The sequence below is a fragment of the Roseinatronobacter thiooxidans genome (assembly GCF_001870675.1).
Lineage (GTDB): Bacteria > Pseudomonadota > Alphaproteobacteria > Rhodobacterales > Rhodobacteraceae > Roseinatronobacter > Roseinatronobacter thiooxidans.
The window spans coordinates 112,820-166,564 of the sequence record NZ_MEHT01000046.1 but is presented as its reverse complement, the minus strand read 5'-3'; the positions used below and the strand labels follow the sequence as shown (position 1 = coordinate 166,564).

Below are 53,745 nucleotides of genomic sequence, written 5' to 3'. Positions count from 1 at the left end.
CCCGGAACGGTTTTTTAGGATATCCCGCTCCTCAATGACCCGCGCCAAATCACGCTTGAGGCGGCGGATCTCATCAGCCTGAGCGTCGACCTCCTGGATCACCTTCGCGGGCCGCGAAAATTGCTTCTGCCACGTGTAGATCGACTTCGTGCTGACCCCAAGACGCTCGGCAACCTCTCGCACCGGATAGCCCCGATCTTCGACCTGGGCCACTGCATCGCGCTTGAACTCGTCTGTGAATTTACTTGCGGACATCTCGTCCTCCTTGCTTCCAAAATTACCAAGCAAGGCGTCTACAAATCTAGGGGCTATTCAATCAAAGCAGTGGCTGTTGACACCGGGCATCATGCAATTCGCTAAGCTGATCTTGCCCATCAGTGCACTTAACTGCGGATCGGCGTCCACGCTGTGATATGCGCGATCATCTCCTCGCGCAGGGCGACTGCGTGGATATCCGGAGCGAGCGCAACATCCTCCATTGCAAGCGCTTGCCCCTCCGCAATTGGCCGCAAGAGCCTGACCCCATGGGCAAGCCCAATGGGCAAGAGCCGCTCCTGCGCGCTGCGGGTGGCGGGCACGAGCCGCCCGTAGACAGTATACCCGCCTTCACCGTCCAGCGTCTCGCCCGCCGCAAGGTCGCGCTTGGCGACGGCTGCCACATCACCGCGCCATTCCCGCGTTGTCCCTGTGGCCTCGCCGCGCAGCGCTGCGCTCAGGATGGAGATCGACAGCTCCATCCCGATCAGGTGGAAGGGCTTGTACATGGCCGCATAGAGACCTGTCGCATCTGTCGGTAGGCCGTATTGCCGGAAGCAAGCGGCGGCGTATGCATTGGGCGCTTTCAGAACCACATAAACGCCCCAGCGCAGGTCACGAAAGACAGGCCGCCCGTCGCGTTCGATTGAGGACACCACTTCCACCATGCCGTCGCGTTCCAGACAGCCGCCGATCTCGCGCGGCCGGAGAATATGGGCAAGGTCGTCCACACCGCAGGACGGGAAGGAAAGACCGTCGCTTGGCACATCTAGGCCGCAGGCATTGGCAATCGCGGCCATCTCAAGCGCCGATTTCGTGCCGTCAAGGAAAGAGTTGAACATCTGCGGATTCATGCCCGCGGTCGCCGCCTGTTCGGGCGTAAGGCCATAGTGGCTCCAGACGTTATCGGGCGTAACCTGATGGTAGTGCGGCAGGTATTTCGTGCCCTTGCCCGCTGCCGCTACCGAGAAGCCTGCCGCGCGCGCCCAGTCCACCATCTCGGCCACGAGTGCCGGTTGGTCGCCATAGGCCATCGAGTAGACGACGCCCTTCTTCTGCGCTTTCCTGGCCAGCACCGGCCCGGCAAGGACATCCGCTTCTACATTGACCATCACGACATGGATGCCCGCTTCGATTGCGCCAAGCGCATGGGCGATCCCGGCCAAGGGGTGGCCGGTGGCCTCGACCATCACCTCCGCACCGTCAATCGCCATGGCGGCGCTTTCGGTGAAGCGGGTCGCGGCGATCAGTGCCTCATCCCACCCGACCTCGCGGCAGGCGGCGCGCGCTTTGTCCGGATCGAGGTCTGCAATCGCAGAGACTTCGAGACCCGCGATCGTCGGAACCTGTGACAGGAACATGGAGCCAAATTTTCCGGCTCCGATCAGCGCCACGCGAACAGGGCGGCCCGCCTCTGCGCGGGCCGCGGCGAGTGTGGAGAGGTTCATGCGCGCAGGCTCACTCAAACATATCCGGTTGATCCTCGACAAGCTGGTTCCAGATCGTCTGGAAGTGCAGCCAGCCGATATAGTCGCTGCCCACATGCTCGCGGCTGTAGCGGGCGCGATCTGCAGGGATGCGGATTGGTTCGACCCCAGAGGCGGCGATGGCAAGCTGCTGCTGGCAACACCGCTCCAGCGCGATAAACCAAAACGCCGCGCTCTCGATAGAGTGGCGCGAAGCGGTCAGCAGGCCATGGTTCTGGTGAAGCGCGGCCTTCACGCCCTTGAAGGCTTTTGCGACGTCACTTCCTGCGTGGTTCTCTACGGCCACCGCGCCGCCCTGTTCGCCGATGACGACGTGATCTTCGAAGAAGGCGCAGGCGTCCTGTGTGATCGGGTCGATGGGCCGGCCCGTGGCGCACCATGCCGTACCATAGACCGTGTGGGCGTGACACATCGCGATGATGTCGGGATGCTCTTCATGCACATTGGCGTGCAGGACGAAACCCGCGCGGTTCACGGCGTGCCTGCCTTCAATAACCGTGCCTTCGTGATCGACAAGGATCAGGTTCGACATCTTCACCTTGTCAAAATGCACGCACATCGGGTTTGTCCAGTAAAGCTCTGGCCGCTCCGGATCGCGCACCGTCAGATGCCCTGCGAAACCATAATCGAATCCCTGCAGAGCGAAGGCGCGGCAGGCGGCCACAAGCCGCTCCTTGCGGTGGCGACGTTCCTCCTCGACAGAGGCGAATTCGGGGATTTCCGGAAAGATAAGCCCGTCCTGCTCGGGCTGATAGATCGAGACGCGGTTTCCAAGGTCGAGCATGGCGAGATCCTCCCTTCGCACCATTCGGGCGAAACAGCCCTATGACGCGCAGTATTGCGAATTCGGCAGGAACCGCGCAATGATCCGAATGCAATAACTGTTATTCCAAATTGAGAGGCGCGCTGTGAAGGATGATCGGCTTTTAGAGATGCGGGTCTTTCGCGCCGTGGTCGAGACTGGTGGTTTCTCTTCTGCCGCACATGCGCTTGGCGCAAGCCAGCCTTTCGTCAGCCAGACAATCCGTCGGCTAGAGGCACGGCTTGGCACGAGGCTTTTGCACCGCACCACAAGGGGCCAGCGTCTGACCCGCGAGGGGCAGCAATTCTTGGAGGCGGCGCGAAAGGTCATCGGCGCGGTGGAAGAGGCCGAAGAACTCTGGCAGCGGCAAGAAGCACAAATCGAGGGGCAGCTTCGCGTCTCCGCTCCCATTGCGTTCGGCCTCGACCGCATAACGCCGCTTATGCCAGAATTTCTTGGCCGGCATCCCAACCTGTCGCTTGATCTGCGCCTGACCGACGATCACGAGAACCTTATTGCAGATGGAATCGACGTTGCGGTACGCATGGGGCGGCTTACGGATTCTGGGCTTATGCACCGAAAGCTCTGCAGGCTGCGCCGGATGATTGTCGCGGCGCCCGAACTCGTCAACCGCCACGGTATGCCCCGGACGATCGAAGACCTCGCCCTTATGCCCTTCGTCGCTTGGGATGGCAGCCGCGAGCATCTGAACCGCTGGAGCTTCGTTCAAGACGGCGAGAGCGTGACCTTTCATGCCAAAAGCCGGTTTCGGAGTAACCAGGGGATGACGCTTTTCGCGATGTGTCTTGCAGGCGTTGGTGTGATGCGGGTCGCTGAGCATCTCGCGCGACCGGCAATCCGCGCGGGTCGGTTGATCCAACTTCTCGAACATGCACAACCGACCGACGATACAGCGATAAATGCTGTCTTTCTGCCCGAGCGAGACATTGTTCCTCGCATCCGCACGATTGTGGATTTCCTCGCGGCTGCTTTCCGGTCGCCAGACTGGGAGAACTAAAACTCCCGGTTGATCCTGCGGGTGACCAGGCATTGGCGTCGCGCCGCAGGATGCAAACGGCGCTTACTTTTTACTGTACCGGATCTACGTTGAGCCTCGTTTTGAATACTCACGGCAACCCTGATCGCCACTGCCAATGGTCTGCCACAAACCCGAATCGACGACCTGCTGCTTTAGAACTTCAAACCGTCAAGCTGAAAACCCGGTGACCCGCAGTGAACGCTCTGATGTCTTTTTTTCAAGGATTATTTCAGCCCGGAGGTGCTGGCAGTCGATAGGTCCAGGCACATTCGATCAGCTTGTGTCGCACGCGGGAGTTGCCTGCCCGGGTAATCCTGCCACGCTTGGTCGTTTTCCCGGTCGAGTTTTCGCTTGGCACGAGCCCCAAATAAGCCATCAATTTCACCGGGGCCTCGAAACGGCGCACATCCCCGATCTCTGCCAGAAAGGTGACTGCACTTATGAGCGCCACACCGCGCAGGGCCTGAAGCGCATTCAGAGCGGGGGCGAGACCCCATTCCGGCATCTGAGCTTCGATATGTCCATTCAGCCGGTCATGGCTTTCCCTGGCATTTCGTTCAGCCTGCAGCATCTCATGAAGCGCGATCTGAAGTGCCGGATGGTGGAAGCTCTGGCTTTTTCACCATCGACGATATCGCATCGTCCATGGCTTGGTCCGATGATAGACTCGCCCGTGGCGCAACATAAAAGCCGAAACGAACTGGCGTTTGTGCCGCTGGTCCTCTGCCGCGCTTTCTCAGGCACGAACCATATCGCGCATCGCCTCATGCGTTTCATCAGGAACCCAGATCGGCGTCAATTCCCCAGCACGCAATTGCCCAGTTTCGTCGAGGGTGATGTAAGGAATCAAGTGTTGAACTTGAAAGAGCACGTCTGCCTGCCGACGAAAAGGTGTCCAAGCTTGTCGGTGCGATCCCACATAAGTTGCAGTTGGACTTTCTCGCACTTGACCCGCCGGAAAAAAGGACGCAAAAATTAAAACGAGGGCGATTTAATTCGCTAAGCCGCGCTACACATTTTGCTACACAGAGCGAGACACATTTTTTCTATAAGTATATGTATTTAATAAGTAAAAACGATAGCGATTCGGAGGGATAAGGACTGTCTCTCCGCCAGTATTTTTTCATTCAATAAACTCATTTAATTTCAATAACTTAGTCGGCCTCCCCTTTTCACAGGGCCCGTTGCGGGACCCTCTAGCCGCAGAATTTTCTGATTCTCAGCATTAAACTTTTGTGCCGCCTCGACCGCAAACCTAAAGTGAGAGTCCCATAATATCGATGACATCCCAAGCCATGCACGTTGTTGGTGCCAAATCATCAAGGTAACAAAACTTGATGTTTCTGATCTGTTCAGGTTCTAGGTTAGGCACTTCTACCTTGAACTCCGCTTCACTCAAAGGCTCTATCCAAATCGGCGTTTCAGCTGAGTATTCCTGCCTCACGCCATCCGCATCATAAAGGGTGACGGAAATGCGAATCCAAGTAGTAACGTGGTCGGATATTTTGTTTTGAAGCGTCCCGCTCCAGCTTACTGTGCGTAGCTCCCCCCGTGGTCCAGCGCGACGGGTGGCATAGTCGCCGTGATAAAGGCGCTTCTGAAAGGTTCTGACACACATCGCCCTGACAGCTTCTTTCGAGAGTGCTGCGCTGTTTGAATATGACATACAAGTGTCGACACCCCTTACAGTGCCTTGGTTCATGGCTTCGTTTGCTATTTTCTTCACCGGATCAACACCAATCATCAAAGCTACCACGATACATACCAAGAAACCGATGAAGTAATTTTTCACCTTGCTCGTCTCCGACAAAGATTTGAGCCTTACACACTAGCAAACCCAAGAAAAACAGCCGCCGGTTGAATATCTTACCCCTAGTTTACTGATATCCTCAAAAACCCGGCCAGACAATATTTCATCACCAACACCGTTGTCCTTATCTCTGTAGGCCGACATTTTTGCAAAATTTCTGAAGACCTATATACGGGAAACCGCTGGACCTCTGGCCCCCCTTGGCACCTTTTGAAAATCATCCGACACCATCCCCCGACGCTCATCTGTGTTCTTGAGATTAGGATACTCATGGCAAGTGTGTGCCTCACAACTGTGCCCCGTTGGCCTGTCGCCTTTTTCGGCATGGGGCCGTGTCTGCGCCTGCAGCGGTGGCAACTCGGACATGCAAGAAAGTGATCCCACCGGATGGCAGGCCCTTCGGGTTAACGGGGCTGATGCGCTTCACCCAGTTTTGCCTTCAGCATGTTGCGGCCCCGGTTGACGCGGCTTTTGATGGTGCCGATGTCGCAATCCATCAGGCGCGAGGCGTCGATATAGCTTTCCCCCATGACCAAAACGATCACCACCGCCTCGCGGTAATGCAAGGGCAGTTCTTGCAGCGCTTGTGTCAGTTCGCAGCCCTGTATGTGCCATTCCTGCGTGCCGGGTGTGCTGATATTGGTGGATGCACATTCATCAGCCCCCGTACGCTCGCGGCGGCGCTTTTTTATGTTGGTATAGAAGCGGTTGCGCATGATCGTGCACAGCCAACCGCGCATATTTGTTCCTTCCCGATAGGTCGCGCTGTACTCGATTGCTCTGAGAAGGGTCTCTTGTACCAGATCTTCGGCTTCGTCGCGCCCTCCACAAAGCGCTCTGGCGAAGCTCCGCAAGGCGGCAATATGGTCCAATATATTGTCTGACACAGCTGGTCCCCAATGCTATGGCCGCGACGCTTTGCCGGGCAGTGTCGGGTTGGCTGAAAACTCAGATGCAACCCGTTGCTTTAACAGTAATGTTACAAAGCCGTTCCACCTTGGCTGACTGGAATGTTAAATTTCCTTTCACAGCCCGCCTGGGCCGGACTGTTTCACAATGGGTGTTCCAGATCAGTGAAAAGGCGGGGTGTTACCACATAGAATGCCATGACTGCGCGTGTTGCGGGATGTGATCCGGTCAAGAACTTTGCCGTATCGCCCGCACTCCAGCCCAGTGCACCGATCCCTGCCAAGATCGTGTGGTCCTGTAGCCCCATGGTGCTCTGCCTTTCTCGAAGGTGCATTGTTTGAGAAGTGTTTTCGTATCTGTTCTCCATTTCATGTTTGAGTCTTGCGGGGTAAAGCTGGGGTTCGATTAAACCTGCCCCAATGCGTGGCCGAGACTGGGGCGTTCGAACGCAATCTGCCCCAAATACAGGGTAAGCTAGCGGAATTCCGCCTGCCCTGCATCGTCACAATGGATGAGGAAAAACGCATAAGGGTTGTTTTTTATATTTTAAAACAACTTATGCGTGCAAAGTGGTGGAAAATCGAAGCACTCGCGCCTGAAAGTGAGTCGCGCTGCCCGCAGGCGCGACCTTCGCGCAATCGGTCCCGAACAGGGCAGCTCCAATCGGCGCGTGAAAATTCTTCCATCTATTCGGGAACAATCGGGAACCTTGGGTATTTATCACACCTCTAAGCCATCGCACCGGCTGGAGTTTCGGCCAACCGTAAGGAGTGCCGCCCATGAAAAAAGTCTTGGTGATCCTGCCTGATGACAATGCAGAGGCATTGCTCTCTCTGTCGCTTGTCCGGTTGGTTGAGCAGTCGCGCAGGGACTGCCGCGTTGTCGTTGTTGAGGGTGGGCCAGATGGCGAGCTGGGCACAGCGGCAGCGCTGGCAGAATGTCAGGTCATCCCGATTGTGTGCGGGTATGCCGAGCTGTCAACCTCGCTGACCAAGGGCCTAGCAATGGCCGATACTGTCATTATCGCCCATCTGGACCCGAACGACGCAGCCTCTGCCACGCGGCTTGCCGCCCAACTGCGGGCATTTGCCAGTCCCCCGCGCCGTGCCTGCTAGGCAGCTGTCATAATGCGAAACCTTTGGAAAAAGGGTGTTTTCATGCCAAATACCACTCATGTTCATGCAGGCCCCCCCGCCCCCGGTTTTGCGGCAGATATTGAAAGCGCCACAAATTTCGTAATGCACCTGACCGAGGCTTTGCATACGTCCCGCAGATTGCGCGCGGCGCTCGATGTGTTTTCCGCGCGCTCCGGGGCCAGTGTGGTCCATGTCTACCGGCTGTGCCTGAATAGCGGGCGGCGCCAGACGATCGCCACGCTGGACACCGATCGTGGCTGGTTGTCCCGCCCGCTGATCCGCGAGATCGGGCCTGCACTGGTGCCTGAAAACCTGCGATATGTGCAGGCGGGAACATTATGGACCTTGGCAGAGCTGCACCCGCCCCATTGCGACACGCTGGAGGCGTCGTGCAGATTGTGGATGGAAAATCGGGGGTTTCGGGATGCCGGGGTGATCGTGCTGGGTCATAGCGGTAACGCGGTGGATGTGCTGGAATTCTACAGCGCGGTTGAAATTGCTGGCCGCTTGCGCCGCGAATGCGAAACGCTGGCCGCGTTCGGGGCTGTGGCTTGGGGCCGCAGGCCCGCAGGGCGGGTAGCGCATTGGCTGCGCGCAACACCGCAAATCACGCCGCGCGCGGGGCAAGCGCCAGTCGAAGCCCCGCTTTCAGCGGCAAACCCATGGAAGCTGACCGCAGCAGAGATGCGCATCTGTGCGCTTGTGCGTGAGGGCTGCGACCCTGCCGATATTGTCACGCGCACGGGCAATTCAATTGCCACTGTCCGCACACATTTACGCAACATATATGCGAAAGGGCAAATCACCGGACAGGTTGCATTGGTCCGGATGTTGATGGCCGATACTGCGCCCGCCACAGGCGAGAGCAGCCGGCAAAGCGCACATGCCTTGTAACCTGCCGCCGTTGGGTTTTGGGTGCGCGCCCCGTGACCATATGCAGCGATCCGCCCCGGATATGAGTAGATTCCGAGGCTATGCGCAACCCGCTGCATACCTGAACATAGGGGCATTCCGCTGCGCAGGGGGGCAATGGGCGCGATGCCCCGTAGGGCAAAGATTGCGCCCCCGTGACCAAGCACTGCGCCGAAAGCTTGCGCGCTGATTAAATTCGTCTGTCATCCGGTCGGAGGGAAACCATGCCACACCACATTCCTTGCTTGCACACTCTGCCACTGCTTTACCAAGATGCGGCGTATCGAATGCTGGAGGTGTTTGGCCCGATGCCGCGCGAGGCGCTGATTGCCATGACCGATTACGGGATGGATGATGCCGAAATCAGCCGCTATTTCAACGTGGCCCCCGATACGATCGTGGCACTGCGTCAGCACCTTAATACGGTGCGTGCATAAGGCTTGGTTTACAGCAGCCCCACAGGCTTGCGGCAGGATTGCAGATGAAGCTGCGCCAAAGCCTTGGCGTGTTGCGCATATTCCGACTTGCCGCTGACCTGCGCGGCCACGATGGCCCCATCCATCAGCAAGGTGAAATAGGCAACGGTTCGTTCTGGCTCTTTATCCCCCAAAAGCTCTGCCTGCGCGGCGATCCATCCATTGAGATGCGATTTATGCGCTGTGATGATCTTGCGCAGCCGGCCATTGTGCATGTCAAACTCGCCTGCCGCATTTATGAACGGGCAGCCGAAAAAATGCGGATCGGCAAACCACAGTTGCAACACATCGAACAGGGCCAGAAGCTGCGCCTCTGCGGTGCCGTCCACGCGCGCAATCTCGGCAAAGAACCATGCCCGCCAAGACGCGCCTTCGCGTTCCAGAACGGCCTCGATCAGGCGGTCCTTATTGCCGAAATGCTTGTAAAGCGATGTTTTGGCCGTGCCTGCGCGGCGCGCGATGGCATCCACGCCGGTGGCCTGAAACCCGTGATGGCAAAATAACCAAGCGGCTGCGGCCAGCACCCTGTCAGCGGTGGTCTGGCTGTATTGTGCAGAACATAGCGTGCCAGCACCCCGAACCAGTGTTTCGGGCGCAACGCGCCCTGTATCCGGGGACTGGGTCATGGTCCATTCATCCGCTTGTGACACGTCCATGCCCGCCTTTTCCTGCGTATCTGCTTTGCAAACGATACCAGACAGGACGCGATCATCAATAGCAAGGCATGGGCGCAAATCCGGGGCCTTCGGCAGAATTGCGCGCTGTGATTCGCGCAGCGGGGTGTTTGTGGCGGTCAGTCTGCAGGGCAAGTGCGTGGTGTTCACCGCAAGGGCTGCTTGCGCGCCAAACCCAAGGCAGGTTGCCGCGAAAATGATCTGAATGCAGCATTATCAAGGGGATGGGTGGCTTGCGCCGGGGGAAATGGCGGTGTTTGCGTGCCTTGGGCTTGCTGGGGGCGATCCTTATTTTGCGCGCTTATCCCTGACAACGTGCCATGAGGCGTGGCAATTGCAGAACAATCTTCACCTTGGCGGATGTCTTGAAAGAGAACGTTTCGGTATCGTTTTTCTGCCCGATTCTGTGGCGCAGGGGCGGTTGAATCATTCTGTCACTGCCTGATATTTATACGAAGAGCCAAGAAAAATTGGTCTTTTGGTTGGAAAATAGGCGCATTGCTGTGCAGCGCGCCCGAACGTCGTTCAATCGTAGACAAAACAGATCGGTATCCTCAGTCTGGGGGTACACCCGTCTTCAACAAGGACAGAGGCCCTCATGACCGCGCATTGGACTTTCAAGACATCGCAGCCGCTGAACGCCGCTATCGCCTTGGCGCAGACCTATTTGCCAAACATGCCGCACGCCGCAGCACAAGGGGTGCCCACGGCCGTCCGGCGCGGGGCGCATGTGCAGGTGGACGGGGTGCAGCACCGCTATCCGGGCATGGCGCAAAACTGCTTGGAACACCTGAATTTTCAGGTCGAGTCCGGGCAGATTGTGGCGCTTGTCGGGCGGTCGGGCTGCGGGAAATCCACCTTGTTGCACCTGATCGCAGGATTGATGCAGCCCGGCGCTGGCGGGGTCTATATCGATGGCAACCGCGTGCGCAGCACATGCCCGCGCTGGGTGGTCATGTTTCAGGCACCCTCCCTGTTTCCATGGATGACCGTGTCGCAAAATGCGGCCCTTGGGCTGCGGTTTGCAGGGCGCAAAGCGGAAATCCAGCGCCGCATTCCTGCACTGTTAGAGATGGTCGGGCTGACAGCCTTTGCCGAGCGCAATGTGCAGGATTTGTCGGGCGGGCAGCAACAAAGGGTGGCACTGGCGCGCTCGCTTGCGACCCAGCCTGACCTTCTGTTGCTGGACGAGCCGTTTTCCGCGCTTGATGCGTTCACCCGTCGCGCCCTGCAACAAGATGTCCGCCGGATTGCCAAGGATTTGGGCCTGACGGTCGTGCTGGTGACGCATGACATTACCGAAGCCGCCATCATGGCGGATCGCGCCCTGATCATGGCCCCTGACCCGGGGCGCATCGTGACCGATACAATGCTTGACCCCGGCCCGGACCGCCACCGTGACAGCCCCGCATTCGAGGCAGAACGCGCACGCCTTGCGACCCTTTTTGAAGCCACCGCCTGATTGTTCTCACCCCGCCACGGAGTAGCTGACATGAACCAAGATGATTTGCGCCGCGCTGAATTGAAATGGGCGATGGAAGCCTATAGCGGCGATTATTCCCGCAGGGGTGCCCTGAATCTCTTTGCCAAGGGCGGCTTGTTCGCCGGTCTGTCGGGGCTTTTGTCAACCCTGCCGCAAATGTCCTATGCGCAGGAAGATGAAGTGGTGCGCATCGGCTATCTGCCGATCACCGATGCCACTGCGCTGCTGGTGGCCCATGCCAATGGATATTTCAAAGATGAAGGGCTGGATGCCGAAGACCCCACCCTTATTCGGGGCTGGGCGCCACTGATCGAGGGGTTTGTCGCCAATCGCTTCAACCTTGTGCATTTCCTGAACCCGATCCCGATCTGGATGCGTTACAACAACAACTTTCCTGTCAAGGTGCTGGCTTGGGCGCATACCAACGGCTCTGGCGTGGTGGTGGGCGAACATACCGATATCACCGATTTCCGCGGTCTTGGCGGCAAGCAGGTGGCGATTCCGTTCTGGTATTCGATGCATAACATCGTGCTGCAATACGCGCTGCGCCAATCGGGCATTACCCCTGTCATTCAGGACCAGTCCGCACCGCTGGCTGACAATGAATGCAACCTGATGGTCATGCAGCCGCCAGAAATGCCGCCTGCCTTGGCCGCCCGCTCGATCGATGCCTATATCGTGGCCGAGCCGTTCAATGCCTTGGGCGAGGTGATGGCAGGCGCACGCATGCTGCGCTTTACCGGCGATATCTGGAAAAACCACCCCTGCTGCGTGGTTGCCACCCATGAAGAAGCGATCACCGCGCGCCCCGAATGGGTGCAGGCCGTCACCAATGCGGTTGTGCGCGGCGCGATCTATGCTTCCGAAAACAAGGCCGAGGTGGCGCATATGATCAGCCGTGACGGGCGGGGCTATCTGCCTGCGCCGTCCGAAGTGGTGGTGCGTGCCATGACGCATTACGACACCGCCGATTATGCCGAAAGCGGCGCGCAGACCCATTCCGATTGGGGCAATGGGCGGATTGATTTCCAGCCTTGGCCCTACCCCAGCGCGGATGCGCTGACAGTATCTTACCTGCGCGAAACCGTTGTGTCGGGCGATGGGGCCTTTCTTGCCGATCTGGACCCGGCCTTTGTGTCCGAAGATCTGGTTGATCGTCGCTTCGTGCGCAACGCGGTCGAGCGGTTCCCCCAATGGCTGAATGATCCCTCCGTCAACCCCGGCGATCCGTTCAGCCGCGAAGAGGTGCTGTCGCTGTGACCGATGCAGCCTATACCCAATCCGGCACAGCGCGCGCGGATGCACAGGATGCGCGCATGGCGGCGCTGAAAGGCTGGGCGCGCAGCGTGGCCATCGGCACGCTTGGTCTGGGCATACTGGGCGCGCTGTGGGCGCTTGGGGGGTGGTATATTGCCCAAACCCCGGGCATGCGCGCCTTTTCGCAACTGGCCCCTGTCCCCACATTCGAGCGGCTTTGGGTCATGATCCAGCGCGGCGAGATTTGGTCCATGTCCGCACCAAGCCTGTACCGCGTGGGGTGGGGCTTGGGGGTTGCCATTGTGATTGGCGTGCCCATGGGCATTCTGATCGGGCGGCTGCCTTGGCTGCGTGACCTGTCAAATGCGCCGTTCCAGTTGTTGCGCATGATCTCGCCGCTGAGCTGGATGCCGATTGCCGTCATGGCCTTTGCTACATGGGACAGCGCGATCATTTTCCTGATCGTTGTCGCCGCTGTCTGGCCGATCATGTTTGCCACGGCCGCTGGCGTGCGCCGGATCGATCCGGCATGGCTGAAAGTCTCGCGCAATCTTGGGGCCAACCCGCTGCATCAACTGGTCTATGTGATCCTGCCTGCCATTGCGCAAGACATCCTGACCGGCATCCGGCTGGCACTGGGCATTGCTTGGGTGGTGCTGGTTCCGGCCGAGTATCTGGGCGTGTCCTCGGGGCTTGGCTTTGCGATCAATGATGCGCGCGACTCTCTCGATTATGCGCGGCTGGGGGCAACGGTGCTGGTCATCGGTGTCATTGGCTACGCGCTCGATTCCCTGTGTCTGCTGGCGATCAAACGCTTCAGCTGGCTGCGCAGCGATACCTGAACCTGAACCCAGATAGGAGGAAATACCATGGGTGAACCCGCAACCGTACTGACAGGCTGTCTGGCCCCGATCGACAGAACCGGATTGGAAGGGCTGATCGAGAAAGGCAAGGCCGATCCAAAGGCAATCAAGACCCTGAGCTGCAAGACCGTCGCCGAAGGCCGCTTCCGTCACGCCAACTATATCCGCGACCTGCCGCCCTATATCGTGGACGAGCCGCCCGGACTGTTGGGCGATGACACAGCCCCCAACCCGTCCGAGGCATCGCTGGCCGCGCTTGGCTCTTGTGTCTGTGTGGGCCTGCATGCCAATGCCGTCCATCGCGGGATCACAGTGCAGAAGCTGGAGATCGAGATGGAAGCCGACCTGAATATCACAGCCGTCTGGGGCACGGGTGACCAGTCCGAGAAGCCCGTGGGCTTTACCGATGTGCGGATGAAAGTGATCATGGAAGCCGATGCCCCGCAAGAGGTGATCGACGAGTTGATCGCCCATGTCGCCAAATGGTCGCCAGTCTTCAACACTTTCTCGCGCCCTGTGAACATGGAAATTGCCGCTGCATAAGCGCAATTTCTAGGGCCGCCGCGCCTGTCGCGGCGGCCTTGACCCCTGTTTTTCCTCTCGATGTCTGAGCGCGACAGGCTATGGCATCCACCCTTAAGGAGTTGCTCATGTCCCTGGACCTTGCCCCCGAACTACAAGTCTCTGCGTTGGCACTGCCTGACAGCGATTTTGTTCTTGCCGAAGCCGACCGCATAACCGCCAGTGACCTTGTGCCACTTGTCCGCGCGATCGATGCCGAGGGGCTTTACCCCGAAGCCGTGATGCGCAGCTATGGCGCGGCTGGCGCGTTTCAACGCCATTTGCCTGCGCCCGGTGGCGCGCTGGATCTCGACACCACCATTGCCGCCATGGCGCGCGCAGGGCGCGAATGCCTATCGACCGCGTTTTGCATGTGGTGCCAGTCGGCACTGGGCTGGTATATTTTCAATTCGGACAACACCGCCCTGCAAGACAGCCTTGGCGCGCAGGTGGCAACTGGCGCGGTGCTTGGCGGAACTGGGTTGTCCAACCCCATGAAAACCCTGTTCGGTATCGAGCAGATGAAGCTGAAAGCCACCCCGGTCGAGGGGGGGTACACGTTGCGCGGCACCTTGCCATGGGTCAGCAATATCAACGAGGATGCATGGTTTGCCGTGATCAGCGAAATCCCCGAAGGCCCCCGCGCGGGCGAGCGGGTGATGATGGTGCTGCATGGGCGGGGCGATGGGGTGAAACTTGTCTCGAACGACCATTTCGTGGCGCTGGAAGGCACGCGCACCTATGGCGTGCAATGCCGCGATGCCTTTGTCCCCGAGGCGCATGTCATTGCCGACCCGATCAACGCCTATGTGCCCAAAATCCGCGCAGGCTTTATCCTGCTGCAATCGGGCATGGCCTTTGGCATGATCGAGGGTTGCATCGCGCTGATGGAACAGGTGCGCGGCCCGTTGGGACATGTGAACCAGCATCTGCCCGACCAGCCCGAACATTTCCGCGAGAAACTTGACGCCTTGAAGGCCGAAGTCAGTGCCTTGTGCAAAACCCCCTATGACACATCGGACGCGTATTTCATCCGCGTGATCAAGGCGCGACTGGCCGCAGGCGATCTGTCGGTGGCCGCAGCGCATAACGCGATGCTGCACCAGGGCGCACGCGGATATGTCACGCACGGGGCCGCGCAACGGCGACTGCGCGAAAGCTATTTCGTGGCCATCGTCACACCGGCGACGAAGCAATTGCGCAAGATGCTGGCTGATTTGGGCGCAACCGCATGATGCATCGCCTGTCCTTTGGCGGACAGGCGATGAAAACACCGGCAATAACGGCTGCAACGCGCGGCCTGTAAACAGGAAGGCACGGCAGATGCGGCACAGCCATGCAGAACTGGTGATCATCGGCGCGGGTCAGGCTGCGGTGACATTGGCCGAAACCTTGCGCCGCGATGGCGACACGCGCAGCATTCTGATTATCGGGGAAGAGTCGTTTCCCCCCTATCAGCGCCCGCCATTGTCAAAAGCCTATCTCTCGGGCGGGATGCCACAAGAGCGTTTGTGGCTGAAGCCCGTGGACTGGTATGCCCGTTCTGATATCGGCCTGATGACCGGCGCGCGGGTCACGGCCATTGACCGGGGCGGGGCCTGTGTTGTGCTGCAAGATGGGCAAACCATCGGTTATGACACACTGGTTCTGGCAACGGGCAGCCGCCCGCGCCCCTTTCCCGCAGCGTTGGGGGGCGCATTGCGCGGTGTGCATCTGATCCGCGGGATAGAGGATATCGGGCATCTGGCCGGTGCATTGGACCGCGCGCGCCGCATTGCTGTCATTGGCGGGGGGTATATCGGGCTGGAAGCAGCCGCTGTGATGCGCAAGCGCGGTCTGGCGGTCACAGTGTTGGAAGCGGGGCCGCGCATATTGGCGCGTGTGGCTTGTGACAAAACCGCCGATATGGTCCGCGCGCTGCACCGCGCGCAAGGGGTAGAGCTGCATGAAGGGGTGGGCGTGTCGGCCTTGCTGGAAGGGGCAGACGGCGCTTTGGGCCATGTGCAGCTGGATGATGGCCGCGTCATCGCCGCCGATCTGGCAATCGTCGGGATCGGGGCTTTGGCCAATGACGCGCTTGCGCGCGCTTGCGGGCTGGCCTGCCGCGAAGAGGCAGGGGGCGGCGTGCTGGTGGACGGGCTGTGCCGCAGTTCAGACCCGCGCATCCATGCGATTGGCGATGTTGCGGCCTTCATGCTGCAAGGGCAGGTCGCGCGGCTGGAGAGTGTGCAAAATGCCTGCGATCAGGCGCGCGCGCTGGCGCAAACTCTGGCGGGGGTGGAAAACCCCTATATGCCTGTGCCTTGGTTCTGGTCAGACCAGTATGATATGAAACTTCAGATTGCCGGGCTGAATACAGGCGCGGACCAGACCATTTTCCGCGCGGGCAAACGGGCGGGCACCGGATCGGTCTGGTATTTCCGCAAAGGCCGGTTCATTGCCATCGACGCCCTGTCAGACCCGCGGGCCTATATGACAGGGAAAAGATGGCTGGAGCAGGGGGCCATGCTCTCTGCAGACCGTGTCGCAGACCCCGGCTGCGATCTGCTTGCACCGGCCATGACCGCTTGACAGGGCGCGCTGGTGTTTTGCACCCCGCGCAAGAGTGCAAATGGCGGAAAGTAGGGCTTGGGGGACATCCCCTGCGCGGAACAAAGGCGCGAAGCGCCGCCGCGCATCGCCGGGCCGCACCCACGGCACGGCGATTTGGCTTGGCTACGCGCAACGCTCTGATCTTGCGCGGATTTGGCCGGCATAAAGTGCTATGCCCAAAGCGTGCATCGCCGCACCGCGGCCCGACGCTACGCGGCTTTGCACTCAGAATTCCTATCTCCGCAAAACCCCGCATTGCCGAGCTTCGTTACCGATTGTCGGAACCCAATGTCAGATGCAGAACAATCGCCATACAAACAAGACGGGGCGCCGCCTGATGCTGTGGCATTGGCGCTTTGCCGCGCTGTTGCCGAAACCACAGCCCGAAGGCAGGTAGGGCTTGCATCAGCGCACGCGCGCGCGCATTCATGCGGCTATGACCGGATCAGAACATCAGCACTCCGCCACGCTTGCCCCCTTCGGGTGGTCGGATTTCTTCGAGGGGCAGCTGGGCGCTGAAGACGCGCATCTTGAACCGATGCGCATCGCAACAGTGCAGCGCTCCAGACTGGGTGCATTGTCGGTGGCCGGACAAGTCCGGCTGGACCTGCCCGCCAAGGCCAGCACCGCCGATTATGCTGTCGGGGATTGGGTTCTGGTCGAGGCGGACAGCCTGACCTGTATCCGGCGGCTGGATCGCAAGTCCATCTTGCAGCGCCGCACCGAAGGCGGGCGCGCGCCCCAGTTGATTGCCGCGAATGTCGACACGCTGTTCATTGTCACGTCATGCAATGACGATCTGAACCCCGCACGGCTGGAACGCTATCTGGCTTTGGCCAACCAGTCGGGCGCGCTGCCTGTGGTTGTCCTGACCAAGGCCGATCAGGTGGACGACACCGCGCCTTACCTGCAACAGGTGGTCGGGCTGCAACGGGGGCTGGATGTGGTCGCACTGGATGCCAGATCGCCGCAGGCCGCCATGTCGCTTGCGCCATGGCTGGGCGCTGGGCAAACTGTCGCGCTTGTCGGCTCGTCAGGGGTGGGGAAATCGTCTTTGCTGAACATGCTGTCGGCGGTGTCGAGCGCGCAGGCGCAAGCAACCGGCAGCATCCGCGAAGGCGATGCCAAGGGCCGCCACACCACGACATCGCGTTCGCTTCATGCCATTGTTGGCGGCGCTTGGGTGATTGACACGCCGGGCATGCGCTCGCTTCAGGTCAGTGATGCGACAGAGGGGTTGGAGCAGCTTTTTGCCGAAATCACTGAACTTGCGCCCCAGTGCCGCTTCCGGGATTGCACCCATGCGCATGAACCCGGCTGTGCTGTTCAGGCCGCAGTCAACGCAGGCGCACTGGACCCCGCGCGGCTGGAACGGTGGCGCAAACTGGATGACGAAAACCGCACAAGCACCCCTGTCCTGACGGGCCAGCACGGCAAGAAAATCCCCAAATACACTGGCAAACGCCGCTAGACACCTGCCCGAGGTCAGGCGTCTGTCATCTCCCAAAACCCGTATTTGCGCCCATGCTGCGCCCGAAGCGCTGCGACAAAGGCGCTATGGCTGGAAAATGCGCCGTAATCCTCGATCCGCAGATCACATGCCGCGCATTCAGCCAGATGACGGGCCGCATGGCGGTAGCGCTTGGATTTGGCCCCGTCCAGCGTGTCTTGGATCATTGCGCGCCGTATCAGCGTGGCGGCTAGCGGGTGGCGCGCCTCCAGCGTGTCTGCGGCATGGGTCAGGGTGGTGTAGGCATTGCCATCCAACGCGTCGGCGCGGGTGATCACGGTTTTCGCCGCGCGTTCCAGCGCGGGCCAGTCCACAAGAAAACTGATCGCAGCCCCCAGATGGGGGAAATGTGCAACATGATCAAGCGCAGTGTCTTCGGCCTCGATATCGTCGAAATCCGGCAAGAGTTTCAGGTATTTCCGCAAACTGCGCGGGCAAAGCACCTGCTCGAATCTGGCCCATAGATGTGTCTTGAGCGCGTCCAGCTTTCCCAGTTTCTCAAGGCAGTCTTCATAGACATCATCCAGATCGGGGGAGACTACTCTGAAAGATGCATCTGCGTTTGCCGCCATTGCGCGGGTCAGAATGCTGAATGCCTCTTTACTGCGGTCTGCATCCAGCAACCGTCGCGCGACATTGGGGGCGATGGTGGCATAGGTCAACTGCTCGGCGGAATAGCCGGCCATATAGGCGTCAACATCGCCCTGCGCATCGGCAATTTCGGACAGGATAATCGCGCTTGTGCTTTGGCGCGCGCGCCGCGCGCTGAGTTCAGGCGCAGTGGAAAAGCCGTAGCGCCGATAGCGCTGGACCTCTTGCTCGGTCGGCGGGGCCTCTGCCCAGTCGCGGGTGATCTGCTTGAGGTGCTCTAGCCCTGTCTGCCCAAGCGTGCCTTGGGTGGCGGGAATAATTCCATCGAATTCCCCGTATCCGGCCTGAACAACAGCGTCCAGAATACGGTCAGCCAAGGTTGTGGGCGCAAGGGACAGGCGCGGCGCTATTGCGTCAATCAGCGCCATTGCCCGGCGCATGACATCACCGATTGCGCCATTGCTGTCATCAGTTCGGGCATGAATGAACGGGGCCAGCTGCAAAAACGCCCATAGCAGTTCAAAGGCTTCATCGGCATCTTCCGGCGCGATGTTCGTTTCGATCATGGTCAGTTGCGCGTCCAGATCCTTGACCAGCGCGCGCTGTTTGCGCCAATCGACATAGCTGGTTGCGCGCCGCAGCGAGGCAAAGCGTTTGCGCAAATCTGTGGCGACATCCTTTGGCCCTTGGGCCGCGCTCAATTCCATGCGTGCGCGCCGTTGCAATGCGGCGCTGCCTTGTACCAGCTCCATCACCAGCGCCGCCAGCTTTTCGGCCCCAAGTTTTTCAAGATTGGCTGTGTTCAGGGTTTTCTTGGACATATGGCAGGTCTAGTCCCTTGGGTGTTGCGCCGGTTTTGCGATGCTTTTCTGACAGATCGGGTGGGGGCAAGCCAGAATATTTTACTGCGGCACCAAGCCTGCATCAGATAACCCTTTGGCAGGGTGTTGCGGTTTTACGCAGGTGCAACACTGCTGTGTGGAAACAATCTTGCCAAAACCCCCCTGATGCGTCAGATTTTTGCAAAAATAATTTCTTGAGGCAGTTCAATTTTAAATTCGGTCGGACAGGGCGCTGCACATTTGCCGCAGCCAGAAGCCGCCGGAGATTTCATATTTGCAAGGATGTATTATGGCGGTCGTGAAAACAGGCATTTTTTTCGAGAATGCGTCAACCTACACTTACGGGTTTTCTGATGCCAGCGGCCAGTTGCTGGTGTCGAATGGTCAGACATTGACACTGACCTCGGCCACGGCAGGCCCGTTTGTGTCGGCAGGAAGTCCGGGAAGTGGCACGCCGGACCCTGACGCGCTGGGCGCAATTATTCTACGCGATCAGGGCAGTTTGCTTCAGGTGGTCTCTGGCCCCGCATCCCCCGATGGCACGGGCCTAAGCATTGGCTATGGCGCGCGCGGTCTGATGCAGGTGCTGGGCGGGGCAGAATTTCGACTGTCAAACCCCACAGGGCCCAATAATGCAGAGGTCAGCATCGGGGTGGGCGGCGGCACCGGCACAGCGTTGGTAGATGCCTCTGCGATAACCATCCAAAGCATGCAGGGTGAAGTCGGGCTAATGATCGGTGATTGGGCCGGTGCAGGCGCGGATGGCACGCTCAGCTTGCGCAATGGCGCAACCGCCCTGTTCGAGGGGGGCGCGGGGGTTTTTGCCAATGTCGGGCGGCTTGCGGGGAATGAGGGGGCGATCCTTGTTCAGTCCGGCAGCGCGTTGGAGTTGCGCGCGCCCGATGGGCGACAGGCGAATTTGCGCGTGGGCCGCAATGACGGGACAGGCCAGTTACAGGTAACAGGCGAAAGCAGCCTAGTGCAGCTTTCAGGGCAGTTGGCCATCGGGCTTGATGGGGGCCTTGGCACAGTGCAAATCGCCAATGGCGGGGCTGTTGTGAATGCGCATCACGCCTTTGCGGCCACCCGCATCGGCCACGGGACCGATGCGCAGGGTGCTGCAACTGCGGACAATGGCAGTCTGACCACGCGCAGCGAGTCGGGTTTCGCGCAGCTGGATATCGGGGTTGCGGGCGGCGAGGGCACGCTTCAGGCCACTGGCAGCGCGCTGACAGTGCAAGGGATGCAGGGCGTCGATGTCGCCATTGGCGCAGGCGCAGGCGCCGATGGCCGGATGCGTCTGGAGAATGGCAGCACGGCCCAGTTTTCCAGCGGGGCTGGCGGCGTCAATCTTGATGTGGGGCGTTCTGATGCCAGCGGTCTTCTGGAAGTCATCGGATCACAGATGACCATCCACGCCCCCCGCGACGGGGGCACAGCCAGTTACGCCTTTGTGCTGGTCGGCAGCCAAGGGGGGGAGGGGCAACTTATCCTCGACGCGGCCCAGCTTTCTGTTGAGGGGCAAAGCGCAGGGGTGCATGTTGGCACCCGCTGGAGCGGGTCAGACGCGAATGACGGCACGGGTGACGTGATCTTGCGCAACGGGTCCGGGATGCATGTTCAGGCAGGGGATGTGACAGGCGGGTTCTGGGTCGGTGGGGGGGACGGCTCGCAAGGGCGCGCGCAGATCCTGTCCGGCTCGGTGCTGGATATGGGGGGCAACGGGCTGGTGCAGATCGGCTTCGCGGCCCCCAACATGACCGGCGGCGGCACAGGCCATCTGACGATAGACGGGGCAGGATCGCGTGCAACCGGCTTGCGCGGCCTTGATCTGGGGCGCGGCGGGTCGGACGGGGTTCTGGATGTCAGCAATGACGCCCGCGCCCTGTTCGGCGGGCTGGGGGCGGGGCGCAATGTCAACCTCGATATCGGCTGGGACACGGGCAGCGAAGGCGTGCTGAACATCACGGATGCACTGGTGTCTGTTCAGGCGGGCACAGCCCAAGACGAACCGTTTGAGTTAAAGGGCGTGACCGCCAATTTCGGGCGGCAGGGTGGCACAGGGCTGGCCAATATCTCGGGCGCGGGGCATGAAGAGGGCGCGGCGCTGCAAGGGCTTGTGCTTCTTGGTCATGCCGAGAGCGATTATGTCGATATTACCTTTGGTCAGGGCGTCGGCAGTGCGGGCCATGCTGTGGTGCGGGGTGCCGTGCTTGGGGCGCGCAATGATGGCATAACCTTCGGCCCAGAGGGGGAAATCAACCTTGGTGGCGATGGCGGCTATGCGGCCATGCGCATCGGGCTGCAAGGCGGGGCGGGCAGTGTCGATCTTGGTGAAAGCAGCACGCTATTCGTGATGTCCGGCGGCGTTGATGATGCCGCCGAGATTATCGTGGGCAGTGGTGCAGGGGCGACAGGCAGTCTGCACCTCTCTGGGGGAAGCGAGCTAGACCTTATCGCCCGCCAGCAAGATGCATGGCTTGTGGCCGGTGGCGAGGGGGGCGCCAGCGGCACGATCACGATGTCTGCCAGTTCCGCCTTTATCGAGGCGGCGCGCAATGGGGGTGTCCGGCTGGGCACCAGCTGGTTTGACGCGCCAGATCGGGTAGGGATCGGGCGGCTGACGCTGGAGGATGGCAGCGATCTGACCATCAGCGCGCAGGGCAGCGGTGCGAATTTCTTTGTGGGTGGGGGTGCGGGCAGCGATGCGCAGGCCATCATTCGCGATTCTTCCGTAAGCATGGACGGGGCGGCACACAGGCTGGTAATTGTGGGCGGAACGCCCGCTTTCACGCCCGGAACAGGGGGCAAGGGCGAGATGCACTTGCAGGGTGCCTCAGCGCGCCTGCTTGGGGCGCGTGACATTCTTGTGGGCACAAATGGCGGCGATGGCCGGTTGGAATTGCGCGCAGGCGCGCGGGCCATTTTGGAAGATGCCGGAGATGGCAGCGCCGGGCAGACCGTGGCCGGTATCGGCATTGGCCGCGTCCGAGAGGGGCAGCCGGATATTGCGGCCACAGGCGCGCTGGTTGTTGACGGGGCGGGTTCGCTTTTGGCGGGCGAGGCTGCGGGGGTTTCGCGCCTGATTGTCGGGGCCAGTGGCGGCACGGCGGCGGCGCAGATCAGCGGCGGTGCCTCTGTCCAGATCAACGCCGGTGTCAGCGCTGTGGAAATCGGTGTCGATGGCGGCATCGGGCGCATGGATGTGACCGGCGCAGGCACGCGGGTCGCGGTTGAGGGCGCGGATGGGCGCATCCATATCGGGCGCGGCCTGAACCCGCAGGCCAGCGCCGAAGGGGCAGGGCAGGGCATTCTGACCATAGGCGCAGGTGCCGATGTTCTGGCCAGCACCAAGGTCGAGCTGGGCGATGCCGGCGCCGCGACTTCGGTGCTTGCGCTGGCTGGCGGGCGGCTGATAACGCCCCTGATCGAGGTGTATTCCGGGCCTGTGCCCCAGAACAATATGCTGTTGGGATATGGCGAGATTGTCGGCACCGCTGGCCAGCCCGCGCTGGTGATGTCGGGGTCCAGTTTTTATGTTGGCGACCAGATTGGCGCAGATGGCGGGCAGATCACCGCCACAGGGGTGATGGCGATTACCGGCAATGTCGTCAAACAGGGCAGCGCTGTCCATTTCGACATTGGCAGCGCGGGCGGCGGCTATGATCAGGTCTTGGTTACGGGGGCTTTTGCCATGAATGGCGGCAGTCTTCACCTCTCGATGCTGGAGGCGGCGCAAAATGTGCTGGCGGGCAATGGTGTGCGGCTTTTGTCGGCCAGTGACGGGATATTCCTGAATGATGTGGCCTTGGTGATCGACCCATTGCCGGATGGCACTGTGATCGGCACAGAAATGCGCGCGGGCGATACCGAGTTATGGGCCGTGTGGGAAGGGGGACCAGCCGCTTTCGTGCCGCTACCGGCAGCGTGGCAAAGCTGGCTTGACTGGATCGGCGGCGGCGGTGGTGCGCCGCCCGCCGCCCCCCAAGTTGCCCGCGCCGACACGATCGCCGACCCGCATCTGGTCACACTGGACGGGCTGGCCTATGATTTCCATGCAGCGGGCGAGTTTGTCCTGACCCGCAGCACCGATGGCAGTTTCGAGGTGCAGGCCCGCATGGCCCCTGTGGGCGAAAATGCATCCGAGAATGTGGCCGCCGCTGTCCGTCTGGAGGGTGGCACAGTGATGGTGGACGCCACGACACCTGACAGCGTGCTGATCAATGGCAGTGCGGTCACACTTACCTCTGGCCAAAGCATTGCAGTGGGGGGCGATCTTGTCTACCGCACCGGCAACACATGGCATCTGGTCCACCGCCATGGTGCCCCCGAGGGTGACACGCTCAGCGCGGTTTCGGCCACGGTGACAGAGGGGCGGTTGGATATTTCTGTCTTCCTTAGCCCTGTGCTGTCCGGTCAGGTCAACGGATTGCTGGGCAATTTCGACGGCAACCCCGACACGGACCTGGCCTTGCCCGATGGTCAGCTGGTTTCACGCCCGCTGGTGTTCGGGGATGATGCAGATGCAGGTATTCTTGGCCTGTATGGCGCATTCCGCGACGCATGGCGCGTGTCGGATCGGGCGGACAGTCTGTTCAGCTATGGCGCAGGCGAAGGGCCGGACAGCTTTTATCTGCCCGATTACCCCAGTGGAATGATCACCCTTGCTGATTTCGAGAGCGCCGCGATTGATAGCGCGACCCAAACGTTGTTGGCAACAGGGTTGGAGCAGGGCAGCGTGGCGTTCAATAATGCGCTGTTTGATCTGTTGGTCACCGAAAACCCTGCCTATGTTGCGGCGGCTGTCACCTTCCAGACCCAGCAACAGGCGCGCCCAGAAACTGCCCCCGAAATTGTCGCCCCACCCGTAACCGGCGGCGCGCTTGACGGGCTTGTGACCTTTGGCGGGCAGGTGCTGGATGTCAGGGGTGCTGCCATGGAAGGGGTGCGCGTCACCTTTACGCCGCAGGGGCAATCCGTCGCGCATATTCGCAATTCGCGCAGCGAAGGCGAGTTTGGCTTCGATCTGTTGCCCAATCAGGCTGGCGGGGTGGTGGATGCCACACGCCCCTATGATCCGTCCGTCGATGGCACAGTCACCGCGCTGGATGCGCTGGATGTGCTGCGCATGGCAGTGGGGTTGCGCCCCAGCTTCGGCGATGCCCCGGGAGAGGCGTTTATCGCCGCAGATATCAACCGCGACGGGCAGATCACGGCGCTTGATGCGCTGGAAGTGTTGCGCGCCGCTGTTGGTCTGCCTTCGGGAAATGCGCCACGCTGGGTTTTCATAGATGCGGCAGCAGACCTGTCGGAGCTTGACCGAAGCGGGGTCAATATTCCCAGTGGTGTCAGGCTGGACACATTGGACGCAGGCGGTGCCGAAATCGGGCTGACAGCCATCTTGCTTGGCAACATGCAGGAATTCGCCTGATATTTCCGGCGCTGCAGCGCAAGGGGGCGTCGGCCCCTTTGCGCCCGTCTGCCTGCGACTTTAATGGGCGTGAACAGCACAAATGATTCGTTTAATCGGGCCGCCAAGCCGCCGCGCGGCCCGAAACAGGCTGGGTTCAGCCCCAAAACCTCTGCGCATTCAGAAATGTGACACCTGCCGCGCGCGCGGTTTTCAGGGGGTAGATGCTGCGGTTGCGAAGGCCGGATTTGGGTCTTGCAAGTGTCTCACCACAGGCCCCGATTTTTGGTGCGCTGCCCCGCAGCAAAGCGGCAATTTTATCCGTCATAGAAGAATATCACACCTCGCAGCGCTGTTGCAGCGGGCGGTTTGCCGCTGCGTGCAAGACGGCCCCCAAGACCGAAATTACCCATAAATTAAAGGCAAAATGCTGCGCTGCGGCTTGAGCGCAAAGGCGATTATCGCATGCCATTGCATGCGAGATCAGCCTTGACAGCTCGAACAACTATCGCCTAGCGTGTGTCCCATATAACGGACACTCTTGTTCTGTTTAACGGAACAGATACGCATCGTCAAGACTTTTCGCAATCGCTGTGAACGGGCTTGGTGACAGGAGAAAAGACGCATGGCCGCTGCCCCTCGAAACCCCGTTGAACGTGCGCTTCAAATGATCAATTTGATGGGCGCAAGCGGTGACCCTGATCGCATCTGGGGCGTGCGCGAACTTGCTGTGGCGCTGGACATCCCACCCAGTGCCGCGCATCGGACGCTTGCCAGTCTGGTCAATGCTAGCTGGCTGAAACGCGACGAGTCAGGGCGCGGCTATTGCCTTGGGCTGGAGCTGATCCGCCTGTCCTTCCTGATTTCGGGCAACCATCCTTTGCGCCGCATCGCCAAGCCTGTGATGGAAGACCTTGTCGCGGAATGTGATGAAACGGTTTTGCTGGGGGTGCTGAACCCCGAAAACCTGCGCATGATATTCGCGCTATCTGTCGAGTCGCAAAACCCGCTTCGCTATGTTGTCGAACTGAACCGCTGGATACCCATCCATTATTCTGCAAGCGGGCTGGGGATTATGGCTTTCCTGCCCGAGGCGCAGCGCGAAGAGGTGCTGTCGCGCGCGGATCTTGAACGGGCACATGAAGAAACTGTCACCGCGCCCGATCTGATCCGCGCTGAGATCAACAAAATTCGCCGTCAGGGCTATGCCATTTCATTCGGCCAGCGCTTGCAAGATGCAGTGGGCATTGCCGCACCAATTTTTGGCCCCGAACGCGAAGTCATCGGCGATCTGTGCATCACCCTGCCAAAGCAGCGCTTCAACGGCACGCAGGACGAAGCGCGCCTATCCGCAACCGTGATCAAACATGCAACACGGATTTCGCAAATTCTAGCTCAAGGATCTGGAGACACTCATGACCACTGACACCCCGCACCCGATGCCACAGCCATGGCGCGATGATAACGGTACGATCGTTCTTCTTGGCGAGAAATGCACAGGCTGCGGCAAGCGGTTTTTCCCCAAAGTCGCGTTTTGTGACCACTGCGATGGCGATAGCTTCGAGGTGACCGAAATAGGCGCTCGGGGCAATCTATACAGCTTCTCCGAGATCCATGTGGCCCCCAAGGCGTTCAAGACACCTTATGTCGTGGGCTATGTCGATTTCGGCGATGATGTGCGCGTCTTTGGCCAGATTGATCATCCCGCCGCCGAATTGGCTGTGGATATCGCCGTCAAGCCGGTGATCGGAACCATCCGCACCAATGCCGATGGAACGGCTGTAACCGGCTATCGTTTTTGCAAGGAAGGCTAACCCCATGCGCAATGTATATGTGGCCGGGATCGGCCAGACCACGTTCGGAAAAACACCAGATCGCAGCATCGAGCAGATGGGCCAAACTGCCGTGCGCGCGGCCCTTGCGGATGCAGGCATCGCCAAGTCCGACATTCAGGCGGCCTATTGCGCCAATGTTCTGGGCGGAATGCTGACAGGGCAAAGGGTACTGCGCGATCTGGGTATGACAGGCATGCCGATCAAGAATATCGAAAACGCCTGTTCCTCTGGTTCGGTGGCCGTGCAGGACGGGGCCGCGGCAATTGCGTCGGGGCAGGCTGACACTGTGATTGTGTTCGGCGTTGAAAAGCTGTCGGTGCTGGGCGGCGGTACGCTGCCGCTGGAAGATACCGATATCGAGGTGGCGCAAGGGCAAGTGATGCCTGCGGTCTATGCCATGCGCGCGCGCCGCTACATGCACGAATACGGTGCCACCGAAGATGACTTGGTCAAGGTCGCGGTGAAAGCGCGCGGGAATGGCGCGCTTAACCCGATCGCACAGTTTCGCAAGGCGGTTACCGCCGATGAGGTGCGCGCCAGCCGCATGGTTGCAGACCCTTTGCGCCTGTTCATGTGCTGCCCGACAGGCGATGGCGCGGCGGCGGTTGTCCTGACTGCGGACAAAGCGCTTGCGCAGCGCTCGGATGCAACTGTGCGTGTCGCCTCTACGGCGTTGCAATCGGGTCTATACAAGACAGGGTTTCGCATCATGAGTTCGGCCGAATTGACCGAGCGCACAGCGCGCATTGCATATGAGCAGGCAGGCGTCAGCGCGCAAGATGTCGGTATTTGCGAGTTGCATGACGCCTTCGCAATCGCAGAACTGATGTATTACGAAGCCCTTGGCCTGTGCGAGGCGGGCGGCGGCATGGCCCTTGTGCGCGACGGGGAAACCACCTTGCAGGGCCGGATTCCGGTCAATCCCAGTGGGGGTTTGTTGTCACGCGGGCATGCGCTGGGTGCCACCGGCATTGCGCAACTGATCGAGATTGTCACCCAGATGCGCGGGGCCGCCGGTGCGCGGCAGGTCGCGCGGCTGCCACGGGTCGGGGTGACCCATTGCACCGGCGGCGGCATCAGCGGCCTTGATCATGGTGCCTGCGCCGTCACAGTGCTGGAGGCAACAGAATGACAATGCGCAGCGGCCCGCTTGAAAAGATCTGTGTGGTGGATTTGACAACCTTTCTGTCTGGTCCCTATGCAACGCAGATACTTGGTGATCTGGGTGCAAATGTCATCAAGGTGGAAGTGCCGGGTAAAGGGGATGCAACGCGCATCCTGCCGCCGCATATGGTGCATGGGGACAGCGCTTATTTCCATTCCACCAACCGCAACAAACAAAGCATCTGCCTGAACCTGAAGGCCGAAGAGGGGCGCAAAATCCTGCTTGATCTGCTTGCAGATGCAGATGTGCTGATCGAGAATTTTCGCCCCGGTGTCCTGGACCGCCTGAACCTGTCAGTGGAGTTGTTGCGCGCCCATAACCCGCGACTGGTCATCTGTCAGATCACAGGTTTCGGGCAGGAAGGCCCGTATCGGGACCGTCCGGCCTATGACATGATCGTTCAGGCGCTCTCCGGGGGGATGTCGATGACAGGCCCGAAAGAGGGGCGCGCTGTGCGCGCAGGGGTGCCGCTGGGCGATCTTGCGGCAGGCATGTATGCCGTCATCGGCACGCTTGCCGCGCTGACCGAACGCCAAAGGACAGGTCAGGGGCAGGTTGTCGATGTTGCCATGCTGGACGCGCAGATTTCCATGTTATCCTATCAGGCGCAATACTACCTTGTGTCGGGCGATGTGCCTGGCCGGCAGGGCGCGGGGCACGACTCGATCCCCACCTACCGCGCTTTCATGTGCGGCGATGGTCAGGAAGTCGTGGTCACGGCAAATACCGAACCGATGTGGGTGTCCTTGTGCAAGGTTCTTGATCTGGCGGAACTGACATCCGACCCAAGGTTCGCCGACAACACCTTGCGGCTTGAAAACAAGCTGGCGCTTTGGGATTCGTTGGAACGCGCCTTTCAGACAAAGAGTTCCTCTCAATGGTTGCCGCTTCTGGTCGATGCGGGAATCCCCTCGGCAAGGGTCAACACGGTTGATCAGGCCCTTGCAGACCCACAGGTTCTTGCGCGCGATATGGTCACGACCGCCAGCGCCTCAGATGGCCGTAAACTGCCCATTACGGGGGACCCGATGAAATTCCCCGCGCATGGAGAGCGGGCATTTTCAATGCCGCCGCGTCTGGGCGAGCATACGCAAGCGCTTTTGTCCCAGCGTCTTGGGCTAAGCGCAGAGGACATCGCCCAACTGGTCGCCAAGGGCGTGGTTGTTCTGGATGTCGCGGGAAAGACAGCAGAAGGGCAGGAGGTATGACACGGCAAGGTGCAACCCACCAGCTTGCGGAGTATGTCGCAGGGCTGTCGGCAAGCAGCTTTTCAGACGCGACATAGGGCGCTTATGAACGGGCGCTCTTGGATTGGGCGGCGTGCACAGTTGCCGGTGCCGCCGGTGCGACACGGCTGCATCAGACAGTTGGCGCGCCCGCGAAACTGGGCGAGGCATCGATACTGGGCACCGATTTGCGCGACAGCGCTGCCATGGCCGCGTTTCACAATGCCTATGCGTGCCATTTGCTGGAATATGATGATCTGCATGGCCCCTCGATCTACCATCCCGGTGCCCCGACAATAAGCGCGGCTTTCGCGGTAGCGCAACGCAGCAAGGCCAAAGCCTCTGATCTTGCTGCCGCTGTTGTGGCGGGCTACGAAGTTGGCATCCGTCTGGGAGAGGCCGCAGGCACCGACCATTACGCAAGGTTCCACACCACAGGCACGGTTGGCGCCATAGGTGCTGCCGCAGCGGCCGCGCGTGTGATGGGGTTGAACGCAACCTTGACGCGCGACGCGATCGGAACAGCGGCAACACAGGCCGCAGCGCTTTGGGCCTTCTCGGATGACAATGCAGGGTCCAAGCCGGTGCATCCGGCGCATGCAGCTATGGTGGGCGTGCTTTCGGCTGATCTGGCGCGCGCAGGCGTCACAGGTGCGCGCCGCGCACTGGAGGGGCCGGGCGGCTTTCTGGCGACCCTTGGGGGCAATCCGCAAGCGAAATGTCTGGTGGACGCGCTCGGCAGCACAGAGCCGCCAAGGATCGAGGCGCTGACCCTCAAGGCCTATCCCTGCTGCGGCCACACGCATACCGGCATTGAAGCGGCAATCGGCATCGCCAATTCGCTTGCGAAAGCCGGTCACAGCAAGGCCGATATCGCCGCTGTGCGCGTGACAACCTATGGCAGTGCGATCAAGGTTGCAGGCGTGCGCGCGCCCGAAACCCCTGAACAGGCGGCGTTTTCCTATCCGCATGTTGTCAGTTGGGCCTTGTTGAATGGCACAATCGAAGGGGCATTCAACGCACAGACATTGCATGACCCCGCAGTGGTCCGTTTGCGTGACAAGGTCGAGTTGATCCACAGCCCGCAGCTTGACGCCGCTTATCCTGCATGCCTGCCCGCGCGGCTGACAGTCGCGTTGACAGACGGAACCTTGTTCGAGGCCAGCGCGGACCATGCGACCGGAACCCCCGCCAAGCCAATGACAGCCGAAAGCCACGGCAAGAAATTGCGCCTGTTGCTGGGCGAGGCCGCACCCCGGTGGGAAGGCTATGCAGCCGGGCTGCTGCGCTCGACACAGGCTATCGGAACGCCGCCATCCGGAGTGATAAGCGCATGAGTGGAGACCTTCAGCATATCGTCATTCTTGATGACTGGGACGGGATTTGTGACACTGCCCCCGCCGTGCAAAAGCTGCGCAGCCGGTTCAAGGTCAGCATTTATAATCACCCGCTTGAACCGGATGCGCTGGCAGAGGTTATCCGCGATGCCGATGTCCTGATACCGTTCCGAGAGCGCGCGCGCATCGGTGCGACAGAGCTGGCACAGGCAAACAGGTTGCAGTTGATCGCGCAAACCGGTGGCGGTGCTGCGCATATAGATTTGGCTGTGGTGGCCGCGCTGGGTGCGACTGTCACCCTGACCCCCGGCGGATCATCCCCGTCGGTCGCAGAGCTGGTGATCGGCATGATGCTTGCCCATGATCATCACATCGTGCGTGGGGACAAGATGTTGCGCACGGGCGCTTGGCACGCGATGCTGTGCCGTGACAGCGGCACTCAGCGATTGGGGCTTTTGGGCTTCGGGCCTACAGCGCGTGCTGTGGCTGGCCCCGCCATGGCTCTTGGCATGGATGTCATGGCGTGGTCCCGCAGTCTGACCGCCGCCGATGTGCCCGACGGGGTTTCGGTTGCGCCAAGCCTGGAGGCGCTACTTGGGCAATCCGATGTCCTGAGCATTCATCTGCCACTTACGGACAAAACCCGCGGATTGATGAATGCCGCGCGGTTTGCGCAAATGAAGCCCGGCGCGCTTGTGATCAACACATCGCGCGGGGCCATCGTAGACACCGACGCCCTGATCACTGCGTTAGACCGCCAGCATTTGCGCGGCGCCTGTCTGGATGTCTTCGAGCCAGAACCACTGCCACCAGAGCACCCCTTGCGCCGTCGGGATGATGTAATCCTGACCCCGCATGTCGGATGGACGTCACGCGACACGATCCACCGATTTCTAAGCACCTGCGCGCAAAACATCGAAGCGTTTTATGCAGGTGATCCAATCAATGTGCTGCCAACGTGACCTTGGAGGAGTGAGCTTTCGCAGCGCGACGCAGAAGAAACCAAGACGCTGATGCACAAGCTTCAGTCAAACCATCGGAGGAGAAAACTATGACTATTCTGAAATTTCTTGGAAGCACCAGTCTTGCCGCGCTTGTTGCGACAAGTCTTCCAATGGGCGCTGACGCGCAGTCGCCCCGGTCCCTCAATATCGGCACCTCTGCAATCGGGGGCACCTACTATGTTTATGGCGGGGCTATTGCGACAGTTCTACAAGACGCAACCGGCATACCTGTGAGTGTCGAGGTGACCGCAGGGCCAAGCCAGAATATCGCTTTGGTGGATGCGGGACAGCTGGATATCGGCCTTGTTACAACAGGCCCGTTGTATGATTCCTGGACAGGGAACGCAGAATGGACGGGCGGCGAAGAGCGCCGCGATTTCCGTATCCTGTTCCCCATGTTCATGACCCCGTTCCATGGCATCACACTGGCCCCGCAGGGCAACTGCTCGGTCGAGGATGTTGTCGGCTCGCGCCTGGGCATCGGCCCCGCAGCAAGTACGCCCGGCACATATCTGCCGATCTTCCTGCCGGAACTTGGGATCACCGCCACGCTGCAACCCGGCGGGACAGGCGATCAGGCATCGCAGCTGATGGATGGCTTGCTTGACCACATGATGACAGCGGCGGGCATTCCTGTGCCAGCAGTGCAGGAAATCCGCGCGCAGCGCGAAAGCTGCCTTTTCGGGTTTTCGGATGAGCAGATCGACCACCTCGAAGCAACCTATCCCTTTGTCGGGCGCGAGGTGATCCCTGCAGGCACTTATGAAGGGTATGACGAAGACCTTGCAACGATCGGCATGTGGAACTTTGCCGTGGCCCATGCGGATATGGACGCCGACTTTGTCTATAACATGGTCAAGACCATCATGGAGAACAACGAAGCCATGGTTCAGACCCACTCGTCCGCAGCCGAAACGCTGGCCGAGAATATCGGGCGTAACAGCTTCGCTTGGCTGCACCCCGGTGCGATCCGCTATTATGAAGAGATCGGTATCGAACTGGGCGATCATGTGTATCCGCCTGAAATGAACTGATCCTGCGGTCTGTTGATCAATAGCGACCCAAAGTGAAGCTGCCCGTCCATGACGGGCGGGCAGCCTCTTTCAGGCCAAGGACAATGAATCATGGTAACACCCGAAAAGTCCGTTTCCGTCTCTCCGACCACCCCCGATGTCGCGTCAGCCCTGCCTGATGCAAGCATGCGTGAGCGGCCGTTTTCCAGTGTTGCAGCAATGGTCATCACAGTGATTTCTGCCGGCTATGTCCTGTTTCACCTGTATGTGCTGAACGTAAAGCCCATTGACCCGTGGATATTTCGCAGTGTTCATCTTAGCGTGGGCAGTGCCATCGCGTTTATTATCTATTCGGGATGGCGCGGCGCGGTTCGGCCAAATATTCTCGATCTGGCATTCGCGGTCGCGGCGCTGTGGTGCACATATTACCTGTATCAGAACCTGAGCGGTCTGTATTTCAGGGTAGGCGCACTTCCCAATCAGAATGATGTAATCTTTGCAACGGTCGGCATCTTTCTGGTGCTGGAGTTTACGCGCCGGACATCGGGGATCATTCTGCCAATTCTTGCGCTGATCTTCATTGGCTACGGCCTTTTTGGCAATATGCTGCCCGGCGTGCTGGAGCATCGGGGCTATTCTTACAGCAGATTGATAAGCTACCTTTATGGCAATGAAGGGGTGTTTGGTGTCATTTTAGCGGCGTCATCCACCTATCTTGTGCTGTTCATCGTTTTCGCGGCCTTCCTTCAGGTCTCGGGGGTGGGCAATTACTTTGTCCAGCTTGCCTTTGCGATGGCGGGGCGCGCGCGGGGTGGCCCTGCCAAGGTTGCGGTCATCGCCTCTGGTCTGATGGGCATGATCAATGGCACATCGGCGGGCAATGCTGTGGCGACCGGGTCGCTGACCATTCCCTTGATGAAACGTGTGGGCTACAGCCCCCGCTTTGCTGCCGCGGTCGAGGCGACCGCCTCGACAGGGGGGCAATTCCTGCCGCCGATCATGGGCGCGGGCGCATTTATCATGGCCGAGGTAACGGGCATTCCCTACACCCAGATCGTGATCGCGGCCACGATCCCTGCGCTGCTTTACTTCTTTTCGGTCTATCTGATGGTCGATAAGGAAGCCTTGAAACAAGGGCTTGTAGGGCTGCCCCGCAGCGAGTTGCCAAATTTGCGCGAGTTGGTCACTTCGATCTATCTTCTTGCCCCGATCTTGATCCTGATCATCCTTCTGATGTCGGGTTACTCGATCATCCGGTCTGGCACCCTGGCGATGGTTGCCGTGGTTGTGACCACATGGTTTTCGACACGCGCAAGGATGAGTCCGAAAGTCATCTTGAACGCGCTGTCCATGGGCGGGCGCATGTCGCTACAGCTTGTGGCGGTCTGCGCCTGTGCGGGCATTATCGTGGGTGTCATCTCTCTGACAGGGCTGGGGGGGCGCTTCTCGTATATCCTGTTCTCGATCGCGCAGGAAAACCAGCTTGCGGCCTTGCTGGCGGCGATGTTCATCTCGATCATCCTTGGAATGGGCATGCCAACCACGGCCGCCTATGCAGTTGCGGCCTCGGTCGTGGCGCCGGGCTTGGTGCGCACCGGAATGGACCCGCTTTTGGCGCATCTGTTTGTGTTCTACTTCTCGGTCATGTCGGCCATTACGCCGCCCATTGCGCTGGCCGCTTTCGCCACCTCTGGGATTGCAGGCTCTCCGCCCATGCGCACCTCGGTCGAGGCGTTCAAGATCGGGCTTGCAGCGTTCATCGTGCCCTTCGCCTTTGTCTATTCCCCCGCGCTGATCATGGTGGGCGACCCGCTGGTCATTGCATTCTCTATCGTGACGGCCATGGCTGGCATCTTCCTGTTGGCCAGCGCGGTGCAGGGCTGGTTGCTTGTCAGGGCGGGTATTGCGGTGCGTATCGCAACCTTTATTGCCGCACTTTTGCTGATCTCGGGCGATTTGCTGCTGGATACAGCGGGTCTGGCGCTGGTCGCCATCGCCTATCTGTATCAATTCAGGTTGCAGCGTGCCGCCGCCGCCGCGCCGCCACCAGCGGTGTAACCAGTGCCGCGCCAGTGCAGACCCGCCACAGGGCCAAAAGCGTTTCGGTTTTCCGGTGAAACACCGAAACGCTTTAACTTTCTGTTCTGCCGCAATGTCTAACCGAAAAGTCTAACGACTTTTTTGAAATTGCGTCAGGCCACGCGAAGGAAATGCTGTTGAAATATGCTCTCTTTGCCGCAGGCATCGTCTTCTCGATCTCGCTGTATTCGATCCAGCCGGCCTTGCCTGCCATCGAAGACCATTTCGGCGCGCCCCTTGGCGCTGCATGGATCGGGATGAGTCTGCCTATCCTTGGCATGGTGTTGGGGTCACTCTTCTACCCGCTATGGGCGCGCGATGTGGGGCGTTTCATGGGCCTTGCCACCATCTTGGGCGGTGTGGCCGGAATTGCCTCGGCTTGGGCGCCCGATATCATGCTTTGGGGGCTGGCCCGGTTTGCGCAGGGCCTTGCGCTGGCGGCCATTCCGGGGCTGGCAATGGCGGCGATGGGGGCCTTGTTCACCGCGCGGGTTGCTACAATGGTGGGGATATTCACGGGATTAAGCGCCATTGGCGCGGCCTTGGGCCGGATGAGCGCGGGCATATTGATCGAGGCATTCGGGGTGCCTGTCGCGCTTACCGCGATTTACCTGCCCGCCCTACTGATCGGGCCGGTCCTGCTGAGCATCAAGGCGCGTGTCCAGTTGCCCAAACCCACCTACCAGATGCGCAAATGGCCCCTTTTCATGTTCGGGGCCACGCTTTTATTCGTCAATTTGCTGCTGTCGAACCTGCTTCCCTACCGGCTGACAGAACTTGGCCTTTCGGTCGGGGCAATCGGGGGGATATTCTTTGTCTACCTTGCCGCAACCATAGGGTCGGGCAGTGGCGGCTGGCTGTCAGACAAGATCGGCACGCTGCATGCCGCCCGCGTTGGCATTGCGATTGCGGCCTTTGGCATTTTGCTGATGGCATATGATTCAGTTCTTATGCTGGTGCTGGGCTTTGCAGTGGTGCTGTTTGGTGTGTTTGCAACACATGCTGTCGGCTCTGGCGTGGCGGGGTCTATGGGGTCCGGCGTCGCAGGCACATATGTGGCGGCATATTACATTGGCGGCGGGGCTGCGGGGGTGGGCTATCCGGTTCTGCTTGGGCACGGATATTGGGCGGGCCTGCTGGTGGCGGGCGGCGCGCTGGCCCTTGCGCTGGCACTGGGGCGACGGGCCTTGCTTGCCCCTGAAAGCCAGTATGCACCCAACCTAGCGAAGGAACCCAAGGCATGAGTGCAACGCTTTATGGCACTACCACCTCGCCCTATGTGAACAAGGTGCGGATTACGATGCAAATCCTTGGGCTATGGGATGCGTGCCGCAGTATCGGGGTGGACCTGAACACCCCGTCGCCCGCGTTTTGCGCCGCGACACCCTTGCGCCAGATTCCGGTTCTGGTGGAGGCTGACGCAGGGGCAATCACGGATTCAACGATCATCTGCCTGCATCTGGACAGGCGCGCGGGCGGCGGCCAGCTTCTGCCCAAAGCCGAAGCTGCGCGCACGCGCAGACTGGCGCTGGCTGCCGTGTGCAACGGCCTGATCGATGCCGGTGCAGGCTTGCGCCGCGAAATGCTCAGGCCCGCGCCATACCGTTCTGCCACAGTTGCCGCGCACCATCTTGCAAGGTTGGAACGGGGGATGGACCATCTCGCAGACCAGATCGACGCGCTTGGCCCAGACCCCGATCTGGCAACGATAACCCTTGTTGCCGCACTTGAATGGATCGAGCTGCGCCATGCCAGCCACGGGCTGACACAGGCGCGCCCCGCGCTGGCAGGCTGGCTGGAGGCCGTCCAACACAGCTGGGTGCCCGCGCTGCCAGCAGGGGCCTTTGCCACCGCCCAAGACTGAAGAACAGGGCCAAAGCCCCTTTGCCTTTCCCGGATTGGAGACTGACATGAAAGCCGCCTATTACGACCGCACCGGACCCGCCAATGCCGTGTTCCAGATTGGCGAGATTGACGACCCCAAGCCCGCCGCAGGCGAGGTTGTGGTGCAGGTCCATGCCTCTGGGGTGAACCCGACAGATACCAAAGTGCGCGGCGGCACGCCGGGGCGCAAAATGGGCTACCCGCGCATTATCCCGCATCATGACGGCGCAGGCGTGATCGTGGCCACCGGAGCGGGGGTCGATCCGGCGCGGATGGATCAGCGTGTCTGGATACATAGCGCACAGTTCGGGCGCGCGTTCGGGACGGCTGCCCAGTATGTGGCCCTTCCACAGCATCTGGCGGTGCGCTTGCCGGATGCTACGGGGTTTCTGGACGGGGCCGCCTTGGGGGTTCCCGTTATGACGGCATGGAACAGCGTTATGGGCGACGGGCCGGTTGCGGGCCGGACAGTGTTTGTGGCGGGCGGTGCAGGGGCGGTGGGCCATTATGCCATCCAGATTGCCAAACTGGGCGGCGCGCAGGTTGCCGCCTCGGTCTCCGGCCCCGCCAAAGCCGAAGAGGCCCTGCGCGCAGGTGCCGATCTTGTGGTCAACTACACCGACCCAGAGGCCGAGGCGCAGGTCCATGACTGGACATCGGGCCGGGGTGTGGACCATTTCGTAGACGTCAACACAACGCAGAATGCAGGGTTTTCGGCCAGTGTCATGGCCCATGGGGGGCGCATTGTCAGCTTTGGCTCTGCCACGAATACAAGCGAAATGCCGATACGGGATTTTCGCCAGCGCAATGTCAGCATCCGGTTTCTTTTTATCCACCGTCTTGACGCCCACCATAGCCGCGAGATTGCCGCTGCGGTTTGCGGCCTGCTGCGCCCCGGCATCTTGTCCCATCGCATAGCGCATAGCCTGCCGCTTGCAGATATCGCCAAGGCCCATCAGCTGGTCGAAGAGGGGCACGTCATGGGCAAAGTTATCCTAGACCTTTCCAAGGGCTGAGGGCTGCCGAACACGGCCGCCGCGTTTCTTGAGACCACAGAACCCATCTTGCAGGAGTCCCGCCATGACAGAATCCTTCCTCTCAGATTTGCCAAACTTCCAGACTGAACGGCAGCACTTTCTGAACGGGCGCAGCAAGCCCAGCACGTTTCTGGAAGCCTGCATTCGCAATATCGAGGCAAAAGAGCCAACGATCCGCGCATTTGCGTATCTCGACCTTGAGAATGCGCGGCATGCAGCGCGCGAGGCTGACAAACGCTACAGCGCGGGCAAACCCTTGTCTGCAATCGATGGCATGCCAATCGTGGTGAAGGATATTATTGATACCAAAGATATGCCCACCGAAATGAACAGCCCCTTTTTTGCAAAAAACCAACCGCGCTTCGATGCGGCTTGCGTTGCCGCTGCGCGTTTGGGGGGGGCGGTTCTTTTGGGCAAGACTGTGACCACCGAGTTTGCGCTTGGGCGCTCTGGGCCAACCACGAACCCGCATAACCCAAAGCATACGCCGGGGGGGTCTTCTTCTGGCACCGCAGCGGGGGCGGCAAGCGGCATGTTCCCGGCGGGTTTTGCGACACAGACGCAAGGCTCTATCCTGCGGCCTGCCTCCTTTAACGGGGTTGTGGGGTTCAAGCCCAGCCATGGTGCCCTGTCCATAGAGGGCATTCACCCTGTCTCGCAGACGCATGACCATTTGGGTGCGATTGGCCAGTCTGTGGATGACGCTTGGGGCCTGTCGCATTGGATCGCACGGACCGTGCCGGGGCATAGCCCTATGGCGTTGCCTGTGCCGGACGATGGCCCGCTTCCAGCCGTCATGCCCCAAAGACTGTCGGTCGCGCGGCTAGAGGGGTTTGAAGAACTTGACGGCGACAGCCTGTCGGCCTTTGAGAATTGCCTTGAGGCCCTGAAAGCGCGCGGGGTCACTCTTGTCGAGCCTGCGCAGGACGCCACGCTTGCAGATGTGCTGAAACGCATGGGTGCCATTCCCGAAATGTCCCCGCGCATGGTGGCCTATGACATGCTGTTGCGGTTCCGGCACTATTGTCAGGCCGCGCCAGACCAGATCAGCCAGCGCCTGCATGAGTGGGTCGCACTTGGTGAAGATGTCTCATTCGAGGAATATGGGCGCATGCTGGCCGCGCGCGATGAATTGCGGCGCTGTGTTCAGCATCTGTCGGCGACATATGATGCGGTTGTCTTGCCTGCCGCGTCCGGTCCCGCGCCCGAAGGGCTTGGCCAGACAGGGTCCAGAACGCTGTTGCAGTACTGGACTTTCCTTGGCTTCCCTGCCTTCAGCCTGCCAATGATGCGGGTGCGTGACATGCCGTTCGGCCTGCAATTTGGTGGGTTTGGGCGGGGCGATCACAGGCTGGCGCAGCATGCGAAATGGCTGGCAAGCTAAAACCCTGGGGGGCAGGGCGGGATTGCCTGTGCCACGATAAATATGGGGGGCAGACAAGACAACTGCGCTTGGGGAATATCCCGCAATCAAGGCAGCGACAAAGCCCAGCCCCATTTCTGTGACATGCCAGTGGGCTGTGTGGGGGCCAACGCCCGACAGCCACAGTGGAACGGACAGCGCCGTCCAGAGTGCCGCCAGCCCGAAGAAGACTCGATACGCTTCAACCCTGCCAAGCATTGGCCTGCGCGGCCCCAAGGCGCAACAGATCCACCGCGCGGGCCGCGATTTGCGCGGTGATGGCCTGCACATTGTCGGGCTTCAGATAAAAGGCCGGAACCGGCGGCAGGATGATGCCGCCCATTTCTGTAACCGCTGTCATATTGCGCAGATGTGCCAGTGTCAGCGGCGCTTCGCGCGCCAGCAGCACAAGGGGGCGGCGTTCCTTCAGTTGCACGCCAGCGGCCCGCGTCAGCAACGTGTCATCCAGCCCGCTGGCAATCGCGGCCCCGCCGCGATGCGCCAGCCAGCGCAGGATCAGCCGGTCCGGCCCCAGCACCTGCGCGCGGTAAACGCCCAGATTATACCGCGCGATCTGGTCGGCCTGCGTGCCATGCGGGCGGGTGATGACCACGGGCCATGTGATCAGCGGCCCTGCATCCAGCGGCCATGGGGTCTGGGCAGGAATTTGCGTCAGATCGGCAATGTCGCGCGCCTCTTGGACAGGTGCGCTGCGGCAAATTCGGGGCCGCGCGCGAAGCGCGGCTTGCAGCATGGGCCAGCGTGACAGCGCATCGCGCACCCCTTCCACAGGGGCGGGCGCGCGCAGGGCGGCCAGAACTTCGCCCAGCATGGGCAAGTCCGCCAGCGTCATGCCCAAGCCCGCGGCCACCCGCGCGCGCGTGCCAAACAGATTGGCGACAACCGGCATGCGCGCGCGGGTGCCACCCGTATGGGCATGGTCAAACCGCAGTGCAGGCCCGCCCGCGCGCAGCGCGCCCAGTTGCAGCGCGGTCATTTCGTGGCGCAGCTCTACCGGCTGGTCAACGCCCAGCATATCGCCACGCCCCTCCAGCCAATGCAAGAAGGCGCGCAGATCGGGGAAAGGCGGAAGTTGGCGCATGGCAAGCCTGTCTGCAAGGTTTGGCGGGGTGTAACAGGCGGAGCCGTGGCGGTAATTGATATAAATCAAACAAATAATCGCGCGCTTCCCCTAAGCAGGGGTGCAAGACTGGTCTGCCAAAGCAGGAGGGTGCGATGCCAGAGGCAACAGGGAATGTTACAATTCCCCAATTACTTACAACACCAATGCGCATTTTGCCGCTTTGGCCTGTCTCGATGGCGCTAAGCCAGTTGGCGCGAAACCTGTTGTATGCCCATCCTGAAATCTTGCATAGAATTGATAAATATCAAAATCACCATTTCGAGTTGGACATAACCGATCTGCCCTTCGTCCTGCGGCTTGATCCGGCGCGCGCGCAATTGCGCGCCTTTCGGCGCGGGGCCGCGCCCGCCTCTGATGCGCGGATCGCGGGCAGCTTTGCGGCGTTTCTGGCCATGCTGCACGGGGCCGAGGATGGGGACACACTGTATTTCTCTGGTGCGTTGCAGATCGAGGGCGACACCTCTGCCGTGCTGGCGCTGCGCAACGCGCTGGATGATGCCGAACTGGACCTTGGCGCCGAAATTGCGAACGCGCTGCCATTTCTGGCCAAGCCCCTGCGCCAAAGCCTTGCACCGCTGGAGCGATTGACCGGCCTGCACCTGACGCGCGCTGACACAACACCAGAGGTGTATTGAATGGAACTTGTCTGCCCTGCCGGAACCCCCGCCGCCCTGCGTGCCGCTGTCGATGCGGGCGCGCATTGCATCTATTGCGGCTTTGCCGATGAAACCAATGCGCGCAATTTTCCGGGCCTGAATTTCTCGCGCAGCGAATTGGCGCAGGCCGTGGGCTATGCCCATGCGCGCGGTGCAAAAGTGCTGGTGGCGATCAACACCTTTCCGACTGCGGGGAAAGAAACCCTATGGCATTCCGCTGTGGCCGATGCAGAAACAGCGGGCGCGGATGCAGTTATTCTGGCCGATCTGGGGTTATTGGCACATACGGCCGAGCGCCACCCCGACCTGCGCCGCCACCTGTCGGTGCAGGCCGCCGCCGCCAACCCCGATGCGATCAATTTCTACGCGCAAGCCTTCGATGTGCGCCGCGTGGTCCTGCCGCGCGTGCTGAGTGTCGAGGAAATCGCCGCCATCAACCGCGAGATTGATGTGGAAACCGAAGTGTTCGTTTTTGGCGGGCTGTGCGTCATGGCCGAAGGGCGCTGTTCGCTGTCATCCTATGCCACGGGCCGTTCGCCCAATATGAACGGTGTCTGCTCGCCCCCCGAACATGTGGATTATGCGACCGAAGGCACCGATAGCGTGGCGCGGTTGGGGGGCTTCACCATCCACCGTACCCCCAAAGGCGGCGTTGCCCCCTATCCGACACTGTGCAAGGGCTGTTTCACCTCTGGCGACAAGACCGGCCATGTGTTCGAGGATGCGGTCAGCCTTGATGCGTCAAAACTGGTGCCAAAGCTGGCAAAAGCGGGCGTCACGGCGCTGAAAATCGAAGGGCGGCAACGCTCTCGTGCCTATGTCGCGCAGATTGTGCGGGCCTTCCGCGCGGTCACAGATGCGCTGGAAGACGGGCGCGACCCGCCCGCGCTGGCCCTTGCGCGCCTGTCCGAAGGGCAGGCCGCAACCACCGGCGCCTATGCCAAGACATGGAGGTGATGCAATGGACCTGACAGTTGCGCCAAACCCGTTTTTCTGGAGTGCCGATGCAGTGCGCAGTTTCTACGCCACCCTGTCTGACGCGCCTGTGGCGCGTGTTGTGCTGGGGGAATTGGTCTGTTCCAAGCGGCTGCCCTTCTGGCAAGATGAAATCCCGCTAGCGGTGGACTCCTTGCAGGCAGGGGGCAAGCAGGTGGCCTTGACCTCGCTTGCGCTGATCACATTGAGGCGTGAACGCAAGCTGACCGCCGATTTGCTGGGCCTTGGCCTGCCGGTGGAAGTGAATGACCTGTCTGCCCTGCACCATATTCCGCAGGGCGTGCCCTTCTGGGTGGGGCCGCTGGTCAATGTCTATAACGAAGGCACTTTGCGCTGGCTGGCGCGGCGGGGGGCCACGCGCATCTGCCTGCCGCCCGAATTGCCGATGGCATCCGTCGCAGTACTGGCCGAAGTGGCGCAGGCCGAGGGGGTTGCGCTGGAAGTCTGGGGCCACGGGCGGCTGCCGCTGGCAATTTCGGGGCGCTGCTACCACGCACGCCTGCATGAGCGCGCCAAGGATTCGTGCCAGTTTGTCTGCGAGCAAGACCCCGATGGCCGCGATGTGGACACGTTGGAGGGGCAGCGCTTTTTGACAGTAAACGGGGTGCAAACCCTTAGCCAAGCCTATGCCTGCATGGCCGACCATGCGGTGGCGCTGCGGGACATGGGCATCAGCGCCTTGCGTTTGCAACCGCAATCTGCGGGGTTTGATGCGCTTTGCGCCGATTATGCGCATCTGCTGGCGGGTGATCTGTCTGCGCAGGCGCTGGTCGAAAATCTGGGTGCTGCCCATCCCGACATGCAGTTTTGCGACGGTTTCGGGCGGGACAGTGCTGGCGCAACATGGCGCGGCCATGCTGTGCCGGTATAAGCTGCGCTATGGGGCAGGGTGGTGGTTTCTGAAAGGGCAGGCGCGATGACAGTGGAACATATCAGCCAGAGTGAAAATGGCGCGCGGATCGCCATTCTGACGGTCTCTGACCGTGCGGCGCGCGGCGAATATGCCGATCTGGGCGGCCCCGCCGCCGAGGATTGGGTGCGCCGCGTCATCACCTCGCCGGTCACGGTCATGCGCCAGATTGTCCCCGATGGGCGCGAGGGCGTGGCAGATGCCATGCGCGCCCTGGCCGATGACGGGGCCGATCTGGTCTTGGTCACAGGTGGCACAGGCCCCGCCCCGCGCGACCGCACGCCCGAAGCGCTGGCCGATATCATCGATTTCGATCTGCCCGGTTTCGGCGAGGAAATGCGCCGCGCCTCTCTCGCTGAAGTGCCAACTGCGATCCTGTCGCGCCAAAGTGCCGGTGTGCGGGGCCAAACCCTGTTTATCACATTGCCCGGCAAGCCCGCTGCGATTGCGACATGTCTGCAGGCGGTGTTTGCGGCTGTGCCCTATTGTCTGGACCTGATTGGCGCGGCGCGGATCGATACCGACCCCGCGCGCTGCGCGGCGTTCCGGCCCAAAGCTGGCTAATCTTCGCCATATGCCGCAAGGTGCCCGATAAGCGCTTGCAGCGCTGGACGCTTTGATGCCGCGCGGGGTATGCCCGACAAGCCCTCATCGAATAGCTTGTGTCAGGTGGAACACTAGCGGCGCGGCACTTCCAGCCCGCTTGGTACGGTATTCGGCACACCCAAGCGCCCTGCCAATGCCTGTGGGTCGGACAGGGTTTGCAGAAACGCCACCAGATCGGCGATATCGGTGTCACTTAGTGTAATGGGCGGGGTGCGGGCGGCAGCAGCAATCGCGGCGCGCTCGGCAGGGTCGTCCATGATCAGCCAATCCTGCACATCCAGCGCAGGCAGAATGACTTGTGAGCGGTCATAGCGGGCAAGGGCCGCGACAGGGTCGGCATGGTCGCGGATGAAACCTGCCAGCGTCGCATGCGATCCGGCATGGCCATAGGGGCTGGTATGGGCGATATTGCGCAGGGATGGGGTGCGAAAGGCGAAAGCATCCTCGGCCCGCCCTGTGACGCGCATGCGGCCTGTGTCGCGCTTGTGCGATTCAAACCGCGCGGCCTTGCCCGGCCCCAGTTGCGGCACCCCGCGCGCATGAAAGCCGTGATCGGTCTGGAACGGGCCGGAATGGCAGCTGGCGCAAGTGGCGCGGCCATAAAACAGCCCCAAGCCCCGCTGCGCTTCATCTGGCAAACTGCCCGCGCCGCGCAAATATGCATCAAACGCGCTGGTGTCCGAGCGGAACTCGACCGCGACAAAGGCGGCGATGGCATTCGAGATATGTGGAAAGGTGATCTGGGCAGGCGTGGCAATATCGTCATGCAGGGCCACAAACCGGCTGGCATAATCAGGAATGGCGCGGATGCGCGCGGCGATCAGATCCCAAGCGCCGCCCGTGCCTGTCAGTCGCCCCTGCCGCACGGCCTGCGCGATCTCATTCTCGCTGTAATGGCCCGCCATCTCATCGGGGGAGAGGACGGGAAACATGTTTTGCGCCGACAGGAGCGAGGCGAAGCCTGTGACCATATCCTCTTCCAGAGGGGTGCGCAGGCCAGAGGGGCGGCTTGCGTCCACCTCGATCCGGCCATCATGGAACATGCGGGTGAACTCTGCCGCGCCAAGGTTCCACAATGCGGGCGAATTGCGCGGCATGCGCTGTTCTGGCGGGGTGTCGGGGTTTGCGATGCGCGCAGGGCCAAGGCCGCTGGCTTTGGCCCCAAGCCCCAAAGACAACCCGTCCGATGTGCCAAATTCCGGATGGTGGCAGGTTGCACAGGCCACATCGCGGTTGCCCGACAGGATCGGGTCATAGAACAGATGCCAGCCCAGTTGCACCAGATCGGGCGCGTGCTGGGCATAGAGCGCGTCTTGCACGGGGTCTGGCAGGGCAGGGTTTGCATAAAGGGGGGCTGCGGCCAGCGCAGTGCAAAAGCCTATCCCGAATGCCGCATGCTGAAACATGGTCCCCCCGCCAATGGTGCATGCGGCCAAGAGTGCCGCCCAATCGCGCGCAGCACAAGGCCCCATTCCTGCCCGCGCAAGGGGGGATCAGGGGGCGCTGCCCCCTCTTGGCCTGCGGCCAATTCACCCCCGGAGTATTTGGCGCAAGAAAATGGGGGGAGGGTTGCGGCGGGATCAGGCGCTGATGGCGCGTTCGATCCAGTAGCGCGCATCGGGCATGGCCTGTTCGACTTGGGGCAGGTCGTTGACACAAAGAAATTTCGCGTCAGGCAGGACCGAGCGGCGCAGATAGGCCTGAACCGCCTCGATGGGCAGGTCGATGACAGCACCGCTGCGCAGATGCAGATAGTCGCGTGTCGCAGGGGTGATGTGATTGCCGTTGCGGATGCAGATGTGATTGTGCAGCGCCATCGGCTGGAATTGTGACAGGTCGCGGAAGGGGTGGGCGAGATTGGCGGTGAACGCGCCCTCGAACTGGTCGAACAGCTGCGCCATGATGGTGCGGTTCATCGGGTGGACGACATGGGCGCTGGTCCAGAGGCGGACAGGCGCAAAGCCCGCAAGGCGCGCGGCATTGATCTGGGTGAAATGGTTGAACAGGGCGGGGTCGCGCATTTTGGCGCGGTCCCCATCGAGGGCGCTGTAATCTGCCCATTTGCCGCGCAGGACCGGCACTGCGCCGTGAAACACATCTTCCGCGCCAAGCGGGGCGGTCAGGAACACATCGTCGTTGAAGTAAAGAAACCTCTCGGCCAGACCGGGAATGCGCCACAGCATGGTTTCGATGGACAGCGAATTGAAGGTGGGCAGATATTGGGTGAAGCCGCTGAATATCTGCCTGTGGTCGATGATGCTGATACGCTGGGCCAATGCTGCGGGAATTGCGGACAGGTCTGGTGTCTGGTTATCGGTGACGATCCAGACATGGCGCAGCCAGTGTGCGTGATTGGCCAGAGAATGCAGGCAGTAGCGCAATTCGTCACTGCTGCCCCAGCGATGCGGATTGACCCCGTTGGGATGCAGCGCCTGCACAGCCTTGCCCTGTGCCTGCATGCGTTTGGCCACATGCGCGGGATCGGCCCCGTCCACCCATGTGATGACGGCATCAATGGGGCTGTCTTCGGGCATTGGGCAGGTCAAGCTGAGGTCCAATCTTGAGATGCGCTGGCGGGTGCCGCGCGTGGCAGTGTCTGCGCGTAAGCGGCGGCTATACGAAACGCAACCGGTTTCGGCAGCCAGTCATGGCATAGGCCTTGCGCGCTGGCGCGCAAGATTCGCCCAAAGCCACGCGCCCTATGCTGCAATGCAGCATAAATTTTGGGCGCAGGGCCAGAGTTTAGCTGAATTTATGGGCATTTTTCCGAATGATCCGCTTCTTGATGCGCGTGGTTGCGTCGGAAATTGCGCCGCCGCTGGCAAGTGTCAATAACTGCCCTGCGATTAAATCGTCGAATGCATGTCCGACAGCCCTATCCTGGCAGATGAACACTGCCGGACATGCGCAACATATGACTGCTGCTCTGGAGGAGATGGGGAGTGCGATTTCGCTTTCAAGTCAATTTTCCAGATGCGCGCAGTCCCTTCACAGGAGCATGCATTCCATGATCAAGAAAACCCTGCTGACCACTGCTGCCACCACGGCCCTGCTTGCCGCGCCCGCCTATGCAAATTGCCCGATTCAGGTTGGCGTCTTGCATTCGCTGTCAGGCAGTATGGCGATTTCCGAAACCACATTGCGCGATGTCATGCTGATGCTGGTTGACCAGCAAAACGCCAAGGGCGGCGTGCTGGGCTGCCAGCTGGAAGCCGTGGTCGTTGACCCTGCCTCGGACTGGCCGCTATTTGCCGAACTGACCCGCCAGTTGCTGACCGTGAATGAGGTTGATGTCATTTTCGGCGCTTGGACATCGGTCAGCCGCAAGGCGCTGTTGCCCGTGCTGGAAGAGTTGAATGGCCTGTTCTTCTACCCTGTCCAGTATGAAGGGCAGGAAAGCTCGCGCAATGTGTTCTACACGGGTGCGGCACCAAACCAGCAAGCCATTCCGGCAGTGGATTACTTCCTCGAAGAGCTTGGCGTTGAGTCCTTCGCGCTGCTGGGCACCGACTATGTCTATCCGCGCACGACGAATGCCATTCTTGAATCCTATCTGCTGTCCAAGGGGATTGCGGCGGAAGATATCTTTGTCAACTACACCCCCTTCGGCCATGCGGACTGGTCCACGATCGTGGGCGATGTGATCGGCCTTGGGGCAGGTGGCAAGCAGGTTGGCGTGATTTCCACCATCAATGGTGACGCGAATATCGGCTTTTACACCGAATTGGCGGCGCAGGGTGTAAGCGCGGATGACATTCCGGTTGTGGCCTTCTCGGTGGGGGAAGAGGAACTCTCGGGCCTCGATACCTCGCGCCTTGTCGGACATCTGGCGGCGTGGAACTACTTCATGTCTGCCGATACGCCTGCGAATGAAGAATTCATTGCCGCATGGCACGAGTTTATCGGCGATGAGAACCGCGTCACCAATGACCCGATGGAGGCGCATTATATCGGCTTCAACATGTGGGTGAATGCCGTGGAAGCGGCTGGCACCACGGATGTGGATGCCGTGCGCGAAGCCATGTGGGGGCAGGAATTCCCCAACCTGACGGGCGGCACAGCGGTGATGAACACCAACCACCACCTGTCGAAGCCTGTCTTGATTGGCGAGATCCGTGCGGATGGCCAGTTTGACATCATCAGCCAGACCGAAGAAGTGCCCGGCCTTGCTTGGTCGCCCTTCCTTGAAGACAGCGCAACGCTGGTCAGCGACTGGCAAGAGCTGGAATGCGGCATGTTCGACACGGCGACTGAAACCTGTGTTCAGCTGACCTCGAACTACTGATCCTGTTCAGGGGGTGCGGGGCTTTGTCCCCGCACCCCACCCCCCAAGACCCAAGCGAAAGATACCCCGCCCATGCTGCGCCTGCTGCCTTGCATTGCGTTTATGATCGCGCTGATCCTTGTTGCGCCGCTGCGCGCCTCTGCGCAGTCCGACACCCCGCTTCAGGATGTGTTGCAAACGGTTCAGCCGCTTGTGGCCAGCCCGTCACGCGGGACAGTGCCTGAAATGCTGGCAGCCCTGATTACGGCAGATGCCCCCGGAACAGTGGCGTTTTTGCGCGCATGGTCTGACCGCGAAGTGTATGAGCGCCCCGAAGATGGCTTTTTCTTTTTCGCGCGCGAGGGGGCCGACCGGAACCTTGTGCTGATCGACATTGACAGCGGCGCAGAGGCAGGCACGGCCAGTTCGCGCGATGTGAACCAGATCCGCCCCAATGCGGGTGTGCGGCGCGAAGTGAATGCAGCTCTTGTGCAGTTTGAACTGCTTAACCCCAACCCCGCGCGCCGTCTGGCCGCACTGGACAGTATCGCGCGCAGCCCTGATGCCGAGCAGATCGAGGCATTGGAGATTGCGCTGGAGGCAGAGGAAGACAGCGCCATTGCCGTGCGGATGCAGCGCTTGCTGGACCTGCTGAATGCGCGTTTTGCCACAGACACCGCCACCCGCGTCGATGCCATAGACGGTTTGCGCGGCGATATCAGCACCGAAGCGCGGCGCGCGCTGAACCAGATTTTGCAAACCCAATCAGGCTTTGGCGAGGCGGTGCCAGAGGGCACGAATGTCGCCCGTCTGCGCGTGCCGGGCGATGATATGCCCCTGATCGCCGCCTATGCCGTGCTGTCGGATGCTGGGCTGGCCCCGGCGCGTCCGGGCCGAAATGCCATCCGCGATGTGTTGCGCGCCAATGTGGTGGATGGCACGGTCGGCGGCATACCTGTCCACCAACTGGACAATGACGAGGCGCGCCGCGCGGCCTATCTGGCGCTGGAACAGGCAGGCACTGTGGCCCCGCTGGTGACAACGGCCGATATGGAAGCGGCTGTCGCGCAATATGTGTTTTATGACGCTTATCTGGAGGCTGACCCTGCGGTGACGCAGGCCGCGCGCGACGCGCTGGACAGCACGCGCACGCGCATTTCAATCTGGCAATTTGTGGGCATTTCGATTGATGCGCTGTCGCTGGCCTCGATCTTCTTTCTGGCCGCGATTGGTCTGGCGATCACTTTCGGGGTGATGCGGGTGATCAACATGGCGCATGGCGAGTTCATCATGATGGGCGCTTATACCGGCTATGTGGTGCAGACGGTGATCCCTGATTACACTGTCTCGCTGGTGGTTGCCCTGCCGCTGGCCTTTCTGGTTACCTTTGCCGCAGGCGTGCTCATGGAGCGGCTGGTGATCCGGCACCTCTATACCCGCCCGCTGGAAACGCTGCTGGCGACCTTTGGTATCTCTATCGCGCTGCAACAGCTGGCCAAGAATATCTTTGGCACCCAAGCCCGCCCGCTGACCGCGCCGGATTGGCTGGCAGGGGCGATACAGGTCAATGATCTGGTGTCGGTTGCGTCGATCCGCGTTGCGATCTTTGCCATGGCCATCGGGTTCCTTCTGCTGCTGCTCTATATCCTGAACCGCACGCGGCTGGGGCTGGAAGTGCGCGCGGTCACCCAGAACCCCGGCATGGCGGCCAGCATGGGCATCAACCCAGACCGGATCAATATGCTGACCTTCGGGTTGGGGTCTGGCATTGCGGGCGTTGCAGGCGTGTCCATCGGGCTGGTGGCGCAGGTCACATCCGAGATGGGCGCGAATTATATCGTGCAAAGTTTCATGACAGTGGTGGTGGGCGGTGTCGGGTCTGTCTTCGGCACGCTGGCAGGCGCCACGCTGATCGGCTTTTTGCAAAAGGGGATCGAGTGGTTCAACCCCGCCAATACGCTGGCCGCCCAGACCTATATGGTTTTGTTCATCATCCTGTTCATTCAGTTCCGGCCCAAGGGTATTGTTGCCCTGAAGGGCCGCGCCGCCGGAGATTGAGTCCATGTCGATAGAGATTTCCCGCGTCACCACGGCCCCTGCACCGCGCGGCAGCTTTCTGCGCGCAAACCCGTCTGTGCTGTGGTTCATGGGGCTGTTGGGGCTGTTCACCCTTGGTGTCACCATTCTGTCCGAAGGGTTCGGGATCGGGGCCATCTCGACCAATCTGGTCAAGATCCTTGGCATGACGCTGTGCCTGTGCCTGATCGCCATCGCCATGGATGTGGTCTGGGGCTATTGCGGCATTCTTAGCCTTGGGCATTTCGCATTTTTCGGGCTGGGGGGCTATGCGATTGGCATGTGGCTGATGTATGCGCGCACCGAAATCGTGATCCGCGATTCACTGGGGCGCGGGACCATTCCGCCGACCGAGTTGGAGGTCGCAGAGGGGGTGGCGGCGCAGATTTTCGGGGTGGTGGGCAGTTCCGAATTGCCCCTGATCTGGAGCTTTGCAGGCTCGCTGCCATTTCAATTGGCAATGGTGGTGCTGGTGCCGGGGCTTTTGGCGCTGGTCTTTGGCTGGCTGGCATTCCGCAGCCGCGTCACCGGCGTTTACCTGTCGATCCTGACACAGGCCATGACGCTGGCGCTGGCGCTGTATCTGTTCCAGAACGACACGGGCCTGCGCGGCAATAACGGGCTGTCGGGGCTGCAAAACATTCCCGGCTATCAGCATGTGCCCCAATCGGTGATCTCGATGTGGTTTTTCTGGGCATCCGCCGTTGCGCTGGGCGCGGGCTATCTGCTGTTTGCATGGGTTGTGTCGGGCAAATTCGGCAGTGTGATCCGCGCCATCCGCGACAATGAAGCCCGCGTGCGCTTTCTTGGCTACAATGTCGAAGGCTATAAGCTCTTTGTCTTCACCATCACCGCTGTCATATCGGGCATCGCAGGCGCGCTGTATTACCCGCAAGCGGGCATCATTAACCCTGCCGAAATCGCGCCCATCGCCAGTATTTACCTTGCGGTCTGGGTGGCGATCGGGGGCAGGGGGCGCTTGTATGGCGCGGTGATCGGTGCTGCCTCTGTCTCGCTTCTGTCCAGCTGGCTGACAGGGGGGGGCGCGCCGAATATCGATCTGGGCCTGTTCCGCATTGTCTGGACCGATTGGTGGCTGGTCTTTCTGGGCCTTGGCTTTGTCGCGGTCACCTTGTTCTTTCCCAAGGGTATGGGCGGTCTGTTCGACTATCTGGTCAGGAAAAAGCCATGAGCACGCTTCTCGAAGTCTCTGGCGTGTCGGTCACATTCGACGGGTTTCGCGCCATCAACAACCTGTCAATCGCAATCGGAGAGCCTGAATTGCGCGCGGTGATCGGCCCCAATGGCGCGGGCAAAACCACCTTTATGGATATTGTCACCGGCAAGACCCGCCCCGATACTGGCAAAGTCCTGTGGGGCGAACGCTCGATCGATCTGCTGAAACTCTCGGAAAGCCAGATTGCGAAAGCGGGGGTTGGCCGCAAGTTCCAGAAACCGACTGTGTTTGAAGATCAATCCGTGCATGATAATCTGGCCATGGCGCTGAAGAACAAGCGCGGGCCGTTTTCTGTGCTGATCTGGAAAGCCGCCGAGAGTGACCGCGCAAGGATTGTGGAGCTGGCCGAAGAGATTGGCCTGTCCGACCGGCTGGCCCACCGCGCGGGCGATCTGAGCCATGGGCAAAAGCAATGGCTGGAAATCGGCATGTTGCTGGCGCAAGACCCGCGCCTTTTGTTGGTCGATGAACCCGCCGCTGGCATGACCCCGGCCGAGCGCGAACACACGACCGACCTATTGAAACGCGCCGCCAAAACCCGCGCAGTGGTGGTGATTGAACATGACATGGAATTCATCCGCAGGCTGGAGTGCCGCGTCACTGTGCTGCATGAAGGCGCGGTTCTGGCCGAAGGGTCACTGGACCATGTTACGAAAAACCAGCAGGTGATTGATGTGTATCTGGGGCGCTGAAGCAAAGCCAGCGCAGTCCCGGCCTTGCGCCGGGACCTCTGGGTTTGGTGGCCACAAGGGGGCGGGATGCTGAAAGTTGACAATCTGACCCTGCATTACGGGGCATCGCAAATCCTGTGGGGCGTCTCGCTTCAGGCGCGCGTGGGGGCCGTCACAGCTGTGATGGGCACCAATGGCGTGGGCAAAACAAGCCTGCTGCGCGCGATTGCGGGGCGGCACCCTTATTCTGGCGGAACGCTGACGCTGGAGGGGAAGGTCTTGCACCACCCCAGTGCCGCCCAAGCAGCGCAGGCCGGAATCGCCTATGTGCCGCAAGGGCGCGAGATATTTCCGCTTCTGACAGTGACCGAGAATCTGCAAACCGGCTTTGCCTGCCTGCCCCGCTCTGAACACCGGATACCAGAGCGGATTTACGATCTGTTTCCGGTGCTGGAGCAAATGAAAGACCGGCGCGGGGGGGATTTGTCGGGCGGGCAGCAACAACAGCTTGCCATCGCCCGCGCCCTGATCGCGCGCCCCAAAGTGCTGCTGCTGGATGAACCGACCGAGGGCATCCAGCCCAATATCATCAAGCAGATCGGCAAGGTGATCGAGCTTTTGCGCAGTGAAGGCGAAATCGCCATCGTGCTGGTCGAGCAGTATTTCGATTTCGCCTATGGGCTGGCCGATGAATTCTGCGTGCTGAACCGGGGCGAGGTGGTTCTGGCCAAACCCGCGAATGCTGTCACCAAGCAGGAAATTCTGGAACGGGTGTCGATCTGAGGGCTTGGGGGCATACCTTGCGCGGAACAAAGGCGCGAAGCGCCGCCGCGCATCGCCGGGTCGCACCCACGGCACGGCGATTTGGCTTGGCTACGCGCAAAGCCTTGTTCTTGCGCGGATTTGGCCAGCATAAAGCGCTGTAGCAGAGGGCGAGCATCGCCGCACCGCGGCCCGACGCTACGCGGCTTTTCCCCCAGAAAGCCAGCGTCCGCGAAGCCCGGCAAAGCAGCCCCAAAATTCCCACACCGCCTTGGCGCTGGTGGCAGTGCGCTTCAGGGGGCTGTCCTATCCCCTTGGGTCAGCGATCACGTCCTGTCGCTGCTGGCCCAGCCCGTCAATGCCCAACTCCACCACATCGCCGGACGAGAGGTAGCGTGGCGGCGTCATTCCCAGCCCCACACCGGGGGGCGTTCCGGTCATGATAATGTCACCGGGGTGCAGGGTGAAAAACTGGCTGAGATAGCTGACCAGAAACCCCACACCATAGACCATTGTGGCCGTGGTCCCATCCTGCATTCTCTCGCCGTTCACACTTAGCCACAGACGCAGGTTTTGCGGGTCCGGCACCTCGTCGCGGGTGACCAGCCACGGCCCCACCGGCCCGAAATTGTCCGAGCTTTTGCCCTTCGTCCATTGCCCCGAGCGATGCGCCTGCCAGTCGCGTTCGCTGACATCATTGCCGATGGTATAGCCCGCGATATGGCCAAAGGCATCGGCCTGTTGGACATAGCGCGCGGTTGTGCCAATGATGATCGCCAGTTCCACTTCCCAATCGGTCTTTGTGGACCCTGCGGGAATGATGATCGGATCATTCGGCCCGCATAGCGCCGAGGTGGCCTTCATGAAGGTGATCGGCTCTGGCGGCACTTTGGCGCCTGTTTCGGCGGCGTGGTCGGAATAGTTCAGCCCGATGCAGATCACCTTGCCCGTGCCGCCCACGCAGACGCCAAGGCGGGCATCCTTGGGCACTTCTGGCAGGGTGTCCGGGTCCAGCGCGCGCAGCATTGCAAGCCCTGTATCAGACAGCACCGGCCCTGCAATATCCGGCACCAGCCCTGACAGGTCGCGGGCTATGCCTTGCGCATCCAGCATGGCGGGTTTTTCCTGCCCGATCTGGCCCCAACGCAGCAATTTCATGGCTCTCCCCCCTATGGTTCGCAGTCGCGCTTCGCAGGTCATAACGGCCCTGTGCCGGTGCCGCAACGCCCCTGCCGCGCAGCGGATCAGCCGTTTTGCGGATAGGCGATAATCGACAGATAGCGCGCAGGCAGTTTTTCCAGCCCTTCGGGGCCATGCGGGGCGTCTGCGTCAAAGAATAACGTGTCACCGGGGCGCAAATGGTACAGCTGGTCGCTGTGGCGATACAGCAATTCCCCTTCCAGCATGTAAATCGTCTCGATTCCGGCATGTTGGAAGGTTGGGAAAATATCGGCGCGGGTGTTCAGGGTAATCAGATAGGGTTCCACCATTACCCCGCTGGCATTCGCCCCGATATGACCCAGCAGATTGTATTGGTGCCCCGCCCGCGTGCCCGCGCGCTCTATCTCGACCCCTTCACCGGCTTTGGTATGCACCGCCTCGCGGTGTTCTTCAAAGCCCCGAAAGAAAGATGTCAGCGGCACACTCAGGGCATGGGCCAGTGTTTGCAGCGTGGTCAGAGAGGGCGATGTGTTGCCATTCTCGATCTTGGAAAGCATCCCGATAGACAGCCCTGTAATTGCCGCAAGTTCGGCCACTGTCATGCTTTTTTGCCGCCGGAATGCGCGCAATTCGCGGCCGATCGCCACCTCCAGCACTTTTTCGCGCTCCTC

46 protein-coding genes and 3 pseudogenes (1 of these 49 running past the window's edge) are annotated in these 53,745 nt (G+C 60.7%); 33 read left to right on the top strand and 16 right to left on the bottom strand.

The window, feature by feature from the left end; all coding sequences use genetic code 11:
• From BG455_RS16475 to BG455_RS16465, 3 genes are all read right to left on the bottom strand, one after another.
• A partial coding sequence (locus tag BG455_RS16475) for a transposase (protein WP_071471092.1) occupies positions 1-255 on the bottom strand: 255 nt, incomplete at its 3' end.
• A gap of 128 nt (positions 256-383) precedes the next feature.
• The gene (locus BG455_RS16470; protein ID WP_071471091.1) at positions 384-1,703 is read right to left on the bottom strand and encodes an NAD(P)H-dependent oxidoreductase; all 1,320 of its coding nucleotides are present in this window, start codon (positions 1,701-1,703) and stop codon (positions 384-386) included.
• A 10-nt stretch (positions 1,704-1,713) separates the two neighbouring features.
• Positions 1,714-2,526 (bottom strand): class II aldolase/adducin family protein, encoded by an 813-nt coding sequence (locus BG455_RS16465; RefSeq protein ID WP_084386535.1) that lies wholly within the window; start codon positions 2,524-2,526, stop codon positions 1,714-1,716.
• A 124-nt stretch (positions 2,527-2,650) separates the two neighbouring features.
• Here BG455_RS16465 and BG455_RS16460 point away from each other — a divergent pair, with 124 nt between their 5' ends.
• Positions 2,651-3,562, top strand: coding sequence for a LysR family transcriptional regulator (locus tag BG455_RS16460; protein WP_071471089.1), 912 nt, complete (start codon positions 2,651-2,653; stop codon positions 3,560-3,562).
• A gap of 253 nt (positions 3,563-3,815) precedes the next feature.
• Here BG455_RS16460 and BG455_RS16455 read toward each other — a convergent pair.
• From BG455_RS16455 to BG455_RS16445, 3 genes and pseudogenes are all read right to left on the bottom strand, one after another.
• A pseudogene (locus BG455_RS16455) lies at positions 3,816-4,397 on the bottom strand (transposase); the annotation flags it as partial.
• Positions 4,398-4,838: 441 nt separating this feature from the next.
• Positions 4,839-5,375 carry a hypothetical protein gene (locus BG455_RS16450; RefSeq protein WP_071471120.1) on the bottom strand — a complete coding sequence of 179 codons (537 nt, stop codon included), beginning with the start codon at positions 5,373-5,375 and terminating at the stop codon, positions 4,839-4,841.
• A 422-nt stretch (positions 5,376-5,797) separates the two neighbouring features.
• Positions 5,798-6,280 carry a sigma-70 family RNA polymerase sigma factor gene (locus BG455_RS16445; RefSeq protein WP_111361312.1) on the bottom strand — a complete coding sequence of 161 codons (483 nt, stop codon included), beginning with the start codon at positions 6,278-6,280 and terminating at the stop codon, positions 5,798-5,800.
• A gap of 801 nt (positions 6,281-7,081) precedes the next feature.
• Between BG455_RS16445 and BG455_RS16440 the strand changes: the two genes are divergently transcribed.
• The 3 genes from BG455_RS16440 to BG455_RS17205 all read left to right on the top strand — a co-directional run bounded on the left by BG455_RS16440 (position 7,082) and on the right by BG455_RS17205 (position 8,787).
• Entirely contained in the window at positions 7,082-7,417 is a 336-nt protein-coding gene (locus BG455_RS16440) for a glycosyltransferase (protein ID WP_071471088.1), read from the top strand.
• 42 nt (positions 7,418-7,459) lie between these two features.
• Entirely contained in the window at positions 7,460-8,332 is an 873-nt protein-coding gene (locus BG455_RS16435) for a helix-turn-helix transcriptional regulator (protein ID WP_071471087.1), read from the top strand.
• A 242-nt stretch (positions 8,333-8,574) separates the two neighbouring features.
• A complete protein-coding gene (locus BG455_RS17205) occupies positions 8,575-8,787 on the top strand; it encodes a hypothetical protein (protein ID WP_143079948.1) in 213 nt (70 codons plus the stop codon).
• An 8-nt stretch (positions 8,788-8,795) separates the two neighbouring features.
• Here the strand turns inward: BG455_RS17205 and BG455_RS16430 are convergent, their stop codons facing one another.
• Positions 8,796-9,482, bottom strand: coding sequence for a TetR/AcrR family transcriptional regulator (locus BG455_RS16430; RefSeq protein WP_143079947.1), 687 nt, complete (start codon positions 9,480-9,482; stop codon positions 8,796-8,798).
• A gap of 616 nt (positions 9,483-10,098) precedes the next feature.
• Here BG455_RS16430 and BG455_RS16420 point away from each other — a divergent pair.
• The 7 genes from BG455_RS16420 to rsgA all read left to right on the top strand — a co-directional run bounded on the left by BG455_RS16420 (position 10,099) and on the right by rsgA (position 17,727).
• Complete coding sequence (locus tag BG455_RS16420) at positions 10,099-10,962, top strand: ABC transporter ATP-binding protein (protein ID WP_071471084.1); 864 nt, start codon at positions 10,099-10,101, stop codon at positions 10,960-10,962.
• Between the two features lie 30 nt (positions 10,963-10,992).
• Complete coding sequence (locus tag BG455_RS16415) at positions 10,993-12,243, top strand: ABC transporter substrate-binding protein (RefSeq protein WP_084386533.1); 1,251 nt, start codon at positions 10,993-10,995, stop codon at positions 12,241-12,243.
• Entirely contained in the window at positions 12,240-13,082 is an 843-nt protein-coding gene (locus BG455_RS16410; RefSeq protein ID WP_245735572.1) for an ABC transporter permease, read from the top strand. Before BG455_RS16415 ends, BG455_RS16410 begins: the two co-directional genes overlap by 4 nt.
• 27 nt (positions 13,083-13,109) lie before the next feature.
• Complete coding sequence (locus tag BG455_RS16405) at positions 13,110-13,646, top strand: OsmC family protein (protein ID WP_071471083.1); 537 nt, start codon at positions 13,110-13,112, stop codon at positions 13,644-13,646.
• Between the two features lie 107 nt (positions 13,647-13,753).
• On the top strand, positions 13,754-14,899 hold the full coding sequence (locus tag BG455_RS16400) for an acyl-CoA dehydrogenase family protein (protein WP_111361310.1): 1,146 nt from the start codon (positions 13,754-13,756) through the stop codon (positions 14,897-14,899).
• An 88-nt stretch (positions 14,900-14,987) separates the two neighbouring features.
• The gene (locus BG455_RS16395) at positions 14,988-16,235 is read left to right on the top strand and encodes an NAD(P)/FAD-dependent oxidoreductase (protein ID WP_071471082.1); all 1,248 of its coding nucleotides are present in this window, start codon (positions 14,988-14,990) and stop codon (positions 16,233-16,235) included.
• 457 nt (positions 16,236-16,692) lie between these two features.
• Positions 16,693-17,727 carry a ribosome small subunit-dependent GTPase A gene (gene rsgA, locus BG455_RS16390; protein ID WP_071471081.1) on the top strand — a complete coding sequence of 345 codons (1,035 nt, stop codon included), beginning with the start codon at positions 16,693-16,695 and terminating at the stop codon, positions 17,725-17,727.
• 14 nt (positions 17,728-17,741) lie between these two features.
• On the opposite strand, the gene BG455_RS16385 is transcribed toward rsgA, so the two are convergent.
• On the bottom strand, positions 17,742-19,178 hold the full coding sequence (locus BG455_RS16385; RefSeq protein ID WP_071471080.1) for a DUF6880 family protein: 1,437 nt from the start codon (positions 19,176-19,178) through the stop codon (positions 17,742-17,744).
• Between the two features lie 310 nt (positions 19,179-19,488).
• Between BG455_RS16385 and BG455_RS16380 the strand changes: the two genes are divergently transcribed.
• Entirely contained in the window at positions 19,489-24,630 is a 5,142-nt protein-coding gene (locus BG455_RS16380) for a VWD domain-containing protein (protein WP_071471079.1), read from the top strand.
• A gap of 136 nt (positions 24,631-24,766) precedes the next feature.
• On the opposite strand, the gene BG455_RS17405 is transcribed toward BG455_RS16380, so the two are convergent.
• Entirely contained in the window at positions 24,767-24,937 is a 171-nt protein-coding gene (locus BG455_RS17405; RefSeq protein WP_170124761.1) for a hypothetical protein, read from the bottom strand.
• A gap of 297 nt (positions 24,938-25,234) precedes the next feature.
• Between BG455_RS17405 and BG455_RS16375 the strand changes: the two genes are divergently transcribed.
• From BG455_RS16375 to BG455_RS16320, 12 genes are all read left to right on the top strand, one after another.
• Complete coding sequence (locus BG455_RS16375) at positions 25,235-26,035, top strand: IclR family transcriptional regulator (RefSeq protein ID WP_071471078.1); 801 nt, start codon at positions 25,235-25,237, stop codon at positions 26,033-26,035.
• Positions 26,025-26,423: a Zn-ribbon domain-containing OB-fold protein gene (locus BG455_RS16370; protein WP_071471077.1), complete on the top strand. Its 399-nt coding sequence runs from the start codon at positions 26,025-26,027 to the stop codon at positions 26,421-26,423. The genes BG455_RS16375 and BG455_RS16370 overlap by 11 nt, the downstream gene beginning before the upstream one ends.
• Positions 26,424-26,427: 4 nt before the next feature.
• A complete protein-coding gene (locus BG455_RS16365) occupies positions 26,428-27,576 on the top strand; it encodes a thiolase family protein (RefSeq protein ID WP_071471076.1) in 1,149 nt (382 codons plus the stop codon).
• Positions 27,573-28,817: a CaiB/BaiF CoA transferase family protein gene (locus BG455_RS16360; protein ID WP_071471075.1), complete on the top strand. Its 1,245-nt coding sequence runs from the start codon at positions 27,573-27,575 to the stop codon at positions 28,815-28,817. Before BG455_RS16365 ends, BG455_RS16360 begins: the two co-directional genes overlap by 4 nt.
• Positions 28,818-28,915: 98 nt before the next feature.
• Positions 28,916-30,172 (top strand): MmgE/PrpD family protein, encoded by a 1,257-nt coding sequence (locus BG455_RS16355; RefSeq protein WP_071471074.1) that lies wholly within the window; start codon positions 28,916-28,918, stop codon positions 30,170-30,172.
• Complete coding sequence (locus tag BG455_RS16350; protein ID WP_071471073.1) at positions 30,169-31,134, top strand: NAD(P)-dependent oxidoreductase; 966 nt, start codon at positions 30,169-30,171, stop codon at positions 31,132-31,134. Before BG455_RS16355 ends, BG455_RS16350 begins: the two co-directional genes overlap by 4 nt.
• A gap of 89 nt (positions 31,135-31,223) precedes the next feature.
• Positions 31,224-32,210, top strand: a complete 987-nt coding sequence (locus BG455_RS16345; RefSeq protein ID WP_071471072.1) for a TAXI family TRAP transporter solute-binding subunit — start codon at positions 31,224-31,226, stop codon at positions 32,208-32,210.
• 90 nt (positions 32,211-32,300) lie between these two features.
• On the top strand, positions 32,301-34,247 hold the full coding sequence (locus BG455_RS16340) for a TRAP transporter permease (RefSeq protein WP_071471071.1): 1,947 nt from the start codon (positions 32,301-32,303) through the stop codon (positions 34,245-34,247).
• 152 nt (positions 34,248-34,399) lie between these two features.
• Positions 34,400-35,512 carry an MFS transporter gene (locus tag BG455_RS16335; RefSeq protein ID WP_084386531.1) on the top strand — a complete coding sequence of 371 codons (1,113 nt, stop codon included), beginning with the start codon at positions 34,400-34,402 and terminating at the stop codon, positions 35,510-35,512.
• Positions 35,509-36,132, top strand: a complete 624-nt coding sequence (locus BG455_RS16330) for a glutathione S-transferase family protein (protein WP_071471070.1) — start codon at positions 35,509-35,511, stop codon at positions 36,130-36,132. The genes BG455_RS16335 and BG455_RS16330 overlap by 4 nt, the downstream gene beginning before the upstream one ends.
• Positions 36,113-37,168 carry an NADPH:quinone reductase gene (locus BG455_RS16325; RefSeq protein WP_084386529.1) on the top strand — a complete coding sequence of 352 codons (1,056 nt, stop codon included), beginning with the start codon at positions 36,113-36,115 and terminating at the stop codon, positions 37,166-37,168. The genes BG455_RS16330 and BG455_RS16325 overlap by 20 nt, the downstream gene beginning before the upstream one ends.
• A 64-nt stretch (positions 37,169-37,232) precedes the next feature.
• Positions 37,233-38,573 (top strand): amidase, encoded by a 1,341-nt coding sequence (locus BG455_RS16320; protein ID WP_071471069.1) that lies wholly within the window; start codon positions 37,233-37,235, stop codon positions 38,571-38,573.
• 87 nt (positions 38,574-38,660) lie between these two features.
• On the opposite strand, the pseudogene BG455_RS17735 reads toward BG455_RS16320, so the two are convergent.
• From BG455_RS17735 to BG455_RS17725, 3 genes and pseudogenes are all read right to left on the bottom strand, one after another.
• Positions 38,661-38,810, bottom strand: a pseudogene (locus BG455_RS17735) (NnrS family protein); the annotation flags it as partial.
• Positions 38,794-39,345: a UbiD family decarboxylase domain-containing protein gene (locus BG455_RS17730; RefSeq protein WP_425438775.1), complete on the bottom strand. Its 552-nt coding sequence runs from the start codon at positions 39,343-39,345 to the stop codon at positions 38,794-38,796. The gene BG455_RS17730 and the pseudogene BG455_RS17735, both read right to left, overlap by 17 nt.
• 105 nt (positions 39,346-39,450) lie before the next feature.
• Positions 39,451-39,693: pseudogene (locus BG455_RS17725) on the bottom strand (UbiD family decarboxylase); the annotation flags it as partial.
• Positions 39,694-39,878: 185 nt separating this feature from the next.
• On the opposite strand from BG455_RS17725, the gene ubiT reads away from it, so the two are divergent.
• From ubiT to mog, 4 genes are read left to right on the top strand one after another with little or no spacing between them, the layout of a single operon-like run.
• Positions 39,879-40,370 carry a ubiquinone anaerobic biosynthesis accessory factor UbiT gene (gene ubiT / locus BG455_RS16310; protein ID WP_111361308.1) on the top strand — a complete coding sequence of 164 codons (492 nt, stop codon included), beginning with the start codon at positions 39,879-39,881 and terminating at the stop codon, positions 40,368-40,370.
• Positions 40,371-41,348, top strand: coding sequence for a ubiquinone anaerobic biosynthesis protein UbiU (gene ubiU / locus BG455_RS16305; RefSeq protein WP_071471066.1), 978 nt, complete (start codon positions 40,371-40,373; stop codon positions 41,346-41,348).
• A gap of 4 nt (positions 41,349-41,352) precedes the next feature.
• Positions 41,353-42,258: a ubiquinone anaerobic biosynthesis protein UbiV gene (gene ubiV, locus BG455_RS16300; RefSeq protein WP_071471065.1), complete on the top strand. Its 906-nt coding sequence runs from the start codon at positions 41,353-41,355 to the stop codon at positions 42,256-42,258.
• A 45-nt stretch (positions 42,259-42,303) separates the two neighbouring features.
• Positions 42,304-42,861: a molybdopterin adenylyltransferase gene (gene mog, locus BG455_RS16295; RefSeq protein ID WP_071471064.1), complete on the top strand. Its 558-nt coding sequence runs from the start codon at positions 42,304-42,306 to the stop codon at positions 42,859-42,861.
• Between the two features lie 113 nt (positions 42,862-42,974).
• Here the strand turns inward: mog and BG455_RS16290 are convergent, their stop codons facing one another.
• Positions 42,975-44,309, bottom strand: a complete 1,335-nt coding sequence (locus BG455_RS16290; RefSeq protein WP_071471113.1) for a cytochrome-c peroxidase — start codon at positions 44,307-44,309, stop codon at positions 42,975-42,977.
• A gap of 174 nt (positions 44,310-44,483) precedes the next feature.
• The gene (locus tag BG455_RS16285; RefSeq protein WP_071471063.1) at positions 44,484-45,437 is read right to left on the bottom strand and encodes a Stealth CR1 domain-containing protein; all 954 of its coding nucleotides are present in this window, start codon (positions 45,435-45,437) and stop codon (positions 44,484-44,486) included.
• Positions 45,438-45,910: 473 nt separating this feature from the next.
• Here BG455_RS16285 and urtA point away from each other — a divergent pair, with 473 nt between their 5' ends.
• The 5 genes from urtA (at position 45,911) to urtE (ending at position 51,934) form a co-directional block, all read left to right on the top strand.
• Positions 45,911-47,188 (top strand): urea ABC transporter substrate-binding protein, encoded by a 1,278-nt coding sequence (gene urtA / locus BG455_RS16275; RefSeq protein WP_071471061.1) that lies wholly within the window; start codon positions 45,911-45,913, stop codon positions 47,186-47,188.
• A 72-nt stretch (positions 47,189-47,260) separates the two neighbouring features.
• Positions 47,261-49,225, top strand: a complete 1,965-nt coding sequence (gene urtB, locus BG455_RS16270) for an urea ABC transporter permease subunit UrtB (RefSeq protein ID WP_071471060.1) — start codon at positions 47,261-47,263, stop codon at positions 49,223-49,225.
• Positions 49,226-49,229: 4 nt separating this feature from the next.
• Complete coding sequence (urtC, locus tag BG455_RS16265) at positions 49,230-50,435, top strand: urea ABC transporter permease subunit UrtC (RefSeq protein ID WP_071471059.1); 1,206 nt, start codon at positions 49,230-49,232, stop codon at positions 50,433-50,435.
• A complete protein-coding gene (urtD, locus tag BG455_RS16260; RefSeq protein WP_071471058.1) occupies positions 50,432-51,172 on the top strand; it encodes an urea ABC transporter ATP-binding protein UrtD in 741 nt (246 codons plus the stop codon). Before urtC ends, urtD begins: the two co-directional genes overlap by 4 nt.
• A 66-nt stretch (positions 51,173-51,238) precedes the next feature.
• Complete coding sequence (gene urtE, locus BG455_RS16255; RefSeq protein ID WP_071471057.1) at positions 51,239-51,934, top strand: urea ABC transporter ATP-binding subunit UrtE; 696 nt, start codon at positions 51,239-51,241, stop codon at positions 51,932-51,934.
• Positions 51,935-52,219: 285 nt separating this feature from the next.
• Here the strand turns inward: urtE and BG455_RS16250 are convergent, their stop codons facing one another.
• Both BG455_RS16250 and BG455_RS16245 read right to left on the bottom strand, forming a co-directional pair.
• Positions 52,220-53,071 (bottom strand): fumarylacetoacetate hydrolase family protein, encoded by an 852-nt coding sequence (locus tag BG455_RS16250; protein WP_071471056.1) that lies wholly within the window; start codon positions 53,069-53,071, stop codon positions 52,220-52,222.
• A gap of 86 nt (positions 53,072-53,157) precedes the next feature.
• A protein-coding gene (locus BG455_RS16245) for a helix-turn-helix domain-containing protein (protein ID WP_071471055.1) crosses the window boundary here: on the bottom strand, positions 53,158-53,745 show its 3' portion. Its footprint extends 66 nt past the window's final position; 588 of the gene's 654 nt are visible here — the last part of the coding sequence; its start codon lies off the right edge, out of view; the stop codon is at positions 53,158-53,160.

Coding starts and splice junctions, on each gene's coding strand:
- BG455_RS16290 (WP_071471113.1), bottom strand. CDS start 44,309: ATGTTTCAGCATGCGGCATTCGGGATAGGCTTTTGCACTGCGCTGGCC.
- ubiV (WP_071471065.1), top strand. CDS start 41,353: ATGGACCTGACAGTTGCGCCAAACCCGTTTTTCTGGAGTGCCGATGCA.
- BG455_RS16465 (WP_084386535.1), bottom strand. CDS start 2,526: ATGCTCGACCTTGGAAACCGCGTCTCGATCTATCAGCCCGAGCAGGAC.
- rsgA (WP_071471081.1), top strand. CDS start 16,693: ATGACCGGATCAGAACATCAGCACTCCGCCACGCTTGCCCCCTTCGGG.
- BG455_RS17205 (WP_143079948.1), top strand. CDS start 8,575: ATGCCACACCACATTCCTTGCTTGCACACTCTGCCACTGCTTTACCAA.
- BG455_RS16330 (WP_071471070.1), top strand. CDS start 35,509: ATGAGTGCAACGCTTTATGGCACTACCACCTCGCCCTATGTGAACAAG.
- BG455_RS16350 (WP_071471073.1), top strand. CDS start 30,169: ATGAGTGGAGACCTTCAGCATATCGTCATTCTTGATGACTGGGACGGG.
- BG455_RS16435 (WP_071471087.1), top strand. CDS start 7,460: ATGCCAAATACCACTCATGTTCATGCAGGCCCCCCCGCCCCCGGTTTT.
- BG455_RS16400 (WP_111361310.1), top strand. CDS start 13,754: ATGTCCCTGGACCTTGCCCCCGAACTACAAGTCTCTGCGTTGGCACTG.
- BG455_RS16375 (WP_071471078.1), top strand. CDS start 25,235: ATGGCCGCTGCCCCTCGAAACCCCGTTGAACGTGCGCTTCAAATGATC.
- BG455_RS16385 (WP_071471080.1), bottom strand. CDS start 19,178: ATGTCCAAGAAAACCCTGAACACAGCCAATCTTGAAAAACTTGGGGCC.
- BG455_RS16340 (WP_071471071.1), top strand. CDS start 32,301: ATGGTAACACCCGAAAAGTCCGTTTCCGTCTCTCCGACCACCCCCGAT.
- urtE (WP_071471057.1), top strand. CDS start 51,239: ATGCTGAAAGTTGACAATCTGACCCTGCATTACGGGGCATCGCAAATC.
- ubiT (WP_111361308.1), top strand. CDS start 39,879: ATGCGCATTTTGCCGCTTTGGCCTGTCTCGATGGCGCTAAGCCAGTTG.
- BG455_RS16395 (WP_071471082.1), top strand. CDS start 14,988: ATGCGGCACAGCCATGCAGAACTGGTGATCATCGGCGCGGGTCAGGCT.
- BG455_RS16415 (WP_084386533.1), top strand. CDS start 10,993: ATGAACCAAGATGATTTGCGCCGCGCTGAATTGAAATGGGCGATGGAA.
- BG455_RS17405 (WP_170124761.1), bottom strand. CDS start 24,937: ATGACGGATAAAATTGCCGCTTTGCTGCGGGGCAGCGCACCAAAAATC.
- BG455_RS16370 (WP_071471077.1), top strand. CDS start 26,025: ATGACCACTGACACCCCGCACCCGATGCCACAGCCATGGCGCGATGAT.
- BG455_RS16470 (WP_071471091.1), bottom strand. CDS start 1,703: ATGAACCTCTCCACACTCGCCGCGGCCCGCGCAGAGGCGGGCCGCCCT.
- BG455_RS16440 (WP_071471088.1), top strand. CDS start 7,082: ATGAAAAAAGTCTTGGTGATCCTGCCTGATGACAATGCAGAGGCATTG.
- mog (WP_071471064.1), top strand. CDS start 42,304: ATGACAGTGGAACATATCAGCCAGAGTGAAAATGGCGCGCGGATCGCC.
- urtA (WP_071471061.1), top strand. CDS start 45,911: ATGATCAAGAAAACCCTGCTGACCACTGCTGCCACCACGGCCCTGCTT.
- BG455_RS16335 (WP_084386531.1), top strand. CDS start 34,400: ATGCTGTTGAAATATGCTCTCTTTGCCGCAGGCATCGTCTTCTCGATC.
- urtB (WP_071471060.1), top strand. CDS start 47,261: ATGCTGCGCCTGCTGCCTTGCATTGCGTTTATGATCGCGCTGATCCTT.
- BG455_RS16285 (WP_071471063.1), bottom strand. CDS start 45,437: ATGCCCGAAGACAGCCCCATTGATGCCGTCATCACATGGGTGGACGGG.
- BG455_RS16360 (WP_071471075.1), top strand. CDS start 27,573: ATGACAATGCGCAGCGGCCCGCTTGAAAAGATCTGTGTGGTGGATTTG.
- BG455_RS16345 (WP_071471072.1), top strand. CDS start 31,224: ATGACTATTCTGAAATTTCTTGGAAGCACCAGTCTTGCCGCGCTTGTT.
- BG455_RS16420 (WP_071471084.1), top strand. CDS start 10,099: ATGACCGCGCATTGGACTTTCAAGACATCGCAGCCGCTGAACGCCGCT.
- BG455_RS16380 (WP_071471079.1), top strand. CDS start 19,489: ATGGCGGTCGTGAAAACAGGCATTTTTTTCGAGAATGCGTCAACCTAC.
- BG455_RS17730 (WP_425438775.1), bottom strand. CDS start 39,345: ATGCTGCAAGCCGCGCTTCGCGCGCGGCCCCGAATTTGCCGCAGCGCA.
- ubiU (WP_071471066.1), top strand. CDS start 40,371: ATGGAACTTGTCTGCCCTGCCGGAACCCCCGCCGCCCTGCGTGCCGCT.
- BG455_RS16250 (WP_071471056.1), bottom strand. CDS start 53,071: ATGAAATTGCTGCGTTGGGGCCAGATCGGGCAGGAAAAACCCGCCATG.
- BG455_RS16320 (WP_071471069.1), top strand. CDS start 37,233: ATGACAGAATCCTTCCTCTCAGATTTGCCAAACTTCCAGACTGAACGG.
- urtC (WP_071471059.1), top strand. CDS start 49,230: ATGTCGATAGAGATTTCCCGCGTCACCACGGCCCCTGCACCGCGCGGC.
- BG455_RS16405 (WP_071471083.1), top strand. CDS start 13,110: ATGGGTGAACCCGCAACCGTACTGACAGGCTGTCTGGCCCCGATCGAC.
- urtD (WP_071471058.1), top strand. CDS start 50,432: ATGAGCACGCTTCTCGAAGTCTCTGGCGTGTCGGTCACATTCGACGGG.
- BG455_RS16430 (WP_143079947.1), bottom strand. CDS start 9,482: ATGGACGTGTCACAAGCGGATGAATGGACCATGACCCAGTCCCCGGAT.
- BG455_RS16365 (WP_071471076.1), top strand. CDS start 26,428: ATGCGCAATGTATATGTGGCCGGGATCGGCCAGACCACGTTCGGAAAA.